The 57671-nt window shown below is 56.3% G+C and carries 50 protein-coding genes (1 of these 50 cut by a window edge); 26 read left to right on the top strand and 24 right to left on the bottom strand.

All coding sequences use genetic code 11. The features are described 5' to 3' along the window. Positions 1–104: 104 nt before the first annotated feature. Both serA and priA read left to right on the top strand, forming a co-directional pair. Complete coding sequence (gene serA / locus OSO_RS0107970; protein ID WP_010582902.1) at positions 105–1739, top strand: phosphoglycerate dehydrogenase; 1635 nt, start codon at positions 105–107, stop codon at positions 1737–1739. A gap of 290 nt (positions 1740–2029) precedes the next feature. After that, positions 2030–4405, top strand: a complete 2376-nt coding sequence (priA, locus tag OSO_RS0107965; RefSeq protein WP_010582901.1) for a replication restart helicase PriA — start codon at positions 2030–2032, stop codon at positions 4403–4405. A 48-nt stretch (positions 4406–4453) separates the two neighbouring features. Here priA and OSO_RS42635 read toward each other — a convergent pair whose 3' ends face one another. The 11 genes from OSO_RS42635 to OSO_RS0107905 all read right to left on the bottom strand — a co-directional run bounded on the left by OSO_RS42635 (position 4454) and on the right by OSO_RS0107905 (position 17346). Beyond that, entirely contained in the window at positions 4454–5617 is a 1164-nt protein-coding gene (locus tag OSO_RS42635) for a hypothetical protein (RefSeq protein ID WP_010582900.1), read from the bottom strand. A 9-nt stretch (positions 5618–5626) separates the two neighbouring features. Next, positions 5627–6769, bottom strand: coding sequence for a glycosyltransferase family 2 protein (locus OSO_RS0107955; protein WP_010582899.1), 1143 nt, complete (start codon positions 6767–6769; stop codon positions 5627–5629). Beyond that, positions 6766–8181 (bottom strand): glycosyltransferase, encoded by a 1416-nt coding sequence (locus OSO_RS0107950; RefSeq protein ID WP_029246771.1) that lies wholly within the window; start codon positions 8179–8181, stop codon positions 6766–6768. The genes OSO_RS0107955 and OSO_RS0107950 overlap by 4 nt, the downstream gene beginning before the upstream one ends. Before the next feature lie 52 nt (positions 8182–8233). After that, positions 8234–8584, bottom strand: coding sequence for an antibiotic biosynthesis monooxygenase family protein (locus OSO_RS0107945; RefSeq protein ID WP_010582897.1), 351 nt, complete (start codon positions 8582–8584; stop codon positions 8234–8236). Beyond that, the gene (locus OSO_RS0107940; protein WP_010582896.1) at positions 8581–9288 is read right to left on the bottom strand and encodes a polysaccharide deacetylase family protein; all 708 of its coding nucleotides are present in this window, start codon (positions 9286–9288) and stop codon (positions 8581–8583) included. Before OSO_RS0107940 ends, OSO_RS0107945 begins: the two co-directional genes overlap by 4 nt. Positions 9289–9306: 18 nt before the next feature. Next, positions 9307–10839, bottom strand: coding sequence for a glycosyltransferase (locus tag OSO_RS47620; protein ID WP_010582895.1), 1533 nt, complete (start codon positions 10837–10839; stop codon positions 9307–9309). A gap of 5 nt (positions 10840–10844) precedes the next feature. Next, positions 10845–12110 carry a GNAT family N-acetyltransferase gene (locus tag OSO_RS0107930; protein ID WP_010582894.1) on the bottom strand — a complete coding sequence of 422 codons (1266 nt, stop codon included), beginning with the start codon at positions 12108–12110 and terminating at the stop codon, positions 10845–10847. A gap of 61 nt (positions 12111–12171) precedes the next feature. After that, positions 12172–13518 carry a phenylacetate--CoA ligase family protein gene (locus OSO_RS0107925; protein ID WP_010582893.1) on the bottom strand — a complete coding sequence of 449 codons (1347 nt, stop codon included), beginning with the start codon at positions 13516–13518 and terminating at the stop codon, positions 12172–12174. A 108-nt stretch (positions 13519–13626) separates the two neighbouring features. Further along, the gene (locus OSO_RS0107915) at positions 13627–14766 is read right to left on the bottom strand and encodes a glycosyltransferase (RefSeq protein ID WP_010582892.1); all 1140 of its coding nucleotides are present in this window, start codon (positions 14764–14766) and stop codon (positions 13627–13629) included. Positions 14767–14808: 42 nt separating this feature from the next. After that, the gene (locus tag OSO_RS0107910; RefSeq protein ID WP_010582891.1) at positions 14809–16005 is read right to left on the bottom strand and encodes a GNAT family N-acetyltransferase; all 1197 of its coding nucleotides are present in this window, start codon (positions 16003–16005) and stop codon (positions 14809–14811) included. Positions 16006–16017: 12 nt separating this feature from the next. Continuing rightward, positions 16018–17346, bottom strand: coding sequence for an O-antigen ligase family protein (locus OSO_RS0107905; RefSeq protein ID WP_010582890.1), 1329 nt, complete (start codon positions 17344–17346; stop codon positions 16018–16020). Positions 17347–17963: 617 nt separating this feature from the next. Between OSO_RS0107905 and lexA the strand changes: the two genes are divergently transcribed. Beyond that, on the top strand, positions 17964–18560 hold the full coding sequence (lexA, locus tag OSO_RS0107895) for a transcriptional repressor LexA (RefSeq protein WP_010582889.1): 597 nt from the start codon (positions 17964–17966) through the stop codon (positions 18558–18560). A gap of 111 nt (positions 18561–18671) precedes the next feature. On the opposite strand, the gene OSO_RS0107890 is transcribed toward lexA, so the two are convergent. Then, positions 18672–19835 (bottom strand): 3-oxoacyl-ACP synthase III, encoded by a 1164-nt coding sequence (locus tag OSO_RS0107890; RefSeq protein WP_010582888.1) that lies wholly within the window; start codon positions 19833–19835, stop codon positions 18672–18674. Positions 19836–20066: 231 nt separating this feature from the next. On the opposite strand from OSO_RS0107890, the gene OSO_RS0107885 reads away from it, so the two are divergent. The 4 genes from OSO_RS0107885 to OSO_RS0107865 all read left to right on the top strand — a co-directional run bounded on the left by OSO_RS0107885 (position 20067) and on the right by OSO_RS0107865 (position 28373). Then, complete coding sequence (locus OSO_RS0107885) at positions 20067–23720, top strand: hypothetical protein (RefSeq protein WP_010582887.1); 3654 nt, start codon at positions 20067–20069, stop codon at positions 23718–23720. Positions 23721–23895: 175 nt separating this feature from the next. Then, on the top strand, positions 23896–24279 hold the full coding sequence (locus OSO_RS0107880; protein ID WP_010582886.1) for an ATP-dependent Clp protease adaptor ClpS: 384 nt from the start codon (positions 23896–23898) through the stop codon (positions 24277–24279). Between the two features lie 222 nt (positions 24280–24501). Continuing rightward, the gene (locus OSO_RS0107870; RefSeq protein ID WP_010582884.1) at positions 24502–27003 is read left to right on the top strand and encodes an excinuclease ABC subunit UvrA; all 2502 of its coding nucleotides are present in this window, start codon (positions 24502–24504) and stop codon (positions 27001–27003) included. Between the two features lie 137 nt (positions 27004–27140). Continuing rightward, entirely contained in the window at positions 27141–28373 is a 1233-nt protein-coding gene (locus OSO_RS0107865; protein WP_010582883.1) for a M16 family metallopeptidase, read from the top strand. A gap of 21 nt (positions 28374–28394) precedes the next feature. Here OSO_RS0107865 and rlmN read toward each other — a convergent pair whose 3' ends face one another. Further along, the gene (gene rlmN / locus OSO_RS42625) at positions 28395–29474 is read right to left on the bottom strand and encodes a dual-specificity RNA methyltransferase RlmN (protein ID WP_010582882.1); all 1080 of its coding nucleotides are present in this window, start codon (positions 29472–29474) and stop codon (positions 28395–28397) included. A gap of 424 nt (positions 29475–29898) precedes the next feature. On the opposite strand from rlmN, the gene floA reads away from it, so the two are divergent. The 3 genes from floA to OSO_RS0107840 all read left to right on the top strand — a co-directional run bounded on the left by floA (position 29899) and on the right by OSO_RS0107840 (position 32825). Continuing rightward, a complete protein-coding gene (gene floA, locus OSO_RS0107855) occupies positions 29899–30930 on the top strand; it encodes a flotillin-like protein FloA (protein WP_010582881.1) in 1032 nt (343 codons plus the stop codon). Positions 30931–30983: 53 nt separating this feature from the next. Beyond that, positions 30984–31610, top strand: a complete 627-nt coding sequence (locus tag OSO_RS0107850; RefSeq protein ID WP_029246766.1) for a hypothetical protein — start codon at positions 30984–30986, stop codon at positions 31608–31610. A gap of 81 nt (positions 31611–31691) precedes the next feature. Next, on the top strand, positions 31692–32825 hold the full coding sequence (locus OSO_RS0107840; protein WP_010582879.1) for a glycosyltransferase family 4 protein: 1134 nt from the start codon (positions 31692–31694) through the stop codon (positions 32823–32825). Between the two features lie 138 nt (positions 32826–32963). Here OSO_RS0107840 and OSO_RS0107835 read toward each other — a convergent pair whose 3' ends face one another. Beyond that, positions 32964–33749, bottom strand: coding sequence for a DUF3050 domain-containing protein (locus tag OSO_RS0107835; RefSeq protein ID WP_010582878.1), 786 nt, complete (start codon positions 33747–33749; stop codon positions 32964–32966). A gap of 403 nt (positions 33750–34152) precedes the next feature. Here OSO_RS0107835 and OSO_RS0107825 point away from each other — a divergent pair, with 403 nt between their 5' ends. From OSO_RS0107825 to OSO_RS0107785, 6 genes are all read left to right on the top strand, one after another. After that, positions 34153–34578: a hypothetical protein gene (locus tag OSO_RS0107825; protein ID WP_010582876.1), complete on the top strand. Its 426-nt coding sequence runs from the start codon at positions 34153–34155 to the stop codon at positions 34576–34578. Between the two features lie 249 nt (positions 34579–34827). After that, positions 34828–35274 (top strand): hypothetical protein, encoded by a 447-nt coding sequence (locus OSO_RS0107815; protein ID WP_010582875.1) that lies wholly within the window; start codon positions 34828–34830, stop codon positions 35272–35274. Positions 35275–35584: 310 nt separating this feature from the next. Next, positions 35585–36316, top strand: coding sequence for a 2-C-methyl-D-erythritol 4-phosphate cytidylyltransferase (gene ispD / locus OSO_RS0107805; RefSeq protein WP_010582874.1), 732 nt, complete (start codon positions 35585–35587; stop codon positions 36314–36316). A gap of 225 nt (positions 36317–36541) precedes the next feature. After that, on the top strand, positions 36542–37165 hold the full coding sequence (gene ruvA, locus OSO_RS0107795; RefSeq protein WP_010582873.1) for a Holliday junction branch migration protein RuvA: 624 nt from the start codon (positions 36542–36544) through the stop codon (positions 37163–37165). A 154-nt stretch (positions 37166–37319) separates the two neighbouring features. After that, positions 37320–38096, top strand: a complete 777-nt coding sequence (locus OSO_RS0107790) for a 3-keto-disaccharide hydrolase (protein WP_010582872.1) — start codon at positions 37320–37322, stop codon at positions 38094–38096. A gap of 65 nt (positions 38097–38161) precedes the next feature. Further along, positions 38162–38695 carry a tetratricopeptide repeat protein gene (locus OSO_RS0107785; protein ID WP_010582871.1) on the top strand — a complete coding sequence of 178 codons (534 nt, stop codon included), beginning with the start codon at positions 38162–38164 and terminating at the stop codon, positions 38693–38695. Positions 38696–38861: 166 nt separating this feature from the next. Here the strand turns inward: OSO_RS0107785 and hslU are convergent, their stop codons facing one another. After that, positions 38862–40226, bottom strand: coding sequence for an ATP-dependent protease ATPase subunit HslU (gene hslU, locus OSO_RS0107780; protein ID WP_010582870.1), 1365 nt, complete (start codon positions 40224–40226; stop codon positions 38862–38864). A gap of 276 nt (positions 40227–40502) precedes the next feature. Between hslU and OSO_RS0107770 the strand changes: the two genes are divergently transcribed. From OSO_RS0107770 to OSO_RS0107740, 6 genes are all read left to right on the top strand, one after another. Then, positions 40503–40859 carry an ArsR/SmtB family transcription factor gene (locus OSO_RS0107770; RefSeq protein WP_010582869.1) on the top strand — a complete coding sequence of 119 codons (357 nt, stop codon included), beginning with the start codon at positions 40503–40505 and terminating at the stop codon, positions 40857–40859. After that, positions 40837–41847 carry an SRPBCC family protein gene (locus OSO_RS51715; protein ID WP_010582868.1) on the top strand — a complete coding sequence of 337 codons (1011 nt, stop codon included), beginning with the start codon at positions 40837–40839 and terminating at the stop codon, positions 41845–41847. The genes OSO_RS0107770 and OSO_RS51715 overlap by 23 nt, the downstream gene beginning before the upstream one ends. Positions 41848–41999: 152 nt before the next feature. Continuing rightward, on the top strand, positions 42000–42551 hold the full coding sequence (locus OSO_RS0107760) for an SRPBCC family protein (protein WP_010582867.1): 552 nt from the start codon (positions 42000–42002) through the stop codon (positions 42549–42551). A 58-nt stretch (positions 42552–42609) separates the two neighbouring features. Continuing rightward, the gene (locus tag OSO_RS0107755) at positions 42610–43017 is read left to right on the top strand and encodes a DoxX family protein (RefSeq protein WP_202799925.1); all 408 of its coding nucleotides are present in this window, start codon (positions 42610–42612) and stop codon (positions 43015–43017) included. A 251-nt stretch (positions 43018–43268) separates the two neighbouring features. Further along, entirely contained in the window at positions 43269–44384 is a 1116-nt protein-coding gene (locus tag OSO_RS0107745; protein ID WP_010582865.1) for a WD40/YVTN/BNR-like repeat-containing protein, read from the top strand. Beyond that, on the top strand, positions 44381–44677 hold the full coding sequence (locus OSO_RS0107740) for a MoaD/ThiS family protein (RefSeq protein ID WP_010582864.1): 297 nt from the start codon (positions 44381–44383) through the stop codon (positions 44675–44677). Before OSO_RS0107745 ends, OSO_RS0107740 begins: the two co-directional genes overlap by 4 nt. Before the next feature lie 96 nt (positions 44678–44773). Here the strand turns inward: OSO_RS0107740 and yidD are convergent, their stop codons facing one another. The 4 genes from yidD to OSO_RS0107720 are packed head-to-tail and all read right to left on the bottom strand — an operon-like array spanning position 44774 to position 46767. Then, positions 44774–45004 (bottom strand): membrane protein insertion efficiency factor YidD, encoded by a 231-nt coding sequence (gene yidD, locus OSO_RS0107735; RefSeq protein ID WP_010582863.1) that lies wholly within the window; start codon positions 45002–45004, stop codon positions 44774–44776. Next, a complete protein-coding gene (rnpA, locus tag OSO_RS0107730; RefSeq protein WP_010582862.1) occupies positions 45001–45378 on the bottom strand; it encodes a ribonuclease P protein component in 378 nt (125 codons plus the stop codon). The genes yidD and rnpA overlap by 4 nt, the downstream gene beginning before the upstream one ends. After that, the gene (locus OSO_RS0107725) at positions 45375–45818 is read right to left on the bottom strand and encodes a hypothetical protein (protein WP_157605088.1); all 444 of its coding nucleotides are present in this window, start codon (positions 45816–45818) and stop codon (positions 45375–45377) included. The genes rnpA and OSO_RS0107725 overlap by 4 nt, the downstream gene beginning before the upstream one ends. Positions 45819–45822: 4 nt before the next feature. Continuing rightward, positions 45823–46767: a DnaJ C-terminal domain-containing protein gene (locus OSO_RS0107720; RefSeq protein WP_010582860.1), complete on the bottom strand. Its 945-nt coding sequence runs from the start codon at positions 46765–46767 to the stop codon at positions 45823–45825. 459 nt (positions 46768–47226) lie between these two features. Here OSO_RS0107720 and OSO_RS0107710 point away from each other — a divergent pair, with 459 nt between their 5' ends. Then, positions 47227–48918, top strand: a complete 1692-nt coding sequence (locus OSO_RS0107710) for a BamB-related PQQ repeat family beta-propellar protein (protein WP_010582858.1) — start codon at positions 47227–47229, stop codon at positions 48916–48918. 61 nt (positions 48919–48979) lie between these two features. Here the strand turns inward: OSO_RS0107710 and OSO_RS0107705 are convergent, their stop codons facing one another. Next, positions 48980–50812 (bottom strand): ArnT family glycosyltransferase, encoded by a 1833-nt coding sequence (locus tag OSO_RS0107705; RefSeq protein WP_010582857.1) that lies wholly within the window; start codon positions 50810–50812, stop codon positions 48980–48982. A 377-nt stretch (positions 50813–51189) separates the two neighbouring features. Between OSO_RS0107705 and OSO_RS0107695 the strand changes: the two genes are divergently transcribed. Both OSO_RS0107695 and OSO_RS52790 read left to right on the top strand, forming a co-directional pair. Beyond that, a complete protein-coding gene (locus OSO_RS0107695) occupies positions 51190–51600 on the top strand; it encodes a response regulator (protein ID WP_010582855.1) in 411 nt (136 codons plus the stop codon). Between the two features lie 372 nt (positions 51601–51972). Then, positions 51973–52770 (top strand): TIGR04255 family protein, encoded by a 798-nt coding sequence (locus OSO_RS52790; protein ID WP_010582854.1) that lies wholly within the window; start codon positions 51973–51975, stop codon positions 52768–52770. 45 nt (positions 52771–52815) lie between these two features. Here the strand turns inward: OSO_RS52790 and trpS are convergent, their stop codons facing one another. Further along, positions 52816–53793 carry a tryptophan--tRNA ligase gene (gene trpS, locus OSO_RS0107685; protein WP_010582853.1) on the bottom strand — a complete coding sequence of 326 codons (978 nt, stop codon included), beginning with the start codon at positions 53791–53793 and terminating at the stop codon, positions 52816–52818. A 449-nt stretch (positions 53794–54242) separates the two neighbouring features. On the opposite strand from trpS, the gene OSO_RS0107670 reads away from it, so the two are divergent. After that, positions 54243–54812 (top strand): YqgE/AlgH family protein, encoded by a 570-nt coding sequence (locus OSO_RS0107670; protein ID WP_010582852.1) that lies wholly within the window; start codon positions 54243–54245, stop codon positions 54810–54812. Positions 54813–54883: 71 nt separating this feature from the next. On the opposite strand, the gene OSO_RS0107665 is transcribed toward OSO_RS0107670, so the two are convergent. From OSO_RS0107665 to OSO_RS49390, 3 genes are all read right to left on the bottom strand, one after another. After that, complete coding sequence (locus OSO_RS0107665; RefSeq protein WP_010582851.1) at positions 54884–55786, bottom strand: CheR family methyltransferase; 903 nt, start codon at positions 55784–55786, stop codon at positions 54884–54886. Positions 55787–56011: 225 nt separating this feature from the next. Beyond that, a complete protein-coding gene (locus tag OSO_RS49395) occupies positions 56012–56602 on the bottom strand; it encodes a YbaN family protein (RefSeq protein ID WP_010582850.1) in 591 nt (196 codons plus the stop codon). Between the two features lie 138 nt (positions 56603–56740). Continuing rightward, positions 56741–57671 carry the final stretch of a methyl-accepting chemotaxis protein gene (locus OSO_RS49390; RefSeq protein WP_010582849.1) on the bottom strand. The gene runs 1517 nt beyond the window's last position, so 931 of the gene's 2448 nt are visible here — the last part of the coding sequence; its start codon lies off the right edge, out of view — the gene reads right to left on this strand; the stop codon is at positions 56741–56743.

Here is a 57671-nt window from a genome sequence, read left to right as displayed (position 1 = left end):
GCTCTGTGCCGACCGAGTCACTCCAAACCGTTTTCAGACCAATTGAATTCGCGGCACCACGCCGCGTGTGCCCCATACTCTATTTAGATAAACGCTCAACCATCATGTACCGAGTTCTTATCACGGATGATCTGTCCAAGGCCGGCCTCAAGATTCTGGAAGAAACACCAGGAGTTGAAGTCGTCGTTCGTAGCGGCAAACACACGCCCGAACAAGTTCGCGAGTATCTTCGCGATGTCGATGGTATCATCATTCGCAGTGCAACGCGTCTAACGCCCGAGATCCTGAAGGATCAGCCACGGCTGAAGGTGATCGTGCGAGCGGGTGTGGGGGTTGACAACATCGACCTTCCCGCCGCCACCCGCGAAGGGGTGGTTGTCATGAACACCCCCGCAGGCAATACCACGTCGACTGCGGAACAGGCGATGGCGCTGCTGCTCAGTTTATCACGCAACATCGCACCGGCTGCGGCGTCGATGAAGGCAGGCAAGTGGGATCGAAAGAGTTTCACAGGAACCCAATTGGCCGGTAAGACGATCGCCGTCATCGGGTTGGGACGCATCGGATTGACGGTCGCACGCCGCTGTCTGGCATTCGAGATGAAGGTGCTGGGGTTCGATCCGTTCCTCTCGGAAGAACGAGCCCGTTCCGAAGGGATCGAACTGTATCGCGACATCGATGAACTGGTTGGCAAGTGCGACTTCCTGACCGTACACACGCCGATGACACCCGAAACCGAAGGGCTGATCAACGCGGCTCGCATCGCCAAGATGAAAAAGGGTGTGCGGCTGATCAACGGGGCCCGCGGCGGCATCATCGAAGAGAAGGCCCTGTTCGACGCCATTCAGTCGGGACACGTGGCAGGCGCAGCGCTGGACGTGTTTGTCGACGAGCCTCCCAAAGACTGGTCGCTGGCTCAGTTGCCGCAGGTTTTGGCGACACCGCACTTGGGAGCGTCAACGGACGAAGCCCAGGAACTGGTGGCCGTGGAAGCGGCGGAAATTATCACCGGATTCCTGGTCCGGAATGAAGTTCGTCACGCCGTCAATATGGCGCCGATCACCGCCGCAGAGATGGTCGACATGCAGCCGTACCTCGACCTCGGTCGTCGGTTGGGGCTGCTGTTGTCACAGCTCAACAAAGGCGGTGTTCGCAGTGTGAAACTGCAGTTCAAGGGTGAAGCCGCGAACAAGAAGACCAAGCTGATCTCGAATGCATTCGCGGCCGGATTGCTGTCCAACGCGCTTGCCGACAATGTGAACATTGTCAACGCCGATTTGCTGGCGAAAGAACGTGGCATTGAAATCAAAGAAGAGCTGTCGCACGAAGTTGGTGATTTCTCGACGTTGCTCTCGGCGACGGTCCTGACCGACAGTGGTGAAATCACGGCGGCGGCCACGATCTTTGGAAAGCAATTCTTGCGGCTGGTTCGAATCGATCAGTTCCATCTCGATGCCTATCTGGATGGTCTGCTACTAATCTACAAGCATATCGACAAGCCGGGCGTGATCGGGTTCATTGGCAATATCTGCGGCAAGCATAACGTCAATATCGCGCATATGGCGCTGGGACGCGAGCGCAATGAACAAGGCGGCGACGCGATTGCCGTGTTGAATCTGGACAACGAACCCGATGCGGCGACGCTGACGGAAGTTGCCGAACACAAAGCGGTGACGGGCGTGCAACTTGTGAAATTGCCCAAAGCAGGCGAACCGTTGCCCTGGCTGGTTAGCAAGTAGATTTCCGGCAAGCGGTACCCGTCGCGGGTCTCTCGTTCCCAAGCTCCCGCTTGGGAACGCTCATTAAGATCATCTGTCGTTCACCGCCTGACGAGGATCAGATTGAAAGCAGCGTTGCCAAGCGGGAGCTTGGCAACGAGGTTCTCGTGGAGAGTCGTGTTTCGACCTGACTCCCCGACGAATCAACGAGAATTGCCTCACGGATCAGAATACGCGGATACAATTCAGTCTCCGCGTATCGGTTGTGGAATCGTGGTCTGTTCTCTCTAGCGTCTTCTGTGAACCGTTCTTTGAACCGCCCTCGTCAGAACCAACTGTTTTCTGAAGACGAGCTTCCTGCCAATCTCGAAGCCTGGGAAGTTGCTGCGTCCGTTGATCAATTGATTGCGGACGTTGTGTTCAATCGTCCGCTGACGACAATCTATCAGTACATCGTCCCTGAAGGCTTGCGTGACCTGATCGGACCCGGTCAGCGCGTGCAGGTACCTTTTGGTCGTGGCGACAAGCTGACTGATGGATACTGCGTCGGCCTGCAAACGACCTTACCCGCGGGCCGCACGTTGAAGACGCTTGCGACTGTGCTCGATCGCGAACCACTGATCGACAGCCGGATGCTAACGCTGACGCGTTGGATTGCGGATCGCTACTTGTGTGGTTGGGGACAGGTCCTGGAAACCGTGATCCCCAAAGGGGTGAAGACGAACGCAGGGACGCGCGACATCACGTTCTACGTTCTGGCGGAGCGTGTACGCGGACTTCTCGGGCTGGCTTCTGAACCGGCTGTCCAGGACACAGGGGCCGTTGCCCCGGCCGCGCCGGCCGACGTGGCAAAGGCACTTGATGCGCTGAAGCTGCGAGCGAAACAGCGTACGGTGCTCGAGGTGCTGATCGCGGCCAATCGGCCAATGCCCGTGGACGAAATCTCGAAAGCCGCGGATTGCGGTGTTTCGCCGATTCAGTCGCTGCGCGAGAAAGAGTTGATCGTGCCGGTGCGCGAACGCGTGATGACGCCACTGGCACCCGCAACAATTGAAGCACACCGCGAACTTGTCATGAACCCGGATCAGATGCGTGCGGTCAATTCGATTCTTGAAGTGGTGCAATCCCGGAAGCATCGAACGATGCTGCTTCACGGTGTGACGGGCAGCGGCAAGACCGAAGTCTATATTCGCGCAATTCAAGAGATCGTCAGCTATGGGCGTCAGGCGATCATGCTTGTTCCGGAAATCAGTCTGACACCTCAAACCATCCGGCGTTTCCGGAGCCGATTTTCATCGGTGGCCGTGCTTCACAGCCACCTGACGGATTCCGAGCGTCACAGCTATTGGAAACAGATCGCCAGCGGCGACGTCCAGGTTGTGGTCGGTGCCCGCAGCGCCATCTTTGCACCGACGCCCCACCTGGGGATGATCGTCATTGACGAAGAGCATGAGACAAGTTTCAAACAGGACAATACCCCGCGCTATCACGCTCGCGAGGTCGCACGTCACCGGGCCGAGATCGAACAGATTCCGCTCATCCTCGGATCGGCGACCCCCACACTTGAATCGTGGAATCATGTGATTGATGGTCGTGACACGCTGCTTTCGATGCCTCGTCGCGTCGAGGATCTGCCGCTTCCGCCCGTCGTCATCGTGGACACCCGAAACGACGCCGCGATTGGCAAAGGATCGGCGATTGGACGCAACCTGTTTCAAGCGATGAATACGGCCCTGAAAGATGGCGGTCAGGTCATTCTCTTTCTGAACGTGCGAGGGTTTGCGCCCGTTTTGTGGTGCCGAGGTTGCGGGCAGGGGGTGAAGTGTGCTGATTGCGATGTGACGTTGACCTGGCACAAGCAGAAGGCCATTGCACTGTGTCACTCGTGCAACTTCTCGATCAAGCCTCCCGCCGTTTGTCCTGAATGTGGTCGACCGGGACTCGCCTATCTTGGCTTGGGAACAGAACGGCTTGAGCATGAGGTTCAGGCTCGGTTTGCGGACTATCGATGTTTACGAATGGACAGCGACACCATGCAGAAACGCGGAGCGCATGACGAGGCACTGGAGAAGTTCCGGCATGGCGACGTGCAGATCCTGTTGGGCACGCAGATGATCGCCAAGGGGCTTGATTTCCCCAACGTGACGCTGGTGGGTGTCATCGATGCGGACACGCTGCTGCATCAGCCTGATCTCCGGTCCGCCGAACGCACGTTTCAGCTCATTGCGCAGGTGGCAGGCAGAACAGGGCGAAGTCATCGTGGCGGACGTGTGTTGGTTCAGACGGGGTCGCCGACGCAGTACGCGATCACTCGAGCGGCGCAGCATGACTACTTGGGATTTGCCAAAGAGGAACTTGCGCATCGTCGTGCACTGAAAGTTCCGCCCTATGCACATCTCGCACGTGTGATTTTGCGGGGTCCCAAGGAAGAGGAAGTCCGGGAATACGCGGCGAAAGTGGGCGAGCTGATGCGCGTCGCCGCGAAAGATTTGGCCGCTGATGTCAAGATCCTAGGCCCGGCACCTTGTCCCGTCACGCGGCTCAAAGCGAACTTTCGCTATCACCTGCAACTGGCGGCTTCGGAAGTGGAGCAATTGCGATTGGTCTGGCTACAGGCCGCGCCGCAATTCCCGAGCCATCCGAATGTCGAGTACCAGATCGATGTCGATCCATTGAACTTTCGCTAAGAAGCCAAAATGGCGTGAGTCGCGTTACGGTCATACGGCTCGCGAATGTCAGGCGCGACTTCGAGCATGGCCGGGGATCACGACATCCGTGGCACCTTGTTCGGCCTGATGAATTAATTGAGCCATCTCCCAGGCCGATACGTAGTGATAGCGGAAGTTCGGCTGCGCTCTGTGACGTTCGGCCAGGTCGCGATGAAACTGCTGGTAATTGGGACCGAGCAACATGTCGATATTGCCCGACTTGCAGCCATGCGTATGCAGCTTTGCAAACCGCCAGTTCGGTCGCCCCTTGACCGTCACTCCCGCTTCTATCCAAAGCTTGGTTCGCTGAATCGTGGGCGGATGATTTGAAAGTAGATCGCCATTTTCAATCTTGGGGACCAGGCCAAACTTCTTGCGTGACCAGTCAAACAACAGTGGACCCTGGACCATCAGCAGGCTGTCGTTGGGGGCCGTCTTGCCGACTTCGGCGCGAATGCCGCGGTCGTGTGATTTGCGCTGCCCCGGTACATCGAGTGCGTAATAGAGACTGTTAATCGTCGTGGTCTGCGTGTCGCTTGGGGCCGAAGGCATGGTGAAATCGGCGTAACAACCCGTCTTCAACAGGATCGGAATCTCGTGATCGACGCCGCACCATTGGCCGTCGCGGCGAGAATTGCACAGGCACCAATTCCCATGAATGAACCCATACACGATCTCGTTCGTGACGGGATCGCGACGAAGGAGCCCATGTCGGTGGTATAGCACCTGCCGGAATGAATCGAGTTTTTCTTCGAGTCCTTCGGGCGTATCGTCGTGATGATGCAAATGGACGTCGACTTCTCCGAAGCCTCGTTCGCAAAGCCGTGCGAGGACATCCAGATACTCGGGCCGGTACTGGTCCTGCGGATAGAAGAACGTGTGTCGTGGCGGTCGTCCGTTGACGTCCGTGAATTGTTCAAGCTGCCGTGGGTATTCGTCATGCCAGCGCTGTACCCGGGACAGGGCGGTCTCGACTGTCGGGTTGCCCCACTCAGGTTCGTAATGGTCGCACACCGCGATGAACAGATCGAGGGGTTCCTCATCGACATTGATGCGCGGCGTGACTTCAAGCGGAAAAACGTAGGCGGGAACCCACCGATCGAGACCGATGGCGCGCAGCTTTCCCCATATGAACCATCCGGTAGCGGCCAGCAGAGACAACAGGATCATGACGATCACGGTCACAAACACAAGAAACTCCTACTTCTGCCAAGTGACGCGATAGCGTGATCGAACCGCGTCCCAGAGCGCTAGGGCCGTCGTATAATTCAGTGTCAAGAACATCAGTGACGGGCCGCAGATGGCCGCACGTCGACCGATCACTTGAAAGAACCATCCAATCGCTGCCGAGGCGAAAAAGGTGACCTGCGCGGCGAACAGCAGGCGGTACAAGGGGTGTGCGAGCAGTGTCAGGTTGGTCAAGAACGCTGTGACCAACAGGATGGGCGAAGCGAGTCGAAGCAGCTTGTGCGAGACAAACTCCAGCCACAATGGATTGCGGAGCGGCGAGAGCCATTGCGGAAACAGTTGAATTAGCTGCGCCGCACCGGCAATGGTCCGACGCTTTCGTACGGACTCTTGCCGCGTCGATTGTGAAGGCTTATCAAAAATCAGTGCCCGGGGCTCAAATACGCAAAGTGCCCCCTGCTGAACGGCCAGCATCGGAATCGCAACATCGTCCAGAATCGTTTGTTCGGGAATCGGACGGAAAAGAGATTTTCGAATGACGTAGCAGGCACCGGTCGCGCCGGGAACACCTCGAAAATGACTTTCGGACCGACGAATGAACTTCTCGTACTTCCAATAAAATCCGATCCCTTGTGCGGCCGTCGTTTCACCGGGGGCACTCCGAAGGATCAGCTCGCCCGAGACCACACCCACGCGTGGATCGGCAAAGTTCTCGAGTAGCCGTTCAAGGCAGTCATGATCGAAGTCTTGCCGGGCATCGGCGAGCAAGACGAACTCGCCAGTGCATTCCGGCACAAGATCGTTGAGGACTGCAGGCTTGCCGCGACGCATGGCGAAATCGACTGCGCGGACGCGTGGATCGGGATAGGATTGAGTCGTCGTGACCGTGTCGTCCGTTGAACCATCCGAACCAATCAGAATTTCTTGAATCCATTGCGATTGGCTGCACGAGAACAGACTTGCCAGTTTTCGCGGCAGATTCTTCGACTCGTTATGGGCGACGATCACGATCGACAAGGTTCGTGGTTCGCTCTGTTTCAACTGAGGCCGAGGAAATCGCCTCGCGCAGATCCACATCAAAAGTGGGTATCCGGCGTAAATGTACCACAGCCCAATCAGGCTGAGCCAAAGCAGACATTGCGAACCAATCGTCATGGCGCCGCCTTTCCACCCTGGGGCGTGCGGTCTTGCACGAGGTGTTCGAGTGTTTTTACCAAGTGCCGTGTTTGCGTCAGGCGACTGTATTCATGAATGTCATTGCGGGCGTCCACTGCCGAGCTGAGCGCGCCCGACAAGCGGCTTTCGATCCAGTCCGCGATTCCGTTGACGTTTTGAGGTTCAATCTGACCTTGGGGAAAATACCTGCGGACAATGTCCGCAGTTTCACCGCGCGGTACGATCGCCAACAGGTCTTTGCGGATCGCCAGGTATTCGAACAGTTTGGCGGGCACGACCCGTTCCGCACCGATCACATCGCTGAGCAGCAAACAGACAGCGTCTGTGGACCGCAGCCAGTCCAAGACTTTGGTGTGATCGCAATAGTCGATCAGTTCCAAGCGGCATCCCGTGTCGTTCAAACGCGCGAGGATTTTCGACTGCTCAGGAGTCTTCCGTCCGACACAGACGAGTTCCAGTTTCGACACCAGTTGGGGTGCACGCACATGTAAGGCCATGATGGCGTGGACCAGCGGTTCAATGGTGGTCAGGTTCCACAGCGTACCGGTGTAGACCAGACGGAAGTGAGAATTCGACTGGTGCGGGCTCTGTACCGACGGACTGATGTCGGCGAAATCTTCTTCGTCGAAACCGTTGTAGATCGTTTCAGTGCGGGTTGCGGTGCGACCGATAAGTGCCAGTTTCTCGGCGAGATTGGCGGTACTGGCTTTTGTCGTCGCCACGACGGCGTCGGCCCGCCGAAGCACGTAGTTTTGCATTCTGTGCTGGACGCTGCGCGAGAACCAATCTCGCTGCGCGTTTTCGAGATAGCGGCCGCTCATGTCCCATTCGTCTCGAAAATCGAGAATGAGAGGTAGTCCGAATTCTCGCTTCAGGGCGGTGCCAATGAAGAAGCTGGAGTACGCGGGGGCCGTCACCAGGACTGCGTCGTGATGCAATTCTCGCAAGACCCGACGGCCGACCTTCAGTGCATTGGGCACCCACAAGACCTGGGGATCGGGTTGCAGTGCCAGCTTGACCGCCTGCTTCACCAGTCCTTTAAGTCCCGATTTGATGCGTGAGACAATTCCCGGATTGCCGGAGCTCTCCGATTGAACCAACCCTTGCTTCGTGCGGTAGTCGGGCTCCCAGGTTCGAGCCCGCAGCACGAGAACGTCGTCAGGAATATCGGCTAGCAGACTCTCGTCTCTGGTTGGAACGGAGGCATTCTCGGTTGTCAGGACCGTGACGTCCCAACCGAGTTGGCGGAGATTCTTGACCCATTTTACCGGCCTCTGAACGCCTGCTCCCCCGACAGGAGGAAAATTGTAGGCGACAAGCAGCAGCCGACGCGTCGCGGGAACGGGAGTCGATTCATCGGCATTCGAAGTCTTGGCGGTGGCCGTCATCATCGTTGCGGTCTGTAAGGGGTGTGCTTGACTCGTGGCGAAAACATGACTTTGACTAGTCTGGGCGATGGAATGTGGCGGCGCGTTCAACTCGACAAATCTGCAATTCAAACGACTGGTACCAGGTCGACTTTCCTCGTTCCTGCGCGACACGATGTTCTGCGTGTTGGCGCCAGGCGGAAATCGCTTCAAGCGTCTTCCAATAAGAGATCGTGATTCCCAAGCCGTTTTCGTCTCTGACACTCTCAATTTTCAGGAATCCGGGTTGTTCCCGCGCCAGTTGCTCCATTCGTTGAGCCATTTCGGCGTAACCGGAATCGTCGACGTCGGTTCGTACCGAGGAAAAGATCACGGCGTAGTACGGCGGCGTAATTGTTGCTACCGCCTGTTGCGCATGCACGGTCATGTCCGTGCTCCACTCGAGGTCGTCTCCTGACGGGCAACTGCCTGGTCCTGACGTTTCCATTTGCTGACCGGAATCGTCTCGAACTGCTTGAAAACACCGCGCGTCGCGAGTGTCTCGATGACCTGAACTGCATAGGGATGAATGTCGTGGAGCAGGACGATGTCGCCATCGCCTGGTCGATAGGATTCGCACCATTTTGTGGCATCATCGACACTTTGCATGCGATAGTCTTTCGGGTCGACATTCCACAGCACGACCGTCTTTCTCGCACGCCACAACCCCAGTAGTTTTGAGAGGTTGAGTTCACCTTTCGGAGGACGCATCGTGGTCATCGTCCGCCCTGTGAGCTGTTCCACCAGTCGGTCTGTTTGCTGAATTTCATCCAAAAATTGAACTGCCGAGGTCTGACGCGGCTCTGAGTGCGTGTAGGTGTGATTGGCAATCTCGTGTCCCGCCGCCGACATTCGCTGCAACAAATGCGGGTATCTTTCGGCATTCTGGCCGACGACGAAGAATGTGGCGCGAAGTGCTAGGCGATCGAGCAGGTCCAGCAGTCGCGGCGTATGCTCCGGATGGGGACCGTCATCAAACGTGAGGGCGATTCGCGGTTTTGATCCCGTCGAGCGAGGTCCGTGCACGAGCAGCCGACGACGCGGGACGCACGCGGTGAGAGCTTGTTTCAGAAATTGTCGAATGGCATTCATTGTCGCGTCTTTGCTCAATCAGGGACCGTAAAGGACGCCTTCGCGTTCCCTCGGGATAACCGCATTGTCGTCATATCGCGGAGGCTGCCGGGGAGTGATTTGGACCGAGGGACTTGGGACAGTCTCGATGTATCGTACGCGATCGCGACCAGCCACTGCCGATTGATCCCCGTTTGCAATCCTGGCCTGGATGGCCTGGCGCAATTGGTAGTGTTCGCCAGTACGTGCTCCTTCGTCTTCGGCTGCCAAAGTTTCGGCCGGGGTCGGAGTCGTAATGTGTGATTGAGACGCGGTCGAGGTGTCCGACCGTGTGTTCGAAGACGGATTCGGATCGTTTTCATGCCGCGACCGTTTCGAATCGGGGCTCGTGATGCGTCCGGAATGGATCGAGCGCAGCAGCGCCGAAAAGGATTCAGCGGCCTGTCGGACCGTTTGGGGTTCGAAGCGTCGCGATCGACAAGGAAACGTTTGAAGTCGGGGAAGTTGATCGGCGATTGCATCGGCGAGTGCGACCGGGTCGGCAGCTGGAACGAGACGATCGAAGGTCTCGTCCGTGATTTCAGGGATCCCGCCCACGTTTGATGCGATAAATGGGGTTCCGCTCGCAATGGATTCGAGCAGCACATTCGGAACCCCTTCCGAGAGGCTGGTCAGAATCGAGAGATCGGCTGCGCGATACCATTCGGCAAGTTGCGCGGGTGACTGCGATCCACGCAATTTGATCGTCTCTTCAAGACCGTGCTGATCAATCTGCTGTTCGATCGCGGGGCGAAGCGGACCATCGCCAATGATTTCGCAGCGGAATTGAATGCCACGATCCACCAGCAACCGGCAGGCTTCGATCAGGTACTTGTGACCTTTGACGTCAACCAGTCGTCCGACATTGAGCAAGATCGGGCGATCGTTGGGAATCCCCAATTTGCGACGCGCCAGTGTGGTGTCTCCGTCATGAAACAGGTGACGGTCGATTCCCCGTCGTGATGTGAACACCTTCTCAGACGGGATGCCGTCGAGTAGCAGGACATTGCGGATGTCTTCCGAGACGGTCACGACGCCATCAGCCGCCCGAAGGACATTGAGAATCGAATCACGGCGTGCCCCGCTTCGTCCGTTAATGAGCACGTCGCTGCCGCCCACCATCGCCACGGCGCGGATGCCGTGCTGATGTGCCGCGGCGACGGCCACTTCGCCATCGGGATGAGTCCAATACGACAGCACAATGTCAGGGCGAAACGCTTCGAGCGTTCGATGCAAGGTTCTGCCGACACTCCGCCGCATGAAATCACCGTAGTGCGTCCTTAGCAACTTGGGTGTGTAGTACCAGGTGCAGTATTGGGTCGTCACGCCGGGCACGGCCTGAAATGTCGAATCGTTCAGGCCACGCGGCAATTGTCCCGTCAGACTCGCCTTCCAGACCTCGGTGAACGGAACGGGTGACACGACCTGAACGTCATGCTGCGTGGCCAGTCCCGCAATCATGGTGCGATTGAACGTCCCGAGAGTCGGGGTGATCGGATTGGGAAATGCGTACGAGAAGAACAAGATTTTCATCGGAATCACCGTCCTATCTGATCGGAGGAATCGGCTTGATCTACGGAGTTCGCGGTGGTGCTCGCGGCGGGTGTCGCTGCCTGAGCCGAATGATGGCCATACCGCAACCACTGTCGGACTTTCGTTGAAAGTCCACAGGCGTCAATGGCGGACCGAACGGACGAACGGACGCTGCGGCAGGTATTCAAATATGACAGCGCCGAACCCGCACGCCAGGTACGCGGAACCAACCACAGTGTCTGGCTGCGGCCGGAATTGGTTCCAAACTTGCGTTTGTATTCTGCGTCGCCGCCACCGAAATCAAACCAGTTAGGCTTTTGGTGCTGAAACAGATCCACAATGATTTGCTGCAGCATTGTTTCACCCGGTGACAGCAGGCTGAACTCGGCGCAGTAGGCAATTTCTTCATAACGGAAGCCGCCTGCGTGCTGGTGGCAGATTGCGAACGCGGCAGGTTTCCCTTCAATTCGCATCAAGTAGCTGCGCAGGAAACCGTGTTGCGCCAGGATCGACAGCAATTGCTTTTCGGTTTCGTCATTCTTGATTCTGAGCCCGAACTGCCGGGACTGCCAGCTTTGCTTTGAGATCTCGTGGGCCGCAGCCAGGAATGCCGGCAACTGTTCGACGGTGGTGATGCGCTCCAGCTCCATGGCACCAATCTTCTTGAGACGAGTGCGGAACGCATACCGCGTTCTTCCGGAAAAGCGGTTCCAGTAGTCCTGTTCGTTTTCGGGAAAATCAATTCGCCATCGTGCCTGAATTTCACGAACGGGGAATCGTTGAAAATTGTGGACACCGGGCATCAATGCCGCGTGCGACAAATTGGACTGTTCGTCCAAGTCTTCGATCAAAAGAAAGTCGGCACCCGCTTTCGCCGAGTGTGCGACGGCTGCAGAGAGCAAGCTCGACTGTGTTTCAAGCGATTGGTCGGCGGTCAGGAAGCTGCCGCCCACCAATCGCAATCCTTGAAGTGACCATCCTGGGCCGATGCCTCCGACTTGGTTCGTTCGAATTGTTTTCGGGACGAGCACCCCAATCGCGTCGCATTCCTGCTCGGACCCATCACGCAGAACGACGGGGTGAATTGCACGGCCGATTGGCTTGGAGCGGAGTTCGGCCAGAACATAGTCGGGATGCTGGTAGGGATTCGCCACGGGATCGCGATCAAACAACGCGGCCCAGTCGGAAATGGCGCGATCGTGATCGGTTGCAAACGCGAGAATCTCGCGTCGCGTGGTCGTCGGTGATGGCAGTTGTTCGGTCATCGTCATGTTTCGACAATTCTTTGGGGACCGCGGGTTGCTTGGGGTGAGTCCGTCTAATCGTCAGAGATCAGATGGCGTGCACGACGACTTTCAGTTTTCCTGCCTTCGTCAATGGGATCTCGTCAACAAGCTGAAGCTGCACGTCGACCACCGTTCCCGCACATCGACGGATATCCGACAATAGCCGTTCCCGTTCGGCCAGCGTCAGATTTCCCCCTTCGACAACCAGCTTCAGTGTGATTTCTTGGATGGTTTCTTGAATGACCTGAAAGCGTCGGATGCTGGGATAATCTTTGATGAGATGCGGAAAGAACTCGCCTGGAATTTTGCGTCCATCGGGGGTATCGAGCGTATCGAGCTGCCGACCGACAACCTGTTTGAGCAGCGGCAGGCCGCGGCCGCACGGACAGGAATCAAATCCCGCAATGGCTCGATCGCCGTTCACGTAGCGAATGAAGGGCATGCCGAAGTTAAACAGATCGGTAATGACGACATTTCCTTCGGAACCCGCGGGGGTCGGAGTGCCGTCGTCGTTCAGTACTTCGACCAGCAGATTTTCCATGCTCAGATGCAGGCCGCAATGTTTCTCGCATTCCGCTCCGATCAGCATGAATTCGCGTGAGCCGTATGTTTCAAAGATCGGTGCGCGGAAGATTTGCTCGATCAGTTCACGCTGAAACGGATGAAGTTTTTCAGCGCCGACGATGATGGATTTCGGCGCGACCGGCGTCAGGCCTTCCCGCTGCAGATAGCGGGCGAATTCGTAAAGTGGGTTGGTATAGGCGACGATGACGTCTGCACGGTAACTGTTCATCCGCTCGAAATGTGATCGCATCTTGTCTGGCGTAAATTCAAAGCAGCTCAGCACCCGATGGTTGTCGAACCGGTGATGCAGATCGGTCTTGATTCGCTTCCAGGTGGGAATGTTTCCCACGGGCGTTCCCCAGACATACAGCTGCCGGGTGCCTGGAGCACCGCCGGCCCAGTTGTAGCCTCGCCACATCATGGCGGTTCGCCGGTCATTGCTTCCGCTGTCGAGATCAAATTGTAACGGTTCACCGCTGGAACCGCCCGTCGCCTTCGTCATTCGTTTCACGGCGGCGGTGGTGCGCATGGCCAGGCGATTCTGGCGAATGGTTTCTCGTGTGATCAGCGGCCAACGCTGAAAGTCGTTCAACGACTGCAGTGATGACACGTTCATACTGCGTGCACTCCAGTCATCGCGATAGTACGCGCAGGTGCGATCCGCATGTGCTAGCAGTTGACGCAGTGCCTCGAGCTGCCGTTTTTCGAGTTCGTCACGGCTCAGCCACTGAGTCTGTTCTGCATTCCGCCAATGGGTCATCGTTTGGCGGCGCTTCACCACACCATCGAAAAATGGCAACAGCAGATGTCGATACAGTTTGTCGTACATGTTGATCGTTTCGTTTTGCATGCCGATGAACGGTCTTGTGAATCGTGTGATTTCACAGGGGCAGCGGCGCTTTGATGGGGGTGATGCGTCCGGTGAACTCGATCTGTTTTACAATTGACTCGCGGGCTTCCAACGCAGTTCTCGGTAGAGCTGTTCGTAGTCGGCGGCCATGCGGCGAACGTCGAAGCATTCACTGACACGTGCCCGACCCGCCTGCCCCATCGAAGTCCATTGCGATTGATTGCGACACATCATCTCGATGGCGTCCGCCAGCGCCTGAGGGTTCTGCGCCGGAACCAGGTACCCCGTTTTTTCGGGCAGTACGATTTCGGGATTTCCACCGACCGCCGTGGCAACGACGGGCAGCCCAACTGCCATCGCTTCGAGAAGCGTCAGTGAAATCCCTTCTGTCAGTGACGAACAAATAAAGAATCCGGATTGTGGGAGCAACAAGGGAACATCCGTTCGTTCGCCCAGGAACTGCACCTGCTGTTCGATCCCCAATTCGGCGGTGATTTGATCGAGTCGTTGTCGTTCTGGGCCACCTCCCACAATGACCAGCCGAAAATCGGGACGCCGTTTGACAACTTCCTGGACGGCTCTGAGGAGTGTTGGGAAGTCCTTCTCGGCCGACAGCCGAGCGACCGCGATGGCCGACATGTGCTGTGCCGGGCCCCGATATGCAAAGTCAGACAGGTCGATGCCATTCCAGATCCGCCGAACTTTGCCGGCCGGGACGTGATCGGCATTGATGCAAAGCCCCGCGGCGTCATCCGAGACGGCGATGATCCGGTCGACCAGATGGCTGGCCCACCGAAACTGCGTGCGTGATTTCCAGCCGTGTCCTGCACGCTGCCCATGACGCGTATTCACGACGACAGGGACTCCGGCGAGTCTGGCGGCGATACTGGCATACAGGTGGGGATAGGTGTTGTGGGTATGGACAACATCGAACTGTCGCTCACGGAAGAGCTTCCGCATTTGAGCGATTTGCCCCCACCGACCCGCTGGATTCAAGAGATGGACGGTACCGCCCGCACTGCGAATCTCATCGGCGAATCGTCCGACTTCGCGAATGGCGATAAATTCCGGCAGGCAAGCGTCCCGATTGTGATGTCGCGCCAGATCAGCCAGGATTCGTTCGAGTCCTCCCGTTTTGAGCGTCAAGCTGACATGGCAGACGCGCAACGGTCGTGACGGATTCTCGGCGGCGGGTTGGGTTTTCAGCGGTGTCGCGGCGAGGACCATTTCGATTCGACTTTCGGATGACAAGCGTGATGATGAATTGCGTCAGACGTCTTTTGGCGGGTCAATATTCTTCACGGGTGAGCGAAATGTTCTGCGGATGGCGTGCTTAACGGTTCTTAGCCCATCAATCAGGCTGTGTTTCAGGCTAGGCCGACGATAGACAGCCCAGGCGAGCGGGGTGCTATGCGTCGACAACCGTCGCTTGTGCGGCGAATCGCCTGCGAGAAAATCGACTGCATCAAATCCGCGTCGTCGACTCTCTTCAATCAACATGTAGTCGACCACAACCCCCGCGCTCAGACGATGATCGGTCGGTAGGATCCGCCCGCTCTGATAGATACAGACGCGGTTCTGGTCGATCAAAACCTGATTGCAGCCAATTGTGCCTTCATCGCTGCGGACGCGAAAGAGTCCCATCAAGCCAAGAGGGACCAGCCGATGGAGTAGGTCGAGATGGAAATCGTGGAAGATGCGACTGGAATAACAACCGGGTTTCCCATCCGAGTTCCAGCGGGCCTGATGCAGTTCGGTCAGCTCGGCAAAAATGCGTTCGGCGTCCGCTGCGGTTTCAGCCCATTCGCATTGATTCGAACCAGCCCGGCGCAGGCTGCGGCGAATCGCGGACCGTGTCTGCGGGCCGAGAAGTGTGAGCGGATCGACGTTGTTCTCACGCGCGGTCTTCACGTCGAAATACCGCGCCGGCTTGATGACTACCGTCCAGCGCGGATCGGCGGTGATCCAATCGCGTACATCGTCTTCATGAAACCCATCCAGCCGAAATTCTTCCCAGTCGTATTGCTGGCCGGCCCAGGTCCAGATTGCCCGTTGAAATTCGAGTCGATCTGTCGGTTGGACAAGCAGGGCGTTGTATTCCACACACGCGGAATCCATTTCGGGTTCGCCTGCGGTCCCCAAATGGTACGTTTGGGTCCGAATTGGGCCATTTCGCTGGCCGATTCCTTGAGTGATCAGCCCAATTCCGCAGGCGACCTCTCCGCGATAGGCCACGGCGAATTGATGCGGAATCAACTGTCCAAAATGGCTCAGCCATGTCTCGGTCCAAACGGATGAGACCATCATGCGTGTCGATCGCAGGTCGCATTCGACTTTTTGCCAGATTTCCATCGCAGCCGTCCGCGACGTTGCCGGCAAGATCTCCAGGCGCAACGGGGGCACAGGTTCGGCAGTCGGCTGCTGAATCGTGGTCTCGGACACGAAGCTATTTGACGATGAACTCAAGTCCCTGATTCCCTATCGAGCCAAAATCGCGGTGAAAACGTAGAGACCGGTGAACATGCATCCGCTCGCGACAACGAGGCGAAACAGATGTCCACGGTTCCAAATGACGAGCGGTTCGCCCGCATCGGTGTAAATCCAAACCAGATTGAGATAAGACGCACAGGTGCCGAGAACCAGGTAGGTCGGCACGACGTAGCAGCGCGAGAGCGAACAGAGTGCGGTGGCCCAGCCTGCGAGCAGGGCCACGATGAACGGTCGCATGCGCAACAACTCAGGATTCTCGATTTCTTCAGGAATCCGAACCATCCGGTAAAGCTGCATGGCCGCAAAGAAAAATCCACCAAAAAAGAAAGTGCCTCCGACAATCCCGAGTTCAACGTACGCGTGAATGAATGAGTTATGGGCGACCAGTCCCGCAACATCCGGGTAGCCACCCTGTCCAATCCCAAACAGAATGTCGGGAGATTTCAGGGCATCGAATCCGTCGCGCCAAAGTTGAATTCGTTCTTGTCCGGTTCCTTCTTCAAGGTCGACCTCGGTTTGGCGGCTCGCGACGAACGGCAAGGCACAAGCTCCCGCCACGGCTGCGACGGTCGCCACCTTTCCCCCGTAGCGGCAAATGATGTACATCAATCCTGCAACACCACAGGCAAGTAATCCGCCTCGAGATTTGGTGCAGATCAGGCCGGTGAACAAGATCGAAAGTGGAATGAGCCAGCCGAAACGCAAACTGCCGAAAGATTTGTCGGTCAGAAAATACGCACAAAGGGTTCCGGCGAGCATGACGGCCGCAGCCAGATCGTTGGGATCCTGAAAGATACCCGTGCCGCGCATCCGAAGGACGGTGACGACTTCGCCTTCGTCCGTCACGCTGTCGTTGTCATCGAGATGCTGAATAAATTCGAAGTCGACAATCTCAAAAAAGTCTATGACACACAACATGACCATGGTCGTGGCACACATCGCCACCACCAGCATGAATCCGCGCAGACGCGACGGTGAATTGACGACCGTCACGAGAAGTCCGTAGTAGATCAGTGTTTTAACGAACAGCGTCGCCCCTTCGATCGCACCACCGATGTAGACGTGTTGCAGGTGAGAAACGATGATCGCAGGCAACACCGCCGTAACGCATAGCGTGATCGGCTGCCGTTGCAGATAAAACCAACTGAAGTGTCCTTGAATCGATTGAAGGCTGAGGAACAGCGTCGACAAAATCAGTGATTCGTAGATCGGCCAGTCGGCCAACCAGATAAACAGTTCGGCCGGGCGCAAAAACAACGTGGCCGTCGTCAGCGTGAATAAAAAATAGCACAAATTGGCGATCGACTTATCGCGCATGCTTCCGCTCGTCCAGCTTTCCGCCGTCTGGTGGTCTTCGTCAATCGTGGTGATTCAGAATCGAGAACGTCCGGCCCAAGAAGTCCACGATGCATAAATGCAACATAGATCACAGTTCAATGACCCGCGGCAGATCCCTTTTGATCGTCTACCCTGTTCTCGCGTCGAATGCCGTTTGAAGGGCGGAAATCGGATATATCAATCAATCCGATTGTATCGAGAATGGTGGTGGCTCGGTTCTCAAAGATCTCGATATGGCTTCCTGCATCCGAAGCGATCCTCGGGGCAGTCCCAGTGTCGACTTGACGCCATGTGTACTATACATGCGTGCTCGTGATCGCCGATCACGTCAGGCGATTCGGCCTAATCGTTAAAGTCGGGTCACAGGGTGAACAGAAGTGGCTTTTACGGGATGCGACTTTATGCTTTAATGTCTGAAGCGTTTTTGTTCAGTTTTTCGTAAGGTGTGTTAAATGCTACCTTTAATTATCGCGAACTAAGGTATTTCCTGAAAACCTGAAGATGCGATTTTTCATGAGAGTAAGTACAGTATCGCAATGGGGGAGGATTCCAAAGGGTAGGCCCTTTCGAACTCGATTGATCATGAAGGTACCGAGATGACCAAACCAACGCTGACTTCCCGTCAACAAGAGATCTATGATTTCTTGCGCGAGAAGATTGTGACTCGCGGTTACGGACCAACTGTCCGCGAGATTGGAACGCAGTTTGAAATCAAGTCTCCGAATGGGGTGATGTGTCACCTGAAGGCGCTTGAGAAGAAGGGGATGATCTCGCGTGAATCGCACATGTCACGCGCCATTCAACTCTCCAATCCTCCTCATCCGCTGACCGAGTTGCCCTTCGCCGGACAACTGACGATTGGTGAGGTCTTTCCCGCGGGCAATCCTGAAGATCGCTTGGACTTCAGTGGATTGTTCAGCTCGACCGATCACTGCTGTCTGCGGATTCGGGGAACCGGCCTGCAAGAAGATCACATCGTCGAGGGCGATACGCTGGTGCTACATCGCCAGCCGACGTTCCGAGATGGTGATCTGGCCGTGGTGGTTTACGAAGACGGTTCGACAGGTGTGAAACGCCTGTATCAGGAAAGCCACCGGATTCGGCTTGAATCGGCTCGCAAGACCGATGCGCCGCAGTTCGTCAATCGAATTGTGGTGATCGGAATTGTCGTGGGCGTCATCCGACAATACTGATCTGTGGCACTTCTCGTCTCCGGCGACCTCTGGTCGCCGACGAGATGAATTCGTGTCATCGATCTCCGTTCTCGAGTGGGACTCTCAACCGGAACTGTCGGCTTGCCATCGTCACCAGTCGATGGCAAGCATCAGGCAGTTCAGCCCGCTGCCAATCCCCAGAAATCCAACGCGGTCACCCTTGTTGAGAAATCCGCGTTCGTCCGCGATCGCGGCGGTCAGTGGCAAAGACACGGTGCCGATGTTGCCCAGGTACGGGTACGTGCAAAAATCCTTATCTTGCGAGATTCCTAGGGCACTCAACACCTGTTCGCGGTGGCCTTTGCCGACTTGATGGCAAATGACCTTGTCGATCTGTTCAGGCGAGAATCCGATCTTCGTCAGAAATGACCGCCAGGTACTCATTCCGAGATCCACGCCGTGTTTCAGCACGCTAATGGAATCGGTCTGCATAAATTGCGTGAAGGCGTGCGAAAGGCGGGCTGGCAGCATCCCGGTGAATTTCTCCTGAACCAAACTGGGTAGCAGGCTGCCAAATTTGGTGTGTGTCACGGACGGTGGCAGGATCGCGTCAACTTTGCTGATCGCGGCAGGCAGAAGCGATTCAAATCCCCAGCGGCACAACGCATGATGTTCGGGTGCCGCCTTGGTCACGCCACCCAGCAATCGGTGTGAGCGTTCGCGCGAAAATGATCCGTCTGTCAGCAGAACCGCGACAGCGCCCGACCCACCCGTCAAGGTGGCCAGGGATGTCGTGAACGCTTCCATTGTCATGTCTTCCAGCAGACGCTGAATCGAATAGTCGATGATCTCACGCGCTGTTTCGCAGGAAACAACGATCCCTGCTCGAATCTGGCCCAACTCGATGCGATTCGCAATATCGACCATCCCATTCAATACGCCCAGGCAGGCGTTGCTGACGTCGAAGACCGACGCATCGGGGCTGATCGTCAAATTGGCGGCGACACTGCAGGCTGTTGCGGGTTCGAATTGTTCGCGGCAGACGCCTGCATAGATCAAGACTCCAATATCCTCTGCCGCGACATTGGAGTGCTCCAGCGCCCGACGTGCCGCCTCCGTCGCGCCGTCGCTCAGCCGATGCCCCGCAGGCCACCAACGCCGTTCATTGATCCCCGTCCAAGCCGCAAGCTGTCCGTTGGGGATCTTCAGCTTTTGGTAGAGCGGTTCCAGGCGCGCTTCAATTTCCGCGGATGTGACAACGACTGGAGCAAGTTCGTAACCAATGGCATCGATATAAACGCGCGAGTATTTCATATTTCAGGTTGTCGGCCCGCGAACAGAACCAGGGTCGGTCTACAATTTGTCCAGTTCGTACTCTAACCGGTCGACGCGCGGCTGTCATACCCCCTGTGGTTGTCAAAACCTGCTGATTGCGCAATTTGTCGGAGTGACGAACGATTCGTCGAGCGATATGCTTGTGGGACGCGGTTTTCGAACGCGCTGCGGCTCGCTAATCTTCGAACTCCGTTTCAGGAGGTTTGTTGTATGTCCGAGTTGCAGCTTCGCCAGCAGTTATTGAACGTCGCCCATCGCCTGGGGCGACTGTGGTTGTGGCAGCGCCTGACGATGTCCTGGATGGTGCTGTCGCTGCTGGTTTTGGCCTGGGCACTTGTTGGTCGGCCGTTCATTCCACTTGTGGTCTGGTTCATTGCAGCCGGACTGGTGGCGACCGTGTTCTGGATCAGATCGAGATTCCTCGCCACGTCGCGGACGGATGTCGCACGACGGATCGAACAAACGTTTCCCGAACTGAATTCTCGCCTGCTAGCCGCGCTAGAGCAGACGCCCGATTTGGCCACTGGACGCATGAATGTCCTTCAGCAGCAGGTCGTCTCGGAAGCAATTCACCATTCTCGTATCAACGACTGGGCGGAGGCGGTTTCCGATCGTCAGATGAAAACGGCGTTTTTTCGGCAGGTGATCGCGCTGACGGCGTTCGTGGCGATTGGTGTCGCGTCCGTCCAATTCAGTTCAAATACCGCATCGGCACGGCTCTCATCGAAGATCGCGCCAACCTCTGGAGATAACGCCGCCAACTTGACGGTTGAACCTGGGAATGCCGAACTGGAACGCGGGACAAGCCTACTCGTTTTGACACGGTTCAGCGGGAAAATCCCCGCTGATGTCCAAGTGATCTGGAAGCAGGGCGACAACGCAGAGCAGCGAACGTCATTGGTAAAAAGTCTTGACGATCCCATTTTTGCAACACGTCTGCCCGCAGTGCAGGACGACATGCAGTACCGCATTGACTATGACGGACATCAGACCGAGGAATTCCGGATCTCTGTCTATGACTTGCCGGCGCTCGTCCGATCAGACCTGCTCCTGCAGTTCCCCAGCTACACCGGGCAGTCCCCGAAGACACTCGAAGATGGCTTCGAAGCGACAGTTGTCGAAGGAACGGACGTCACGATTCGATGCCGGACGAACAAATTGCTGTCGTCCGCAAGGTTGATCGCTGCCGACGACAGCGCGCTGGAGATGGCGGTCGCCGCGTCTGATTCGACACTCTATGAAGCTCGCTTCATTCCGACCAAAAGAATGCGCCTGAAGTTGGAACTGATCGATTCGTCCGGCCGTAAGAATCGCGATCCGGAAGAGTTTCGCATTGATGTTGTTCCGAATCGCATGCCGGATTTGAAGCTCGCCTTTCCAGGAAAGGACTTGAAGGTTTCGCCGCTGGAAGAGATTTCGATTGAAGCATCGGCGATCGATGACTTCGAGATTCTCGAAGCGGGAATTGTTTTTCAAGTGGCGACGAACGAACCTGTGACCACGCCGTTGGGACAAAGTCTCGCGGGTGGACGGCAGCACAAGCTGACGAGCATTCAGCGTCTTGAAGAGTTTCGCACGCAACCCGACGAACTTGTCACTTACTACCTGTATGCGATTGATCACGGTCCTGATGGCGAGCGTCGGCAGACGACGAGTGACGTGTTCTTTGCCGAGGTCCGGTCATTTGATGAGATCTACCGACAGATCGACCAGCAGTCGGCCATCGAAGTTCAGAGTCCGCAAAAGCCGCCCGATTCCTTGGGCAAGCTGATTGAGCTGCAGCGGCAAATCGTGGTTGCGACCTGGAATACCGCGCGCAACCCCCAAAGGGAATGGTCACCCAAGGTCGACGACGAACTGGCGACGATCTTCGACAGCCAGAACGAAGCCCTCGAAAAACTGCAGGTGATTCGCGAAACGATGTCGCAGCCGCAGCTACAGCCCATTCTTTCGTCCATCGGCGACGCCATGGAATCGGCACGGCGCGAACTGGAACGAACGCGCCGCGAAAAGCGGCTGTCAGAGATTCAACCAGCCGTGGCAGCGGAACGGTCTGCCTATCAAGGGTTGCTGAAGCTTCGCTCGAAAGAGCATTATTTGAAGCAGTCGAAGGGGAATGGCAGCGGCCAGGACAATGAAGAAAAGCCAGACCTGGAATTGAAGAGAAGCGAAAACCGCTATGAGTCGGAAAAAGCCGGGGTCAAAAAGGAACAGTCCAACGTCAACAAAGAGGCACTTGCGATTTTGGATCGTCTGAAAGAACTGGCTCGACGACAAGACGGACTCAATCAGCAAATGAAGGAACTCGAGTCGCAGATGCGGCATGCCAAAGAAGCGGCCGAACGTGACGAGATTGAGCGGCAATTGAAACGGCTTCGCGAAGAGCAACAACAGTTGCTGCATGATGCGGACGAACTGCGGAATCGGCTGAACAAGTCGACACAGCCTGAAATGGTTGCCGAAACGAAGAATCAGTTGGAGCAGACTCGCCAGCGGATGGTCGATACTGCGGAAAAACTGCGCGAAGGCCAGGTCTCGCAGGCGCTCAATGTGGGGACCAGGGCCGAACGCGAGCTGAAGCAAATGCATGACGACTTCCGTCAGACGACAGCCGCACAGTTTGCAGACGAGATGCGAACACTTCGAGATCAATCGCGGCAACTGGTCGAACGAGAGAAACAGCTTGCGCAGCAACTGCAGCAATTGGGTGACGAATCACGCCGAACGTTGCGACAGTCGCAAGAGCGATCTCAATTGCAATCGGAGTTCCATGAGCATCGGCGCAGTACGCTCGATCTGCTTGAGAAGGCCAAGCACGTGGTGGAAGAATCCGAGGTGTCCGAACCTCTGCTGTCGAAGCAACTCTATGACACGCTTCGTTCGACGCGTGAGATGAAGTTGGAGCAGGCCATGAATGCAGCCGAACAGTTGATCAAGCAAGGCGTCCTACCCGAGGCTGCTAAAGCGGAGCAGCAGGCGTTGGCGGGAATCGAGCACCTCAATCATGGCATCGAAAAAGCCTCGGAATCGATTTTGGGAAATGAAGTCGAATCCCTAAAACGAGCACGACGCGAACTGGCAGAACTGTCCGCGGCTCTTGAGAAAGAAATTCAATCGCAGCAGTCCCAGGCTCAAGCTGACACAACGGGAACAGCGGCGGCTCCGAATGCGGGAAACGGGTCCACCGCACCTGCGGAATCGCGCGAGCGAAGCGGGGCGCCATCCGGTGAATCACCTGCGAAGTCAAACGATGGTCAGACGCCGGCAGAGCCGAATTCGCCTCAATCGGGGTCGCCGGGGGACGCGCCGGGCGGAGGGGAATCGGCGGGCCGTTCATCAGATGCCAGTGCGCCAACGACACCGAACGCCAATTCCGATGGGCAATCCTCGATTCGACGAAGCGCGCCAGGTTTACGAAGTGGGAAAGCCGCGTCCAATTCAGGGCCCGCACCCGGACGAGAGGACAGTGGAGGTCAGGATTCCGGTGGAGGTGGTTCGGCGGGGAATGGACAAGGCGGCGGCCCACTGACCGGCGGGCAGTTCACGGAGTTCAACGAACGATTGCGCGATGTGGAATCGATGATTAGCGATCCACAACTACAGGTCGAGGTTCAAAAAGTGCGTGATCGGGCTCGCAGTGTCAGGGCGGAATTCAAGCGACACACGAATAACCCAAATTGGCAGTTGGTCAAGACTTCCGTTCATCAGCCGATGCTGGATCTGCAGCAGCGTCTTGCCGATGAAATCGCCAAGCGCGAATCGCCCGATTCTCTGGTTCCTGTCGATCGAGACCCTGTCCCGACGCGGTATCGCGACTTGGTAAAAAGCTACTACGAACGACTTGGCGCGGGAAAATCAGAATAGTGCTGACAATTCGAAAAAATTTCATTTCCCGAAGTGTTTTGGTGGCATAATATAAATGTGGTGAACATAAGGTCACTTCGCTTCCTGTTCCGTTGCAATCTAACACCTGTTTCGGTAGGAACATTGAATTGTCTGGTGAATTGTGATTCGTGATTAGTTTCATGAAGGGCCCCGAATGATCAACGACACCCAATCCAAGGAAGGCAGTGTTCAGCCGGTGCATGAAACCGTCGTGACCACGTCGAAACCCTCTTCCCAACCTGCCTCAAGCAAACCTCAGGCCAAACGGCAGCCCCAGTACGCTGTCATCGTGCTCAACGATGAATTTCACACCTTTGACTACGTGGCCGAGGCTTTGACGCGGATTTGTGGACATTCTCTGGAACGGTCCTATCGTCTGGCCGACGAAATTCATAACACGGGCCTTGCCGCCGTATGGAAAGGATCGTTGGAAGTCGCCGAGCTCAAACGCGATCAATTGCTGGATTTCGGTCCCCAGATAAGTTCGTCACGTACGGTTACGTTTCCCCTCTGTTGTTACATTGAGCCGCTGCCTTAGGTCTGCCGATTCGTCCCGATGACGGCGTTCCGACGTTTGCGGACGCGACGAAGTTTGTGCCCATGCCGCTTTGTGCCCACGTCCCAGTGCGGACGTGTTGATGAGCCGTGTGTCGGTGCCATACGATTTGGCGATCCACCCCGGCATCTCGAATGGTCCCCGCGATTGGTTTCTGGAAATTCGCCGCAGGGGCCTTCATAGAATTTGTGTTCGATGTCGTTCATGGCACCTCCACTTGCTTCCCGTGCTGTTGCCGTTCGTCAGATCGAACTGCGGGGCGTGCGTGTCCATAATCTGAAGAGTCTCGATCTCGATATTCCGCTGAATCAATTCGTTGTCGTCACGGGAGTCAGCGGTTCGGGCAAGACCAGTCTGGCCTTTGATACAGTCCTCGCAGAGGGGCAGCGTCGGTATATCGAGAGCTTCTCGGTGTCCGCACGTCGGCATCTAGAACGGATCGAGCGACCGGATGCCGATCGCATCGCGCATGTTCCCGTGGCGATCCCCGTTCGTGGCGATCGTCGGCGTGGCGGGCGAACTGATCCGCGGACGTCACTTGCAATGCTGGCGGATGTGCTGGACGGGCTGAGTCTGCTTTATACACGGAAGGGGCAGATCATCTGTCCTGGGTGTGGCCGTGAAATCCGTGCAAAGGCGCCCGCCGATCTTGTCGCCGCGGTTGAAACACTCGGTGAGGGAACACGGTGCCAGCTTGGATTTGTGCCGCCCGATGTCGTACCGCCTGAAACGGCTGCAGGGTGGCTGGCTCGAGGATTTTCACGCGCGATCTGGGAAGGAGTGACGCACGACCTCAGCGTGTCGACGGCCTGGCCTGAATCCGCTGAAAAACGTCTGATCGTCGATCGCTTCATTGCCGGCAAATCTTCTGCCGCTCGAATTGTCGAGAGCGCTGAAACGGCGTTTCGCGAAGGAGAAGGACGATGCTGGTTGTTCGTTGAAGCACGGGAATCGCCTTCAGGTGAATCGCAGATCATTGATGGCCGACATTGGGAGATGCTTGTCTTCAGCCGTCGTCTGGAGTGTGACGCGTGCCAGCGCACCTTCTTGCCGCTCGAACCACGATTGTTCAATCCACTGTCGACTGGGGCATGTCTGAATTGCCGGGGGACAGGGCAATTGGTGGGTGAGGATGGATCGGAGTCCGTAACATGTTCTGCGTGTTCGGGATCGCGACTTCGAGATGAGGCCCGCGCCGTTCGAGTGGGAGATCACTTTCTTCCCGACCTATTGTGCATGACGGCCGATCAGATTTTAAGCTTCTTGATTCGATTGAACGACGCTGATCCACAGGGGCATCATCAGTCGGCCGAGCGAATTCGCGGCGATCTCATGCAGCGATTGACGGTGATCGCAAGCCTTGGTCTCAACTATCTGACACTCGGTCGGGCCGCGGATTCGTTATCCTGCGGCGAAGTCTGTCGGGCAACCCTCGCGGCCGTCCTGGGAGCACGCGTCACTGGCGCTTTGGTCGTAATCGATGAGCCAAGTGCCGGGCTCACTCCAGAAGAAATTCCATGCGTGGTCCAGGCGCTTCGTCAGCTTCAGTCTTTGCGCAACAGTGTGCTTGTGGTCGATCATGCAATCGCACTCGTCGAGGCGTCAGATCATGTGATCGAGTTGGGGCCCGGTGCCGGGCCAACTGGCGGATCGATCGTCTATCAGGGCCCTCCGCTCCCCTTGGCGACCTCCGCTGCGACGGGATCGAGAGAGACCCGCCCCCCAAAGCAGGCGGCGACGGAGTTGCAGATCGCGGCCTCTGGCAGAGAGCGGCAGAAGTCGCGGAAAGCGAAGTCCAACGCGCTTTGCCTGCGAAACATCGAGCATCACACGTTACGTCAAATCGATATTGAGTTTCCATTGGGGCAATTGTGCGTCGTGACGGGACGCAGCGGCTGCGGAAAAACCTCACTTGTCGTACAGGTGCTCTACCCTGCGATCTGTCGAAGACTGGGTCAATCCTGTGATGTCTTTCCGCAGGGGACGTGTGATCTGACGGGTGGTGACAACCTGATCGACGTGGCGCTCGTCGATCAATCACCATTGACGAAATCGTCGCGCAGCAATCCTGCGTCCTGGCTGAACGTGTTTGATGAAATCCGTCAGACGTTTGCCTCAACGAAAGACGCCAAGCAACGAGGCTTCACCGGCCAGCAGTTTAGTTTCAATTCCGCGCAGGGCGGGCGATGTCGTAGTTGTTTGGGGACAGGGCTGTTGAAGCTCGACATGCAATTCTTGCCCGACGTCACGATGAATTGTCCAGAATGCGGTGGAACGCGCTACCGACCAGAGATTCTTGAGGTCCAATACCGCGGTCGGTCGATTGCGGACGTGCTGGCGATGAGTGTTGCCGAGGCGGCGGTATTCTTTCGCAGCCAGCCGCGCATTCAAAGTCGGATCCAGTTCTTGCAACAGATCGGGCTGGACTATCTGGTGCTCGGCCAGCCTTCCGATTCGCTCTCTGGGGGCGAGGCCCAGCGCTTGAAGTTGGCGTCGAGGTTGCTGGTTCCGCATCGAGGGGCCTCATTGATCCTCTGTGATGAGCCGACGTTGGGGCTGCACGCACGTGACGTCGAACGCTTGCTTGTCTGCTTCCGTGAGCTGCTGGCCAGCGGACATTCCGTGATCGTGGCGGACACATCGCCGGAATTGATCGCCTCCGCTGACGCCGTATTGGATCTGGGGCGGTTCGGTTCGAAGGGTTAAGCCGGAGGTGGCGTCTGGTGATTGCCGCTGAAGATCGCATCTGCCATACTCGCGCGAAAACCAATGTGGACCATGTGACGCTCACCACAGTGTGACGCCCACCACAGTGATTCCCTCGCTGCATTGAAGATGGATCTATGATCGGACATGAAATTCATCACAAGACACTCAGCAATGGGCTGACCGTGCTTGTTGAAACGATGCCTGCCGTGCGTTCGGCGGCATTCACGCTACTAATTCCCGCCGGAAGTGCCTTTGATCCTGCGGGGCAAAACGGTACCGCTAGTGCGCTGGCAGATTGGATTACGCGCGGGACGGGATCGATGTCCAGCCGTGAGCTGCTTTCTGCGTTCGATCGGCTTGGGATTCAGGCGCACGAATCGGCATCTCTCAATCATCTGGTGATCAGTGGGGCGTGCCTGTCCGAGAATCTTCCCGCAGCGCTGCGACTCTACGGAGAAGTGATCCGTCATCCGTTGTTCAACGAGGATGACTTCGAAGCCGTGATGGCGGGGGTTGAGCAGTCATTGCTGGTGATCGAGGATGAACCTCGTCAGAAAGTGATGTTTGAACTGGTTCGGCGTTGCTTTCCATCACCATGGGGCAAACCGGCCGAGGGGACGCTCGAGGATTTGGAGCAGATTACTCCTGATGCCGTGCGCCAGCAGTTTCGGCGTTGCGTTCGCCCACAAGGCGCAATCCTCGGCATCGCTGGCAATGTGACGCTTGAGGAATTGGCGCCGATTCTGGACGAGGCGTTCGGAGATTGGAGTGGCGCCAACGAGATCGTATTGAAGACGGGCGCTCGTGGTGTTTATCGCGATCACCTTTCGCATGAATCGACGCAAACCCATATCGGCGTCAGCTATCCCGCGGTTCCCTACGGTGCAGATGATTACTATCAGGCATGGGCCGCGGTGAATGTTTTGAGCGGTGGCATGAGCAGCCGCCTGTTCACCGAAGTTCGAGAGAAGCGCGCTTTGTGTTATTCGGTGTATGCCTCGCTGAATTCCATCAAGTCGGAAGGGCAGGTACTTTGTTATGCGGGGACGACGTCCGAGCGTGCGCAGGAAACGCTGGATGTGTTGCTGCGTGAGCTTGTTCGACTGGGTGAGGGGATCGAAGAGGAGGAACTTGCTCGGTGCAAAGCACGCGCAAAAAGTTCGCTGATCATGGCACAGGAATCGACTGGTGGACGCGCAGGATCACTTGCCCGGAACTGGTTCTATCTCGGACGCATCGTCACAATGGAAGAGGTCCGTGCCAAGATTGAAGCTCTGACCACGCAGACGGTGCTGGACTACGTGAAGGCGCATCCCGCTCAGGATTTCACGGTGCTGACGATCGGTCCCGAGCCACTCGTCAGTTGAGATCCTCATCCAAGCGTCCGCTCAGGACGGAGTTTTTTCACGCTCTTTCGCCAGTCGAAGTTGTCCGCAAGCAGCGTCGATGTCGGCGCCCTTGCGTTTCCTGACGGTAGCGGGGATGCCGAAGGATTCCAAGACTTGGACGAACTCATCGGTGCGGGGGGCGGTCGGGGCGACAAACTCAAGCTCGGTCACGCCGTTCATGGGAATCAGATTCACGTGTGCGATGCGTGACTGCAGCCGTTTGGCAAGTTGTCGAGCGTGGAACGGTTCATCGTTCACACCCGAAAGCAGCACGTATTCGTACGTGACGCGCCGGCCGGTGATCTCGAAGTACTCGTCCGCTGCCGCCAGAATTGCATCGATGCCGATCTTGTCGTTGACGGGCACCAGGCGGTTCCGCAATTCGTCGTTGGGGGCGTGTAGCGAGACGGCCAGATTGTATTGTTTACCGAGTTTCGCCAACTCGCGAATCTTTTCTGGAAGTCCGACCGTCGAGATGGTGATGCGGCGCGCACCAATTCCCAGTCCACCTTTTTCGTTCAACGTATCGAGCGCCGGAACCAGCGATTTGAGATTGGCGAGTGGCTCGCCAATTCCCATCACGACGACATTTGTGATCTGTTCACCTTTCGCCAGCAGGCGATCCAAACGCAAGATCTGTTCGAGGATTTCCCCCGTCGTCAGGTTTCGTTTCAGGCCGAGCATTCCGCTGGCGCAGAAAACGCAGCCCATGGCGCAGCCGACCTGGGTCGAGATGCAGATGGTTCGCCGATCGGTCTCGCGCATCAGCACGCATTCGATCAGTTGCCCATCGCCGAGTTCCAGTAGCAGCTTCTCGGTTCGGTCGTTTGCAACTTGGTGATTCGCCACGCGCGCTGGAAATAGTGAGAACTCGGCTGTCAGTGCTGCTCGCAGCGCCGCGGGAATGTCGTGCATCGCGGAAAAGTCGTCGACGCGATGTCCGAAGATCCAGCGACGAATTTGCTCGGCGCGATATTTGGGAAATCCCTGTGACTCACACCAGGCGCTCAAGCCCCCGAGATCGAGTTCGTAAACGCGTCGTTTTGAGGTTGTCTCGGTCGAAATAGTTGGGTTCGCCATTCGGTCGTTCGTCAAAGGTCGCGACTCGACCAGTGGTCGAGGATGTTCATAGCCGCTCGCCGGGTTCGGCGGAGCAATCCTTCAGTTTAACGAAGCGTGTGGCCGTGCGCAAGAGAGTAATTTTCCCGTCGGCAATTCGGACGATCTCAATCCCGGCGCGGTGAATTCGACTGACCTAAGGCGATTTCAACATGATGCTCTCGTTTTTGAGTTCCATCGGATAGGATCAAGACGTGGTGTCGAAGCCCTTTCGCCATGGTTTTCGGCCGCCACCCGTTCCGGAACGAGCACGGAGTGGGTACGATAGGTTTCCGAACTTTGAACAGATGCCAACAATTGCGTGTCGAGACACAGGTCGGTTGGGGTGCGGTCTTGGCTGCGATTTCCGTGTCGTGATGATCGCCAATAGAAGGATTTCATGTCGATGCCTGCATTGCTGCTCGCTCAATCTCAAGTCATGACGACATTTATCATCATCGCCTTTTTCGGCATTATTGGGTTGATTTTCTTCGCGATCTTCGCGCGTTTCATCAGCCTGTATATTCAGTGCCTGGCGACGGGAGCGGACATTTCGCTGGGGCATCTGTTGATGATGTCGATTCGAAAGGTCAATCCGGCGGTGATCGTCCGGGCGAAGATCATCGCGGTGCAGGCAGGGCTGACCGAAGTCTATCAAGTCAGTACGCGCGATTTGGAATCGCACTATCTTGCGGGTGGAAATGTTCCGAATGTGATTCGCGCACTCGTGGCGGCCAATCGTGCCAACATCGACCTCGACTGGCAGACCGCTCAAGCAATTGATCTGGCGGGGCGCGACATCCTGGAAGCGGTTCGAACCAGTGTTTATCCCAAAGTGATCGACTGCCCGGATACTCGTAAGGGCCAGATGACGCTGGACGCCGTTGCGGGCGATGGAATCGTGCTCAAGGCGCGGGCCCGCGTGACCGTTCGGACGAACATCCATCAGTTGATTGGCGGTGCGACAGAAGAAACGATTGTCGCACGCGTGGGGCAAGGGATTGTGCAGGCAATCGGGTCGACAGAATCGTACAAGCTGGTGCTTGAAAACCCCGAGATGATCTCACAGACCGTGTTGAATCAGGGGTTGGAAGCGCAAACCGCGTTTGAGATCGTTTCGATTGATATCGCCGATATTGATGTGGGCGAGAATATCGGAGCACGTCTTTCGGCGGATCAGGCCGAGGCCGACATGCGGGTTGCACAGGCGAAGGCCGAACAGCGTCGAGCGGATTTCACGGCCCGCGAACAAGAGATGGTGGCGCACGTTCAAGAAAATCGCGCGAAAGTCGTGCTCTCGGAAGCGGAAGTTCCGGTTGCGATCGCCGATGGATTCCGAAAAGGGACGCTTGGACTGATGGACTACTTTGAGTTGAAAAACGTGCAGGCCGATACACAAATGAGAAACACGATTGCGGGACCGAGTATCTCGAAGTGACGTCGCCCATGTTGTTTTGGGGACTGTTCTTGTCTCAGGTTTTCTCGTGAGGAATGACTGTGTTCCCACTGCTGGCTGCAAAATTCGACTTCACGGAAGTCTTCGGTACAATTGTGCTGGTGATTTCGGTGCTGGGGTGGTTCGTGAATGTGATTCAATCGAACTCGGCCAACGCGGCCGCGCGTCCGAAGAATCCAAATCCCAAGCCACAACAGACCGGTCGCAGTGAGATCGAAACGTTGTTGAAGGAATTGACCGGCGACAAGCGGAAGCCGAAATCGGAAGCAACACCTGAGGCGAAAAAAGTGCCGTCGCAGCCGCGGCAGTCCAAGCCGCAGAATGAGAGGCGACAAAAACCTAATCAAGCCGGTTCCCGGGGAGCTCAAAAGCCGCCCGTACCTGCTCGATCGATGCCGCGATCAACCGAAGCGACTTTACCGTCGGCCCATTTGGGGGACGGGATTCGGACGCATCAACTGGGTAATCGAGTTGATGCGGCCGTGCAAAAAGAAATCACGGCGACGGTGCAGCAAGATTTGGGGAAGGGGTTGGCAGTGCCGGCGCTCACCGTCCTGCCTGTTCATCCCTTGGTTGCCGTGCTGCAAAATCCGCAGGGTGTTCGTCAGGCGATCTTATTGAATGAAGTACTTCAACGCCCCAAAGGACTTCGTCATTTGTGATGCACTGGGGTGGAACGAACGCCAATCCGTTTGTTCGCCCGAGTGTGTCGATTGAATTCATGGTCCGACGAGTCACTTCGCATGTCAGAGATTGAGCTCTCGATTCTGCTTTTCTCAGGCCCGTTTACCGTTCGCGGAAGCTGTGCCTACTCATTGCGGCTGGCCGAGCGTTTGCCGTTGAATGGCATCCGCAGCAGTTTGGTTTGCCCTGATGCGCGACAGGTCGAGCCGGAACGGCGCAGGGAACTTCACATCAGTGAATTCTCACATCTGAATTGGCCGGTTTGGGGCGGAGTGGTGATGCGCATGATGCGACGCCAGTTTCAGCTCGACCCGCCGGATTTGATCCATATCCAGGCGCGGAACGCCGCGCGGCAGGGGATGTGGCTCGCCAGGAAGCTGAAACGTCCTTTCATCCTGACGGTGCACGACTATCTGCAACCACACGAGCGATTGATCATCGATCGGCGTTGGTGTCGACGGATTATTGCCGTCAGTGAAGCGGTCAAAACAGACTTACACGAGCGCACCGGTCTGCCGGACGATTTCATCTCGGTGATTCATAGCGGCGTCGATGCTGTGGAGTCGTGCGATGAAACCAGCGTGCTCGAACTGAATCGTGTGCCGGTCGTGGGGACCGCCGGACCGCTTGAAGCCGTCAAAGGCTTTCCCTACTTCTTGGGGGCCGCCGCGCGAGTTCTCGCCACCGGGCGAGACGTGGAGTTCGTGATTGCCGGGGCCGGGCCAGAGGAATCAAATCTCAGGCGACTGGCGTGCGAGCTGAAAATTCAAGACCACGTGACGTTCGTGCCAAATCTGCTCGAGTTTGACGACGCGCTGGAAGCGATGGATATCTTCTGCTTGCCTTCGCTGCAGCAGGGGATCGGCACAATTATGCTCCAGGCCATGGCAATGGGGCGGCCCGTCATCGCGACACGCGTAGGAGGGGTGTACCGAGTTGTCCGCGATGCCGAAACGGGGTTATTGATTCCTCCCGCGAACAGCGAAGCACTGGCAACGCGGATCATCGATCTTTTGGACGATCCTGTTGAGGCGCGACGAATTGGCCGTGCCGCACGCGAAGAGGTCATGAAAGAGTTCAACGTCGATCAGATGGTGTCCAAGACGGTCGCTCTATATCACGAGATTCTTTCTGCGGAACTCGACGAGAATTCATCGCGTTCGTTGTCGTTGAGTGGCGGTCTGTTGAAGTAGCGCGGCCCGATTCTGTACCGAAGCCAAACTCAGTGGCCTCATGAACACAAAGTTGCCCGTTTCCCTGATCTCATTGGGCTGGTCGGCCGTGGCCACCGCTGGTCGTGGCTTGTGCCTCAGTCGGCTTGCTATGGCTCATCACGAACTCGGAATCGATTTCAAGATGCCTTCCCAGAGTGCCATCCGTTGCAAGATCGCCGCCCGTGCTGCCTGTTCGGCCTCACGTTCTCGCACAGCGTTGCTCGCACACAGCGATCGTACCAATTTCTGGGCGAGGGGACCGTGGTCGTTGGCATCCAATTCAATGTGACGCTCGAGGTAGTGAACCAGCCGCTCGACGCCGAACCCACATTGCGTCAGGGTCTTCACAAGCCGCGAAAACATGTCGGGAATCACGTCCTCGCGACCATAGAAAAAGGCGGCCGCGACTTCATGCGGCTGGCCTTGATGCGTCAGTCGTAGCGTCAATCTAACGAACTCGCGGGTCGAATCGAGGATGTTCACCTTTTGTAATGCCTGCTCTGCCGGGGCTCCATGGCGGATTTGAGTCAAGAAATCTCGAATGGGCTGGGTGTCCGCCTGAATTTCGTCCATCGCCGAAAGGTACAGTTCGAAGTGGCTGGCAAAACCGCCGCGCCCGTCTTCGTCGCATTCTTCGCCCACGACGATTTGATTGATGAAGCGGGCGAGCGAAGCATCGGCGGGGGGCATCCAGGGGACATTGCAGCAGGTCACCACTTGCTGCAATCGCTTCAATAGCGACATGAAATCCCAAACCGCGAAGACATGCTCACGCATGAACAGACGCAAGTTGTCAACGGTCTGAACCGCGTCGTAAAGCGGATGATCGATCAGTGCCACTCGTAAGGTTGGCAGATCCGCGTGGTTGCCCGATTCAGGAATTGTCGACGTGGTCGAGGGCATCAAACACTTTCATCAACGGACTGGTTCGCGGCAAATTGGGAATCGAAACGACGGAAGAAATCCGGTTCGCTTCAAGGATTCGATCTGGTCCACATCAATCACTCTGGCGATCCGAAATGCCTCGTCGTGTTATAGTGACAATTCGCCCATGCGACCACGCACAATTGAGTCTGCGCTGACGGCGGTTGCTTGGGCAAATCAAGCTGGGCTGGTTGTTGCTGGTACTCTGGGGGGATGTGATGCAGGTAAGATACGCAAAACGTGACGATGCGTCTTAGCGACGATGGGTTCGTTTCGATTCCAAGAACCTTCGGTTTCAAGTTGATCTGCTCTTTTCGTCGACGCATCAAGAGGTTATGATTCGTTCCACTCGCTCGTACCGAATTCCAGGCGACTGACTCCTATGTGGGCTGTCCGACTCATCTCGATTCTGCCGCTGCTGGCCGCAATGCTATTGCCGCCCGGGCTGTTTCGTGATTGTTGTTGTGCTCGACGGGCTCAATTGGAGCAACGCCAGCAAGCTCCCGTCCGTTCCTGCTGTCGTCTGAAGTCTGCGGTTTCAGTACGTGCGGTCAGTCGAAAACCTTCGGACCGGCCTCTGGTCACAACCTCGCCGTGTCGCTGCAAACTGGCGATTGCGCCCGTTGCCGTCATCGAAGCGAAATCGCGCGTGGCAATCGACTCGAGCCGAGATCTCGTCGCGCTGCCCATCCCTGCAGACATTCGTCCCGATTTTGGGGCGGTTCTGGCGTCCATCGGCGATCAGTCGCCGCCGATGCATTTACTCGGTCCGCCAGAGCGAAGCATGCTCTGCCGCTGGAATATCTAACCGGGCGTAGGCGCGTCCGTGTGATGGGTGTTGAGGTCTCTGTATCGAGTTCACAACATCCCGTTCAATTCATGCGGGGCACGCCTTGATGCACTGATGAATCTGCTGTGCAGATCCGCGGGATCACCATGTGTGTGATCCAAGTCACCGTTTGCGTGTGTGAATTGTCCATTCTGGCGAAGATCACCGAAACGTGAAATCTTGCGCCAGGTCAACGTTCTGTCTTGAACTTTACGAAAGGTTTTCCAGATGTCTATTCGCCGTTTCAGTGTGTTGTTTTGTGCCGTGTTTGCCGTCGGGTTGGTGGCGTTTGCCGCAGACGAAAAGGCCAAGTTCAGCGCAACTTGTCCAATCTCTGGCAAGCCTGCCCTCGAAGACAAGACTGCTGACTACAAGGGTGCCAAGGTCTACTTCTGCTGTGGCAACTGCCCCGGTGCTTTCACCAAAGACAGCGCGAAGTACGCCACCAAGGCTAACGCCCAACTGGTGTCAACCGGTCAATTTACGCAAGTGAAGTGCCCACTATCGGGTGGCAAGTTGAACGCAGACACCGGGGTCGAAGTCAGCGGCGTGAAGGTCACGTTCTGCTGCAACAATTGCAAAGGCAAAGTTGCCGAAGCCAAGGGTGACGCACAGGCCGAGTTGGTCTTCAGTGACAAGGCCTTCGAAAAAGGCTTCGAAATCAAGAAGAAGTAATCTCTTCGATTCTTCTTGTTGACGTTAAACAGTGGCCGGCCGATTTCCTGGAAATCGGCCGGCTTCGTTCTTTGATGTCCGCACGGAATGGACTGCAGCCTTCGTCACTTCCGTGATCTCCATTCTGTCTCGAGCGCATTGCCAGGGCTAGAAATATCAGTACGGTGGCCGGGGCTGGATGAGTCTCACGCTGGAAGCCCCAGGGTTTGGGACATGAGGAGACACTAGATTCTTTGAGTGGCCTACTTAAAATCGCGGCGTGAGCATCGAGATCGATTTCGTTCGAGCCATCTAGATTGGGCAGGTCGTGATGTCAAAGTTTGCCGTGATCCTACCCGCGGCTGGGAAAAGCAGCCGGTATTCGCAACAGCGAAAGAAGGTCTTCGTTGAACTGAAGGGACGCCCGGTTTGGGTTCGCACTGCCGAGCAATTCGTCCATCGGCCCGACGTCGTGCAGACAATCCTCGTGATTTCGCCCGACGATCTGGAATGGTTCAAAGAGAAGTTCCGTCCGAACCTCGCGTTCATGGATATCGAGGTCGTTACCGGTGGTGCCGAGCGTGCGGATTCTGTCCTCAAGGGGTTGGAGCGTGTTCGGCCTGATGTGGATTTCGTCGCGGTGCACGACGCGGCCCGACCGTTGATCGTCAAGGAATGGATCGATCAAGTCTTCAGAGCGGTGGAAAAATCCGACGCCGCCATTCTGGCAACGCCCGTCACGAGTACCCTCAAGCGAACCGATGCCAATCAGAAGATCACCGAAACGGTCTCGCGCGAACATCTGTGGGCTGCACAGACGCCCCAAGTCTTTCGTCGCCAATTGTTGATCGATGCCTATGCCAAACGAGGAAGGCTTCAGCCAACTGACGAAGCGCAGCTCGTCGAACAATTTGGAAAGACCGTCCAGGTTGTGCCGGGATCGGCCCTCAATCTGAAAATCACAACTCCCGAAGATTTTCGAATCGCCGAGCACCTGCTGGACGCGTTGCCGAAAGAAAAGTTACCGGGATTTCTGCACCCATTCGAGGATGAGCGTCTGTAGCGCAAACAGAATTGACCGCGAGTCAATTGCGCAGTTGTCGACGGTATCCTGCCGTCCGTTGGTCAATTGATGGAACGTCCCCTATGATCGCGGTCCAGCAGGCTGTTGAAGTAACGGGGACTGGCTCCGGCCGGATGAAAAAACGCCAGGACATCGTGACCGCCAAGGTGCCTGTCCCCCTTACTTCAACAGGCTGCTAGAACGGTAACACACGGAGGATGGTGCGTGATCACTCGTATTACAGGCAAGCTCGTTCGACTCGGGGAAGCAGAAGCGCGCATCGACGTTGGCGCGTTCGAGTATGAGGTCTTTGTCCCTGAGTTTGTCCGGCGACAGCTTCAAGCGTCGTTGGGACACGACGTCAGTCTGAAGACGATCCAGTATCTTGAAGGAAACCCGCAGCAAGGGCGGCTGACGCCACGGCTGGTCGGGTTTCTGAGTGAAGCGGAGTTGGAATTCTTCGAACTGGTCTGTTCCGTGGACGGCATGGGCGTCAAGAAGACTCTGCGCTCCATGGTCCGCCCCGTTCGAGAAGTTGCCGAAGCGATCGAAGAGCAGAACGTGAAGGAACTCAGCCTGCTGCCAGGAATCGGGCCAGCGATGAGCGAGCGAATTGTTGCCAAGCTGCGGCGGCGAATGGCCAAGTTTGCGCTGATGGTTGCCAAAGAGTTTCCGGAAGCCAAAATCGCGGACAAGGGTGTACTGGGTGAAGCGCTCGAAGCACTCATCAGTCTGGGTTTCAATTCGGTCGAAGCGCGTGAGAAGATCGACGCTGTCACGGATGGAAAAACGAAATTCAAAACGGTTGAAGACGTGATCCTGGCGATCTACCAGCAGGAAAAGAGCTGAAAGCGAACGGGGATAAAGATCCTTCGGCGCTTCCATCCTGAATTGTCACGTTCCTGAAGTTGTCACGAACAGGCCAAGAAGCCTGTGGACGGGAAAAGACAATACGGTCGGACTACGATAGCGTCCTGCCGTGAACGAACGGCCTGGGTTTCCAATGTGCAACGCTGTGACTTCGGAGATGACAATGATCCGCAAACTTCTGCTGCTGGTTTCGTGTGTGGCTGGTGTTTTGTCGAATTTGACCGCGGCGGACATTCCTGTCACGGCTCCTGCTGAAACGGCTGGCATGCAGTCGCTCTTCAACGGCAAGGATTTGACGGGTTGGAACGGCGATCCGCGCCTCTGGAGCGTCAAGGACGGCGTGCTTCGCGGTGAAACGACGGAAGCGAACGTTGCCAACGGAAATACGTTCATCATTTGGAAAGAAGGCCGTACGAAAGACTTCGAATTGCGATTGTCGTTTCGTTCGAACGCAACGAACAATTCAGGGATTCAATATCGGTCGAAGCACATCACCGATGCCAGCGCGAAGAATGCATGGGTGGTCCGTGGTTATCAGCACGAAATTCGCAACGAGATTCATTTTCCGAATGTGTCGGGCTTCGTGTATGACGAAGGGGGCAAACGCGGTCGCATCTGCCTGGTCGGAGAAGAAATTGTCTGGGACAAAGAGGGAAAGCACGTCAAGAAGTCGGATCTGATTGATGAAGCTGCTTTCCAGAAGTTGTTCAAGCTCGACGATTGGAATGATGTCGTGATCATTGGTGAAGGGCATCGCGTTCGACATTATTTAAACGGTCGGCTGATCATGGCCTTCGAAGATCACGAACCCGATCTGGCACTGACGGACGGAATCCTGGCCTTGCAATTGCACGCCGGCAAGCCGATGTGGGTCGAATTCAAGAACATCCGCATTCTCGAAATCAAATAACGTGGACGGGACACGTTGACATTGGTACAACCGACATCGGTTGACATCCTGGGTTGGGTTTTTGCATGCCGATCAATCCCGACAAAGTTCGTGCGCGTCAGATCAGAGCTGCGGAAGGGTATCTCGCACTGGGGATGCCCGACCACGCACTGCGAGAGCTAGACGCCATTGCTGATCCATCGCTCGACCTGTTTGGTATCTGGATCTTCCGGGGCGAAGCGTTGAGGATGAAGCTGGAGCATCGATTGGCGCTTGACGCCTTTCGAAAGGCCCATCTCTGTAGTCCGACCGAATTGACGGCCTTGATGGGGATGGCCTGGTGTTTCAAGCGGATCGATCAGCTTGCCCAGGCGATCGACACGATGAAGCTGGCGTATCAGTTCCACAAGATGGAACCCGTCGTGCTCTACAATCTGGCTTGCTACTACGCGTTGGCCGGTGAAAAAGAAAATGCACTCTCGTGGTTGGGGCGATCCTTGCGAATGGATCACGATCATAAGCTGCTCAGTCAGATCCCGAATGAATCCGATTTTGATCTCTTGCGTCACGATGTTGATTTTCAGCATTTGCTGGAGTTGATCAGCAGTCAAAAGGCGTGACGCGATGGCCTTCGGTTTGCCGCTCCGGGAATTTTCCTTTCGGCGTCGGTTGGCAATGCGGCTTTTCGGAACGCGCAAGTGCTGCCCTGGCGAGCGCGATCTCGGCCGTCGAACTCTTGGCTGTGGGGCGGGCTTGGCTGTGGAGTTCTTGACGAGCGCGAAAAACCTACAGGATGAACTTACTCAGATCTTCATCCCGACTGATTTCCTCGAGTTGCCGTTTGACGAAGGGCCGATCAATCTCAATCGACGTCACGGTTGAATCAGGACCTTCAAAGCTCAACCGTTCGAGCAGTCGTTCCATGATCGTGTGCAGCCGACGAGCGCCGATATTCTGGGTGGACTGATTCACACGCCAGGCGACTTCGGCGATTTCTTCGAGTCCTTCTTCAGTGAATGTGATCTGCATTCCATCCACCCCCAGCAACTGCTGGTACTGCCGTGTGATCGAAGCAGACGGCTCGGTCAGGATTCGCAGAAAATCGAATCGTGTCAGTTCATCCAATTCGACACGAATGGGAAATCGCCCTTGCAGTTCTGGCATCAGATCCGCGGGCCTGGACGAATGAAATGCCCCCGCCGCGATGAACAGGATATGGTCTGTCTTCAGTGACCCATATCGAGTGTTGACAGTTGCGCCTTCCACGATCGGCAGCAGGTCTCGCTGCACTCCCTGACGGCTTACGTCGGTGCTGCCGCGGCCTCCTTCGCCTGAAGTACAAATCTTGTCGATCTCGTCCAGGAACACAATTCCGCTGCTTTCGGCAAGTTGCAGGGCTTCGTCATGAATGGCGTCTTTGTCCAGAAGTGCCTCGGTCTCCTGTTCGAGCAGGATTCGTTTGGCCTCTTTCACAGTGACTTTGCGGTCTTTGGTTTGCTTGGGAATCAGTCGTTCGAACATCTGCTGAAAGTCTGTATCCATCTGCTCGAGGCCCATATTTGAAAAGACCTGCATCGGCATTTTTCGCTGGGCAATCGTCAATTCGACTTGGCGTTCGTCGAGAGCGCCGCTTCGCAGCATCTGTCGGAACTTCTCTCGTGTGCGCGCGTGACGTGCCTCATGATCGTCTGCCTCTTGGGCGTCGGCGGTTCCTTCAATCGGAATCGGGCGCGGTTCGTGTGGGACAAGCAGGTCCAGCAGGCGTTCTTCCACATTCTTGACGGCATCTGTTTCGACTTCGCCGCGACGCTTTTGTTTGACCAGATTGATGGCCGCATCGACCAATTCGCGAATCATGCTCTCGACATCACGGCCGACATATCCGACTTCTGTGAAGCGTGTTGCCTCGACTTTGACGAACGGTGAACCAATGAGCTTCGCCAGACGTCGGGTGATCTCGGTTTTTCCGACCCCTGTCGGTCCGATCATGATGATGTTTTTCGGAGTAATCTCGCGACGGTCGTCCTCGGGAAGTTGCTGCCAACGCCAGCGATTTCGCAGTGCGATCGCGACGGCGCGCTTGGCCTTGTCTTGCCCGACAATATGTTGATCCAGTTCCGCTACAATTTGCCGCGGTGTCATATTGCGCATGATAAAACGATCTTGAATCCGTCGTGAAAAAACTCAGTTGTTCCCATGAATCAGTTCTCGACATTCATGAATTGAAAATCAAGAGCCGCCTCGTCAGTGTACCCAGTGTCTCGACCGACCACACCGATTCTGGTACGGCAGATCCATGTTTCACAACCAGCGTGGGCCGATGCCACCAACGTCGATCGTCGGTATTCCGGCATGTTGTTCCAATTGACATTCTCTCGGTCGCGATATAATTTACCGTTCAGTTAATTAACTTTTTGGCTTACTGCGATGTCACAAGACACTCTCAGCGCGACGTTTTCTGCCTTGGCCGACCCAACTCGACGCGCGATTTTGGCGCGCCTTTCGAAGGGGGAAACGTCTGTGACGGAACTTGCTCAACCATTCAAAATGTCACTTCCCGGCATTTCGAAGCATCTGAAGGTGTTGGAACGCGCGGGCCTCATTTCACGGGGACGCGATGCGCAGTGGCGACCGTGCCAATTGCAGGCGGGACCACTCAAAGACGCAGCCGCATGGATTGGCAACTACCAGAAGTTCTGGGAAGAGCGTCTGGATCGGCTGGATGACTATCTGAAAGACCTTCAGCAAAAGGATCAGAAAGTTGGTAGAAAGAAAGCAACTTGACGACCGATCCGATGAATGCGAGTTCCGAATCTCGCGCGTCATCGCCGCCCCGCGACAGATGGTCTTCGAGGCCTGGACGAATCCCGCGCATCTGGTGCGCTGGTGGGGACCGCGTGGTTTTGTAAATCCGGTCTGTGAAATGGATGTGCGGCCTGGCGGCGAGCATCGAATTGTCATGCGCGCACCGGATGGCGTTGATTATCCCATCAAGGGTGTGTTTCTCCAAGTTGTTGAGCTGGAGCGACTGGTGATGACGCTCGATCTTTCCGAGCATCCATCCGAATGGCACGACTTAATAAGGCCGAATCGGAAACCAGGCGATGACAACCCGGTGGGGCAGCTCGTGCAGTCGGTGACATTTGAGGATGTGGATGGCAAAACGCATCTGACGATTCAGACGCGATTCCAGTCTGCAGCCATTCGAGATGCGATGCTGAAAATGGGCATGCAGCAAGGATGGTCGGAAAGTCTGGATCGTCTCGAGGGGGAAATCGTGCGGATGACCAATCCCGCATTCGAGCGCACCGCGCGAGAATCCGCCGCGACGGTCAGTGGTCGTTCCTTGCTTGTCAGGGTTCGCCGTCGTTTTTCGGCAAGCGCGGAGACTGTCTTCGATGCCTGGCTGAACCCGGCGGGTGTCGGAAGTTGGCTCTTTGCCACCCCCGGCGGTGTGATGGTCCTGATTGAAATGGATGCACGGATTGGTGGCGAATTCACCGTTGTGGAAAAACGCGGAGATGTGTTGGCCGAGCACTTTGGGCGGTATCTCGTAATCAATCGTCCGAATCAGTTGGCCTTTACTTTCACGACCGACAAATCCGAGAAGCCTTCGCGAGTCTCGATCGTGATCGAGCCGAGGGCCGATGGTTGTGAACTGACCTTGACCCACGAAATCGAGGCGAAGTGGTTGGACTATGTTGACCGAGTCGATTCAGGCTGGTCACGGATGTTGGATGAGCTTTCGAATCAACTCAAGACACAAGTCTGACGCGGGTGTCGTAAGTCTCGTACAAAGCCCCGTCAAAGCATTGGAATTTCGTTGCAACGAATCGCCCCTGTCGTACTTTATCCTCGCCGTTCATCTCGAAGTCTCCTCGTCCGTCACTCTTGTTCAAGCGTTGTCTGCTCAAAGGAGATTCTGTGACACTTCCCTTGGTGATCGTGAGTGTTCTGAGTCTCATGGCGGTCGTGTTGGCGGTCATCATCGCGACGCGCCCTGACACCTATCGAGTCGAACGAACCGAACAGGTTCACGCTCCGTGCGATGTCGTTTTTCGCATCATCAATGACCTCAAGCAATGGCGACGCTGGTCGCCGTACGACAAGCGTGATCCCGAGATGAAAGTGAAATGGAGTGGAGCGGATCAGGGACCCGGAGCCATTTACGACTGGAACGGGAACAAGGATGTTGGCGAAGGTCGTCTGACGATTGTCGACAGCAAACCGAACGAGTACGTCGCGATGAAGCTCGAGATCTCGCGGCCGTTCAAATGCGAAAATGATGTTAAGTTTGCGCTCGTTCCGAACAGTGACGGAACGCGAGTTAGTTGGATTTTGGATGGAAAAAACAATCTGATTTCAAAGGCTTTCAGCCTGATTGTGAGCATGGATAAGATGGTCGGAAAAGATTTTGAAGAGGGTCTCTCAAAACTCAATTCCATTGCTCAGTCCGATGTCGAGGGACTGAAGTAATTTCTGATCGCGTCACCGATACTGATCGTATTTTTTTTGATTTCTGGAAGGACGTCTGATGTCGTCAATGGAAACGCCCCCGCGCCCCTCAATGGCTTTGGTCTGGGTAGGCCGAGTCGTCAGTACGCTTCCGGTGCTGATGTTGATCATGAGTGCGAGCATGAAGTTCTTGAAACCCCCGCCCCTGATCGAAGGGCTGGCGAAGTTTGGGTATCCCGAAAGTTTGGCATTCGGACTGGGGGTCACCGAAAGTTTATGCACGTTGCTCTACGTCATTCCGCAGACATCGGTTCTCGGGGCGATCCTATTGACGGGGTATCTTGGTGGTGCGACGGCCACGCATGTGCGAATCGGTGATCCGTTTCTTGCTCCTGTGATTTTGGGTGTGATGGTCTGGGCCGGGCTCTGGTTGAGGTCCCCCCGATTGCGATCACTGATTCCAATTCTTCGCCGCGATCCACGCTAGGAGAATGTCAAACGGAGATCTCGAGGTTGCCGGAGTTGTGGGGCTTTGCCGAAACTCCGGGGCGTCTAGCGCTTCGCCTATCCAACCCCAGATATCAGATCCGCATTTTGGGGCATGACAAAGCGCGAATGGCCAGCCAATTCGTCCTGACGAGCATCGAGCGTCAGCGAGTTGGCGTGCTCGGACGGCATTCACGAATCTGTTCACATGCGTTCAATTGATCGTCCACTACCGTTTGCGAGGAGTGAGGAATGAGCTCGGTACGAGTGCTGGTTGGTACGCGCAAGGGAGCGTTCATTCTGTCCTCAGACGGAAAACGCGAGAAATGGGAGGTGAACGGCCCATTCTTTGGGGGATGGGAAGTCTACCACCTCAAAGGATCTCCCGTTGATCCCAATCGGATCTACGCGTCGCAGTCAAGCAGTTGGCACGGGCAAGTGATCCAGCGCTCGAGCGACGGTGGAGTCACGTGGGAGGCGGTGGGCAACAAGTTCGCCTATCACGGTGATACGGGAACTCATCAGTGGTATGACGGCACACCCCATCCGTGGGAATTCAAACGTGTATGGCATCTCGAACCGTCCCTGGTGGATCCGGACACAGTCTATGCCGGAGTCGAAGACGCGGCCCTCTTCCGCACGACGGATGGCGGGCAGAATTGGCATGAACTGTCTGGCCTGCGAGGGCACGGTTCTGGCTCACGCTGGCAACCAGGGGCAGGGGGGATGTGTCTGCACACGATCTTACTTGATCCGAAAAATCACAACCGAATCTTTATCGCAATCTCGGCCGCCGGAGCATTCCGTTCCGACGACGCCGGCGCGACCTGGAAGCCAATCAATCGTGGATTGCGGTCACAGTATATTCCCGATCCCGTCGCCGAGGTGGGGCACTGTGTTCACCGAATCGCCATGCATCCGTCGCGGCCCGATACTTTATTCATGCAGAAACATTGGGACGTGATGCGCAGCGACAACGGCGGCGATCAGTGGCAGGAAGTCAGTGGCAATCTACCGACCGACTTTGGTTTCGTCATTGACGTTCACGCGCATGAACCCGAAACGATTTATGTCATTCCAATCAAAAGCGATGCCGAGCACTATCCGCCAGACGGTCGACTTCGCGTTTACCGCAGTCGCACGGGTGGAAACGATTGGGAGCCGTTGACGAACGGTTTGCCCCAAAGCCACTGCTACGTCAACGTTTTGCGGGACGGAATGGCCGTTGATTCACTCGACTCTTGCGGGATCTATTTTGGAACGACGGGTGGACAGGTCTATGCATCGCCCGATGCCGGCGAAACCTGGTCCGCGATCGTCCGTGATCTGCCGCCCGTAGTCTCTGTTGAGGTTCAGACGCTGCCATGATTCGCGTCATTCTCCCGTCGCACTTAAGAACGCTGGCGAGCGTTGGTGGTGAAGTCCAGTTGGATCTTGCCGGGCCGGTGACGTCGTGCTCGATTCTCGACGCGTTGGAAGCGCGCTTTCCAATGCTCCGCGGAACGATTCGTGATCAAGTCACTCGGCAGCGGCGGCCGTTCCTCAGGTTCTTCGCCTGCAACGAAGATGTTTCGTTTGTCCCGCCGGACGGACCGTTGCCGGACGCCGTTGCGACGGGACGCGAACCCTTCTTTATTGTCGGCGCCATTGCAGGCGGATAACCGCCTTTTGAAATCAGGGCGACACTCCCCTTGGAATTCGAGATGTTCTTGTCGTGCAAATCGTTGCGGTGCCAGCCGTGATGGACGTGCACCTCACTAAGGCGGGTCATACCCGCCTGGATGAAATGGATGACAACGCAGGATTCGTAGCGTTCCCTTCCATGTTCCCACAATCGCGCCGTACTTTTTGACGGCGAGAATAAAGTACTGGCTGCATGACGGTTCGTACCGACAGTTCTTGCCGAGCAATGGGCTAATCAGCCATTGATAGAGTCGGACTGCGCCGATCAAAATCAGGCTGGGCAGCGAAATCAACTGACGGATCATGACGGCGTGGCCTTACCGGCGTTCTCATCAAATCGCTTCGTCAATCTCCGCACGATTTTGACGAGCGATTCCCGGTAAGAATCCAATGTGGCCCGGTCTTTTGCCAGGGGAATCGCAATCAGGTCAAGACCCGCGGGCAATTCGTGCTGTGACAGGCGAAATGCCTCCCGCAGGAGTCGCTTCAGGCGATTTCGGACCACGGCACCGCCATGCTTCTTGGAGACGCTTAAGCCAATCCGCGTTGTCGGCGTTGAATTACTGGCTGCGAACACCAGCAGCACGCCGTCTGCCGCTTTGCATTTCAGGTCGTAAACATGTTTGAATTCGGCAGAGGATCGCAGATGTTGCGATTTGGAAAACCCAAAAGGCTTCATTGGGACCGATCCGTTTCTGACGACGAACCAAGGGGCGGTTGCCGCTCGTCGGGGCTGTCCTTCGCGACGACCTGCTTGGGTGGCTTTAAGAACCAGAAATCATTCCCCGCTGTGGTTTGTGCCGGGCCGGGATCGCGCGCCAGCCGACGCAGTCGTCTTGCCCAGACGATTGTCGCAGCAATCGCAGCGACGCCCGTGATCGCGATTCCACAAAGTGCCGCCAGCCCCGCCAGCGCCTTCTTTCTGCGCTCCGCAGTCCTCGCGGGATCGGGTGTCGATTCCTCGAGGACTGGTACTGATGGCTCGATCGCAACGTTCGCTTCACGATGTTCTTGGATCGTGATCGTTGGATGATCTGGCGAGTGTGTAGCGTCATCCTGAGCGCACGCGGCGCCGGTGCAGAACACCGACATGGCGACAATCAGCAAGCAGTTCCTCATCGAATCACCACAGGCCATCGCGGACGGACGTTTCGTGTTCTGCAAGTTGCTTGTACAGGTCTTTGGCATGTTCTGGCAGGTGTTTTGGCAGCACGATCTTGATCACCACGAATTGATCGCCCGGCTGTTTTGTTTGCGGATCGATCGCGCCCTTCCCCCGCAAACGCAGCTTCACACCGCTCGATGTGCCTGCGGGCACCTTCATGATCACATGACCTTCGCTGAGCGTTGGAACTTCGACTTTCGTGCCGAGAACGGCTTCGGATGGAGAAATGGGAACGTCGACGAGCAGATTGGCGCCCTCGCGACGGAAATACGCATGCGGCTCGATCTCGATTCTCAGCAGCAAGTCCCCGCTTAGACCGTCACGTTGACCGGGATGACCTTGTCCCGCCAGACGAATGACCTGTCCTTCACTGACACCGGCGGGGATCTTGATTCCCAACGTCTCGCCTTGGCCACCACGATCGACCCGAACATCGACCGAGCCACCGGTGACTGCCGTTTCGAAGGGGACGCGAACGGTTGCTCGAATATCTTCGCCGCGAACGCCGGGCCGCTTGCCACGGCGTGAACCGGCGGAACTCGGACCACCTCGCATGGCTGCGCCGAAGAAGTCGCCCAGATCGATGCCTCCATTGCCGAACAGATCGCCCAGATCGATGGGCCCGCTGCCGCCTTCAAATCCGCCGAATCCACCACCAGGCGGAGGTCCGCCACGTCCCATCTGTTCGAAGCCAGGGCCAAACTGGTCGTATTTCTTCCGTTTGTCCGCGTCGTTCAGAACGTCGTACGCTTCCTGAATCGCCTTAAAACGTTCTGCGGCTCCGGCGTCGTTGGGCTTGGCGTCTGGATGGTTGACGCGCGCGAGTTTCCGGTAGGCCTTTCGAATTTCGTCCGCGGACGCACCTTTGGAGACGCCGAGTGTTTTGTAGTAATCGTCTGCCATATTGGGATTTAAAGTGGAATTAGGAATGGAGTGGAATCAGCTCGAATTCTAGGACGGTGTACTCCAATGAACAAGGAGGGACGCACTCGTTTCCGACCTGGGTGGACCCGTCAGGATCTGTTTCCTTGGCGATTCTTACATGGGGCGCCTTTTCGGGGCGAAATGGCACCGACGATCGACTCCGACATGGACCGGGAATCGTGCGTCGACCCGTACGTTGGCGCCCAGCAGGCCATCCCGCGCCTTTTTGTGGAACTCCTCCGCGATTCGGGACGACATTTTCTGTGCAGTTGCAATAATGGACCCGTCTGATGCAACGGCGGCTCGTGGCCGTGGCCACTGTCGACTGTAAAAGGGACCTATTACCTCACCAGATCAATCGAACGTCCGTACGAGGATCTTCGAACGACGTTCTGTATCGATTCGACTTGAGACTTAATTTCCAAAGGGATTTGCTTCGTGAACTCGTCACAATCGATCAGTCCGGCTGCCGCTCAACCACAGCCGATTTCCGTGCGCAGCCTTCGAGAACGATGGAAATGGGGCGCCGGTATTCTGACGGTCGCGCTGATTGCGCAAAGCGTCTTGTGGACGATGTGGTGGGAGGACCCGACGCATTTTAAAATGTCGATTCTGTTCGTCTGGCCTGCCGCACTATTTGCGCTCATGATCTGGTGGGTCTTCTTTTCCGGGTGGTCGTGGCGTGTTCGTCTGGGAAGTGTGGCGACAGGCGTATTGAGTGTCGTTGCGTTCTTTTCGATCTATCGGCTGGAATGGGACGGCGACATGGTCCCGCGTCGATTTGTGTTGCGATCCAAGCCAACGGGTCAGGATATCGCGCGTGAGTTTTTGGAACGTCAGCAGAAACAGCTTGCTGACAAAGCGGACGCTGTCGACCCGGCTGCTGTTGCCAATCAGCCTCCCTTGATTGCCGAAGCGGGCGATTGGACAGGATTTCGCGGACCCCGCCGCGACGGCGTCGTTTTGAATGGTTCGTTGCGACGCGATTGGAACCAGTCTCCGCCCCGCGAAGTCTGGCGTCATCCGGTCGGCCGAGCCTGGTCATCGTTTGCCGTCGTCGGCAACTACGCGTTCACGCAAGAGCAACGTGACCAGTCGGAATGCGTGGTGGCGTATGCGGCCGATACGGGCAAGCAGATCTGGGTACATGAGGACCAGACGATTCTGTCGATCGTGGATGCCAATGGAGGGCCCGGTCCCCACGCCACGCCTCAGTTTGACGACGGGAAAATCTATTCCCTGGGAGGGACTGGGATTCTCAATTGTCTGGACGCCGTCAGCGGGACGCGTCTCTGGGGAACGAATATTCTGGGCGATAAGGGAGATGGAAAGGCGGGGGCGAAGCCTCCTGAATGGGGCGTTTCACTGTCGCCGCTCATTTATGAAAACCTGGTGATTGTCATTCCTGGCGGCACAGCGGTCGAAGCGGACGCGTCGTTCAACAAAGGTGTCACGGCGTATGACAAGGCGTCGGGAAACGTGGTCTGGTCCGTTGGTACGCGCCCTGCAAGTTATGGCAGCCCGCGGATCGAGACGATGAGTGACACTGCGCAATTGCTGATTCCCAATGGCAACGGCCTATCCGGGCACTCGCTTGAAGACGGGAAGGAGCTTTGGTTCTTCCCGCTGGAAAATGCGCCAAAAGTGAATTCATCAATGCCGTGGCGCGTCGATGGCGAATCGCTTGTGTTCGGTACCGGTTATGGTGTCGGCACCGTTCGGCTTAAGATTACACAGTCGTATGGCGAATGGAGTGCGACGCAACGCTGGGCGTCAAACCGCTTCCGACCAAAATTCAATGACTTCGTTGTCCGAGACAAATTTGCGTACGGTCTGGACGATGGTACATTGACCTGCCTCGACGTCGATAGCGGCGCGATCAAGTGGAAGGCGGGTCGCTACGGGTATGGACAACTGTTACTCGTCGATGATGTCTTGCTGATCATTAGTGAAGATGGCGAACTGTTGATTGTTCCGGCTGAGCCCAAGAAATCCGAGCGCTTGGCCACGTTCAAGCTCTTTGACAGCGGTTTTTGTTGGAACCACCTGGCGCTTCGTGGCGGTCGATTGTTTGCACGCAATGCGAATGAAGCCGCTTGCCTTGACGTTGGTATCGAAAAGACTCCGTAGCAGCCGTTGAATTTACGAGGCTGACTTAGAAGACTCGCAATTGTGCAAATCGCGAGTCGCATCAATCGCGGCCAAGCAGGATCAATTCGCGGCCATGCATGAAGTTTCGTCGTCGGCTGAGTTCACTGACGTTACTGTGTAGCTCTTCGCGAAGTTCGTTCAGGTCAGTCGCCTTGGTGATGACGAAGCCGTTGTTGCGTCCGGCAAGGAAGTCGGCGACTTCTCGGGCCGAGCCCAGCGTCGGGATTGGTTTTCCGGCATAGAACACCACGCTGGGCTCATAGTAGCGGAACGTCGCGATCTCGATCTCTTCGGATTTCGCTCGCTGCTTTGCATCCGCGATGAACAGTGATGAATCCTGATAAGGACGCATTCGAGGGGCCGCGACTCCCACCACGATGAATGCGAGCAGCAGCGCCGTCGCAACGAGCGTTCTGAGAGCCGTTTTTCGCTGTTCCTGCTCCACCAGCTTGATGGTCACAATGGCACCAATTACGGGAATCAGTCCAACCACACCCAGCCATTGTTCGCCTGGAAAGTACAGATAGGCCGCGACGTAGATTCCCAAGGTCATGACGGCGCCCACGATCCACATCGCGCGGCAGCAAAGCAGAAACGAGTAGATCCACATATCCACTTTGTCGAACTGCCAGTCGTTCAAGTACCGAGCCAAGACCAGTGCAACGGCGGGATACATCGGCAGAAGGTCGTTGGATTCATGCGTGCTGATGACCGTATAGAAAGCGAACCAGATTCCCATCCAGCAAGTGAGCAGCAGATCGCTGTCAAACGCATGAGCGCGTTCTTCAAGACGCAAACGCAATCGGTAAAACGCGACCGGCAGGAAGACGGACCAGGGAAAACAGCCGACGTGAAGCGAGACCAATTGGTACAGCAAGTACAGGGGAATCCCCGTCTGACCGTCACTGGATCTGACCGATCCGTCGAATTCGCGATGAAGGAAATAATGTTGGGGCCAGGCTCCGTTCGTGGCAAAGGTGACGGCCAGATACCACGGCAGAGCGACAATGGCACATATTCCAAGCCCCTGAACCAGATGGATTCCAAGTATCGATTCTTTGATGGACCGGAGACGAAAGATTTGAACGACGGTCAAGGGCCACCGACGCCACCACGGTCCCGTTGGGGCGACGATCACTTCCTGCTCAAGATCAATGTTCCATTGCGAGATCAACAAAAACGCCAGCAGAATTGCGACGGGCAGCACGAGACCGACAGGGCCGATCGACAATGTCGCGAGCCCCATCGCCAGAAACATCGGCACGGTGATGGGCCACCATCTGAAGGTCAGTTCCTGCACACGGGTCCGGCGATGGATCGGTTGTGTCCGGGTTTCCGAATCGCCTTCTAAGCCTGTGGAAACGGGCGGCGGAAGTTGCAGGACGCCGCTGAAGTGCCCCTCGCGCTGTCGTGCGACAAGCCACACATAACTGGTAAATGCAAACGTCACCAGAAACAGCGAGATCGAGTCCGGGGTCGCGGACCGACCGTTGATCGTGAACAGCAGGCAGGTCGAGAGAATCAAGCCCGCCAGGAATCCGACGTTCAAAGAGTAAAGTTTGCGCCCCAGATGATACGTCATGAGAACGGACGCAATCGAAAACACGGACGACGTGATCCGTGCTGACCATTCCGAGACTCCCCACAGGCGAAATGCGGCCAGTAGAAGCCAATCGATCAGAATCGGTGCATCGGTTTGAAGCTGGTTGTTGAATGTCGGCACGATCCACGTGCCCTGACGAAGCATCTCGGCGGCACTGCCCGCCGTGATCGGTTCGACATTGTTGAACAAGGCATAGCTGCCCAGGAATGAAAAGAACAGAAGTCCCGCGGCCAGAACCAGCCACGCTTGTTGCTTCAACAAGATTTTCATGCGCGACACCCTTTCCGTCATGGATTGTGTGAGCCAATTGCGCGGGAATGCCACGCGCGGACTTTAGGGGATCGGACTATTCGAGACAACTACACGGAATTGCTTCGAGACAGGATTGCACGCGGATTGGCGAAGCGGCGGACGGGACACTAAACGGATCGCGTCACGGTCTGGGGGCTGAGCGACAGGGAACGAATCTGTCGAACAGTCTTCCTGGCGTCGTCACCGACAACGGTGTTTCTGATTCGGATGCGGCCGTTCGACGGAAACGATTCTATCGGCTGTTCCGATTGACCAGGGTCGCGGATTCTGTTAAGCCGTTTGGTCGGAGGCGGCATGATGTCGCCATCGGCTGATCTGGATTCTGGTGAGAAGTCATGTTTGTCGAACAATATCAACTGCTGATTGCCGACGATGACGACGCGTTTCGCGGGGCGTTGTGCGAGATATTCGAGCCCTTTTTTCGTCTCATCGAAGCGCAGTCGGGCGAAGAGGCATTGGAACTGGCCAGTCGTGAAGACGTGCATCTGGCGCTCTTCGATATGCACATGCATCGTCTGACTGGCTTGGAAGCACTTCGTCAGTTGAAAGAGATTCACATTGTTGCGCCGTGCATTCTGATTACCGCAGACTATACGTCCGAATTGTGTGACGATGCCGCCGAAGCCCATGTGTTTACGGTACTGAAAAAGCCCGTGACCAAGCATGACTTGGTCCGGACCGTTGCCACGGCGGTCGACGCAGTTTATCACGATCGCGAATTGAGTGGTCGATTGCTGAGTACCTGATCGATTGAGTCGCCCGTTCGTCGATCAGCGCACGTTGATTAGCGCCTGATCAACGTACGGATGTGAAACTCGCCCGGTCGTGCACACCATGACGCCATCGACTAAGAAAGTGTCAAGCCGTCAGCACCGGCAAATGGCAAGGCGAAGGATTTCTGATCGAGGGAAGGTGGCATCTGTCGAGAGGTCTCAGTAGGATCAGCGTCATGGCGTACGTGGGACGAACAACAACTCGATCGAACCGCGATTGCTGACCACTTCTGAACAGCCTGCTGAAATCACCGGGGCTGGCTTCGTACCGATTCAAAAACGTCAAGACATCGTGAACGCCAAGGTGCCTGTCCCCCTTATTTCAACGGACGTTTAGGTGTGACCATGCCCTCCGGGACACCGCTCCAATCAGGCGTTCGGCCTGGATCGCCGGAACTGCCGCAAGAGTTCGCTCATCCTCCCCTGATCGAAGTCTGGCTGGGGGTTGAGTTCGACGAGCCGGCCAACTTTGAGAACGTTGAGGCGATGGAGTGGCGTCGTCGTCTTGGGCCCGAATGGCCCCCAGTCTGGCGAACGATCGGTCCGGCCGAGCGACACGCCCCAGCGCTCACGCATGTTGAAAAGCAATTGCAGAATGTGATGGGTGACCGCGCGATCCGGTTTTGCCCGCACGGATTTTCCTATGGTTGGCTTGGCTACGATGGCAGCATCTATCCGCGCTACGAAACGATTCGCGACGGCTTTGTCGCCACACTGGATGCCGTCTGTGACGTGATGCCAGGGATCGGTTCCCCGAAGCGAACCGCGGTCAGCTATCTCAATCGAATTCCCCAGGGGACGGTTTGGATGACGGCCCGCGATTGGACGTTCTTCCGACTGTGGCAACCGAGTCCGCTGCAAAAGCTGGGGATCGCTGATCACGACATTTCTGGCTGCTGGCAGTACCCGCTTGAAAGCAACCGCGGGACATTGCGAGTCGAGTTCTCGCACGAATCGGCTCCAATGACGCCGCTGGAGATTGAGTCGCTCTGGTTGCGGATTACATCGGCCAGTGAAATCTCGGACGAGGACGGGTCGCTGTTCGATGGACTGGACCACGGCCGCGAAATGGTCGTTCGATCGTTCAACGAACTCGTCACGTCCGAGGCCAAAGAGTACTGGGGCGTCTTGCCACGAAAGTGAATTGCCGACGCGATGACGATTTCTCGTTGGTCGGTTCTGACGCCCTTAGCTGTTGCGAAGACCCAAACCGCACGCGGCGCGAACGCGTTGCAAGACTTCGCGCCCCTTCGCCCGTGCCTTCTTGGCCCCCGCTTGCAGAATCTCTTCAACGAGTTCCGGCTTTGAAACGAGCTCTTCGCGTTTGGCGCGTGCTGGTCCAAAGTAGGCCATGGCCGCCTCGAACAACGCTTGCTTGGCTTCGCCATACCCCATGCCGCCCGCTCGATACCGCTCGGCAAGTGCCGCCTGTTGCACGGGGGATGCAAACAGTTGGTACAGCGCGTAGATCGAGCACGTCTCTGGGTTCTTTGGGGCTTCAACCGGCAGCGAGTCGGTCTTGATCGACATGATCTTTTTACGAAGCGGTTTTTCCGCTTCAAAGATCTCGATCGTGTTCCCGTAGCTCTTGGACATTTTCTCGCCGTCGGTCCCGGGGACTTTTGCCCCCACTTGCAGCACGCGGGCGGTCGGCAGGTGCAGATGCTCGCCGTCGAAAATGCTGTTGAATCGCTGTGCGATATCGCGTGTGACTTCCAGATGTTGAATCTGATCTGCGCCGACCGGAACGACATCGCTGTCATACAGCAGAATATCCGCCGCCATCAGGACGGGGTAAGTGAACAGTCCGGCATCGGCCGCAATCCCCTTCGCGGCCTTGTCCTTGTAAGACGTGCACTTTTCAAGCAGACTGAACTGCGTGACCGTCATCAATAGCCACATCAGCTCCGTGACTTCAGGAACGTCGGATTGGCGAAAGAGCGACGCCTGATTCGGATCGAGCCCAAGCGCGAGCAGATCGATCGCGGCGTCCACGTTGTTTTGGGCGAGTTGCTTCGCGTCGCGGACAGTCGTCAGCGCATGCAAATCGGCGATGAAGTAGAACGATTGTTCATTTCCCTGCAACGCGATGTACTGTTGGATTGCTCCAAAGTAGTTTCCCCAGTGGAACCGAGCCGTAGGTTGGATGCCGGAAAGCACACGCATGAGACACCATTTACTGAAAACTGAACCGACGAATGACCACCTCGATCGCACGATATCGACAAGTCATTGATGCGATCAGGATCGTTGCGGGAATCGAAAATCTGGCGAAAACGAAGTCTGATTGCACATGCGGCACTGCCGTGTCGCTGGGCCGTTGTGTAGGTCGCAAAGAATAGCAATGCAGTCCAAACGGTGCTACGGAGCCCATCGTCCGGCGCGCCGGCGTCAACGGGGCATCCATGTATTCGGATCTGCGAACTGTTTCTTGTGGACACTCGGGGGAAATGCCAGGTTCATCGCAAAAATCGGTGGCGAATCTGCGACGATCGTCTGTCCATTCGTGACGGACAGGTTTTCCTTGGCACGGGGCAACGATAGAATGGGCACGCGGTGACGAATCCGTTGCCGTGTCTCAAATTCTGTTCTTGCTTGAGTCTCAAGTGGGCACTATGTCCGAATCATTGCGGGGACAATTCTTGATCGCAGCCAAACGGCTGCGCGATGGAAATTTCTATAAGGCCGTCGTTTTATTGCTCGAGCATAGCGACCAGGGGGCCATGGGGTTGGTCATCAACCGACCTTCCTCGATTCGTGTCTCGCATGCGCTCGCGGGGCATTTCAATCTTCCGGACACCGATGACGTGGTATTTGGGGGTGGCCCGGTCGAGCCTTCCGCACTCGTGATCCTGCATGACGATGCGAACTTCGAAGACGAAGGTCCGTCTGTTGTCCCCGGCCTGTTCGTCGGCGGCAGTCCCAGTGCCTTTGAAAGCGTCATCCGCGAGGCGGCCGACAGTGATCACCTGAAGCATAGCTTCCGCGTTCTGTCGGGCTATGCGGGGTGGGGCGCCGGTCAATTGGAATCCGAAATTGATCGGGGTGACTGGCTCCTGCATCCTGCTGATCGCGAACTGGTTTTTCACCAAGATCCGTATGCCATCTACGAAGTGGCACTACAGAAGTTCTACGAAGCGAACCATTTTCTGCCGCACCGCATCAAGGATCCTTCGACCAATTGAGTCCTCGATCATTGAGGACGTTAGTCGGCATCGCACTCTGCGACCTCCGATGAACGAAATTGCGTATTTGCCTATCGAAGGCGGTAGACGCTCGTCTGCTCAATTTGAACCCTGCGGAAGGAATCATCCAGACCCACCGCATTCTCAGAGCCGCCCAAAAGCAGCGAGCCGTCCGGTCGCAAGACACGCCTGACTTTTGCCAAGATCTCCTTTTTGACGTCAAGTTCAAAGTAGATCAGGACATTTCGCAGGAAAATGATGTCCATCGGCCCTTGAACCGTCCAGGGCTCGATCAGATTCATCTGCTGAAAGTCGATCAGACTGCGAATGTCATCGTTGGCCTGCCAGTTCATTCCTTGTCGGGTGAAGTACTTCAGCATGAATGGCGCCGGTAATCCCCGGTTGATTTCGTGCTGATTGAAGCGTCCCTCGCGAGCACGTTCCAGAACTTGGGCGGACAGATCTGTCGCAAGGATCTTGACCACCCAGCCGTGCAGTTGAGGAAAATATTCACGAATCAACATTGCCAAGCTGTAGGGCTCTTGCCCGGTCGAACAGGCCATGCACCAGATCTTGATCGTTCGTGACGTCCCGCGTGCCGTGATCAGTTCAGGCAAGACAACGCGGCGTATCGCGTCGAACGGGTTGATGTCCCGAAAGAATGAGGTTTCGTGCGTCGTCATGGCTTCAATGACGCGCTGATGAAGGCCGTTGACGATGGTGGTCTGCATCTTGTGCACCAACTCGCCAACGCTCGCAAAGCCTTCTTTGCGCGCGAGTGGTTGCAGCCGCGATTCAACGAGATATCGCTTTTCATCGTCGAGTGAAATTGCCGAACGTTTCAGCAAGAACGTACGGATGTATTCGAAATCTTTGACCTCAAGCGGCACAGTGGTCTCACTTTCTTCGTGTCTCTTGTCGTCGTTGGTCGATGGTCCTCCAACTTTGGAATTCGTGACAGTGTGGCCGTCCATGAGCCAATCGACCGCGTGAGGTCCTACCGCGTCGGTCGTTCATCGTGAAGAATTCCTGGACATTCGACGGTCGCATGATGGGGAAATGAATTTGTTCGAGTCTACCCGCTGCTCCTCGCGTGGGGTCGCTCGATTTTTCGTAACGGGTTGTTGAATCAAAAAGTGACTGACTCTGTCTATATAAAAAATGACATCATGAATACGTGGGTACCTGTCCCCGTTGTTTCAGCAGGCCGTGAAGTCCGTTGAGCCAGGCCCGGCGGAACTTCGAACGGCAGAATCAAGCGTCATGGAAGCGGGGTTTCGGCGTTCGGGCAGTCGATTTCGTGCAGCGGTCAGGGATGCTGTCGGTAAGGTGACGGGAAGTCTCCAGATGACGACAAGACCAGTCGCTGCCAGGGGAAGTAAGAGCATCAGTAGCGGCAAGGAAAACTGTCCGAGCATCGCGCCGACGGCAACGGTCGTAGTGACGACAAGGACGGCCAGGGTCTTGGTTCTTGGATGCACGGCGCGATGCGTCTCCCAGTGCCGAAGCATTGGGCCCCAGACGGGTAACCCCAGCAGCCAGGTTCGCCATTGAGGGCTTGATCGGTAGAAGCAGGCACTCGCCAGGATCAAAAAGGGGGTTGTTGGCAGGATCGGAAGCACGACGCCCGCGGCAGCGAGCCCCACGAAGAATAGTCCACAAACCTGGTAGAAGATTCGAGTCAGCAGTGTCCCATGAGGGAAACTTGAGCCCGCTGGCAGCACTGTATTCCTTGCAATGAACTCCCGCCGTCTGACATCCGCACCGTTGAGTCGTTTGATTTCCAGCATCAAGCATCTCCTCTGTGGATGGCTCGAACGAGTATCTACCGATCTGAAGATGTTGGCGGCAGATGAACGACAAAACGGGGCAGGGATGCCATGGACACTTCTGTGGTACGGTTCCGAATTCTGAGGCAGTGATGTGGCCTATTTGGCGCTCTTCGTCGAATCGGCTGCATGACGTCCCGTCGTGGCGTCGTCCGTATTGAATTCGCTGACAATCTGCTGCAGTGCGGCGGCCATCCGGGCGAGCTCTACTGCGGCACGCTGACTGTTGCGAGCACCTTCGGTCGTATTCTGTGCGGTTTGCGCCACAGACGTAATGTTGTGTGCGATCTCAGACGTTCCGCGAGACGATTCCGTGACGTTGCGGCTGATCTCGTTGACGGTCGCTGTCTGTTCTTCGACGGCACTGGCGATCGAGTTCGAAATGTCGTTGATCTGATTGATCACCGACGTGATCTGGGCAATCGCCTCGACTGCGCCATTGCTATCGGACTGGATGGCGTCAATTTTCTGACTGATGTCTTCCGTCGCCTTCGCGGTTTCTTTGGCGAGTTCTTTCACTTCGTTGGCGACGACGGCGAAACCCTTGCCGGCTTCACCGGCACGTGCGGCTTCGATCGTCGCATTCAGGGCGAGCAGATTCGTTTGCTGCGCAATCGAGGTGATGACCTTGATGACTTTTCCAATTTGCATACTCGATTCGCCCAGCTTCGAAATCGTGGCATTGGTGTTTTCGACCACCGCCACCGCTGATGTTGCAACGCGAGCCGCTTCGGTCGCGTTCTTGGCGATTTCCTTGATACTGGCGCTCATTTCTTCAATACCCATCGCGACCGTCTGCGTATTCTTGCTCACCTCTTCTGCGGCGGCAGACACGACAACCGCTTGGGCCGAGGTTTCTTCGGCGTTGCCATTCATTTGCGAACTGACCGCCGAAAGTTCTTCTGATGCGGCGGCGACAGACGTCGAGTTGTCGGCCACTCGTTTCAGAATCGAGTGCATGTTGGCCGTCATCTCTTTCTCGCGACGCTCTTGTTCGAGCTTCTCGGTGACGAAGGTCCATGTGACCATT

The sequence above is a fragment of the Schlesneria paludicola DSM 18645 genome (assembly GCF_000255655.1).
Lineage (GTDB): Bacteria > Planctomycetota > Planctomycetia > Planctomycetales > Planctomycetaceae > Schlesneria > Schlesneria paludicola.
The sequence above is the reverse complement of the archived record's forward strand: the minus strand, read 5'-3'. Positions and strand labels throughout refer to the sequence as shown.

Coding starts and splice junctions, on each gene's coding strand:
- trpS (WP_010582853.1), bottom strand. CDS start 53,793: ATGCGTGTGCTTTCCGGCATCCAACCTACGGCTCGGTTCCACTGGGGA.
- OSO_RS0107695 (WP_010582855.1), top strand. CDS start 51,190: ATGTTTGTCGAACAATATCAACTGCTGATTGCCGACGATGACGACGCG.
- OSO_RS0107950 (WP_029246771.1), bottom strand. CDS start 8,181: ATGATGACGGCCACCGCCAAGACTTCGAATGCCGATGAATCGACTCCC.
- OSO_RS0107865 (WP_010582883.1), top strand. CDS start 27,141: ATGATCGGACATGAAATTCATCACAAGACACTCAGCAATGGGCTGACC.
- OSO_RS0107890 (WP_010582888.1), bottom strand. CDS start 19,835: ATGAAATACTCGCGCGTTTATATCGATGCCATTGGTTACGAACTTGCT.
- OSO_RS0107925 (WP_010582893.1), bottom strand. CDS start 13,518: ATGTACGACAAACTGTATCGACATCTGCTGTTGCCATTTTTCGATGGT.
- OSO_RS0107785 (WP_010582871.1), top strand. CDS start 38,162: ATGCCGATCAATCCCGACAAAGTTCGTGCGCGTCAGATCAGAGCTGCG.
- OSO_RS0107870 (WP_010582884.1), top strand. CDS start 24,502: ATGGCACCTCCACTTGCTTCCCGTGCTGTTGCCGTTCGTCAGATCGAA.
- OSO_RS0107755 (WP_202799925.1), top strand. CDS start 42,610: ATGTCGTCAATGGAAACGCCCCCGCGCCCCTCAATGGCTTTGGTCTGG.
- OSO_RS0107770 (WP_010582869.1), top strand. CDS start 40,503: ATGTCACAAGACACTCTCAGCGCGACGTTTTCTGCCTTGGCCGACCCA.
- OSO_RS0107850 (WP_029246766.1), top strand. CDS start 30,984: ATGACTGTGTTCCCACTGCTGGCTGCAAAATTCGACTTCACGGAAGTC.
- lexA (WP_010582889.1), top strand. CDS start 17,964: ATGACCAAACCAACGCTGACTTCCCGTCAACAAGAGATCTATGATTTC.
- OSO_RS0107740 (WP_010582864.1), top strand. CDS start 44,381: ATGATTCGCGTCATTCTCCCGTCGCACTTAAGAACGCTGGCGAGCGTT.
- OSO_RS0107840 (WP_010582879.1), top strand. CDS start 31,692: ATGTCAGAGATTGAGCTCTCGATTCTGCTTTTCTCAGGCCCGTTTACC.
- OSO_RS0107835 (WP_010582878.1), bottom strand. CDS start 33,749: ATGCCCTCGACCACGTCGACAATTCCTGAATCGGGCAACCACGCGGAT.
- OSO_RS0107825 (WP_010582876.1), top strand. CDS start 34,153: ATGTGGGCTGTCCGACTCATCTCGATTCTGCCGCTGCTGGCCGCAATG.
- OSO_RS0107720 (WP_010582860.1), bottom strand. CDS start 46,767: ATGGCAGACGATTACTACAAAACACTCGGCGTCTCCAAAGGTGCGTCC.
- rlmN (WP_010582882.1), bottom strand. CDS start 29,474: ATGGCGAACCCAACTATTTCGACCGAGACAACCTCAAAACGACGCGTT.
- OSO_RS0107705 (WP_010582857.1), bottom strand. CDS start 50,812: ATGAAAATCTTGTTGAAGCAACAAGCGTGGCTGGTTCTGGCCGCGGGA.
- OSO_RS0107790 (WP_010582872.1), top strand. CDS start 37,320: ATGTGCAACGCTGTGACTTCGGAGATGACAATGATCCGCAAACTTCTG.
- rnpA (WP_010582862.1), bottom strand. CDS start 45,378: ATGAAGCCTTTTGGGTTTTCCAAATCGCAACATCTGCGATCCTCTGCC.
- serA (WP_010582902.1), top strand. CDS start 105: ATGTACCGAGTTCTTATCACGGATGATCTGTCCAAGGCCGGCCTCAAG.
- OSO_RS0107955 (WP_010582899.1), bottom strand. CDS start 6,769: ATGACGATTGGTTCGCAATGTCTGCTTTGGCTCAGCCTGATTGGGCTG.
- OSO_RS0107930 (WP_010582894.1), bottom strand. CDS start 12,110: ATGACGATGACCGAACAACTGCCATCACCGACGACCACGCGACGCGAG.
- hslU (WP_010582870.1), bottom strand. CDS start 40,226: ATGCGCAATATGACACCGCGGCAAATTGTAGCGGAACTGGATCAACAT.
- OSO_RS0107665 (WP_010582851.1), bottom strand. CDS start 55,786: ATGGACGGCCACACTGTCACGAATTCCAAAGTTGGAGGACCATCGACC.
- OSO_RS0107940 (WP_010582896.1), bottom strand. CDS start 9,288: ATGAATGCCATTCGACAATTTCTGAAACAAGCTCTCACCGCGTGCGTC.
- OSO_RS0107915 (WP_010582892.1), bottom strand. CDS start 14,766: ATGGTCCTCGCCGCGACACCGCTGAAAACCCAACCCGCCGCCGAGAAT.
- OSO_RS0107945 (WP_010582897.1), bottom strand. CDS start 8,584: ATGACCGTGCATGCGCAACAGGCGGTAGCAACAATTACGCCGCCGTAC.
- yidD (WP_010582863.1), bottom strand. CDS start 45,004: ATGATCCGTCAGTTGATTTCGCTGCCCAGCCTGATTTTGATCGGCGCA.
- OSO_RS49395 (WP_010582850.1), bottom strand. CDS start 56,602: ATGCTGGAAATCAAACGACTCAACGGTGCGGATGTCAGACGGCGGGAG.
- OSO_RS0107880 (WP_010582886.1), top strand. CDS start 23,896: ATGATCAACGACACCCAATCCAAGGAAGGCAGTGTTCAGCCGGTGCAT.
- OSO_RS0107815 (WP_010582875.1), top strand. CDS start 34,828: ATGTCTATTCGCCGTTTCAGTGTGTTGTTTTGTGCCGTGTTTGCCGTC.
- OSO_RS0107885 (WP_010582887.1), top strand. CDS start 20,067: ATGTCCGAGTTGCAGCTTCGCCAGCAGTTATTGAACGTCGCCCATCGC.
- floA (WP_010582881.1), top strand. CDS start 29,899: ATGCCTGCATTGCTGCTCGCTCAATCTCAAGTCATGACGACATTTATC.
- OSO_RS0107905 (WP_010582890.1), bottom strand. CDS start 17,346: ATGCGCGATAAGTCGATCGCCAATTTGTGCTATTTTTTATTCACGCTG.
- OSO_RS47620 (WP_010582895.1), bottom strand. CDS start 10,839: ATGAAAATCTTGTTCTTCTCGTACGCATTTCCCAATCCGATCACCCCG.
- OSO_RS0107745 (WP_010582865.1), top strand. CDS start 43,269: ATGAGCTCGGTACGAGTGCTGGTTGGTACGCGCAAGGGAGCGTTCATT.
- ispD (WP_010582874.1), top strand. CDS start 35,585: ATGTCAAAGTTTGCCGTGATCCTACCCGCGGCTGGGAAAAGCAGCCGG.
- OSO_RS52790 (WP_010582854.1), top strand. CDS start 51,973: ATGCCCTCCGGGACACCGCTCCAATCAGGCGTTCGGCCTGGATCGCCG.
- OSO_RS0107725 (WP_157605088.1), bottom strand. CDS start 45,818: ATGAGGAACTGCTTGCTGATTGTCGCCATGTCGGTGTTCTGCACCGGC.
- OSO_RS0107670 (WP_010582852.1), top strand. CDS start 54,243: ATGTCCGAATCATTGCGGGGACAATTCTTGATCGCAGCCAAACGGCTG.